This is a genomic window from Flavobacterium phragmitis (assembly GCF_900112575.1).
Taxonomy (GTDB): domain Bacteria; phylum Bacteroidota; class Bacteroidia; order Flavobacteriales; family Flavobacteriaceae; genus Flavobacterium; species Flavobacterium phragmitis.
Window position 1 is genome coordinate 230,686 of the sequence record NZ_FOMH01000006.1, and the last position, 57,671, is coordinate 288,356.

Annotated in this window: 53 protein-coding genes (1 of these 53 running past the window's edge); 36 read left to right on the forward strand and 17 right to left on the reverse strand. The window is 32.5% G+C overall.

Annotated features, from left to right (window positions below):
* On the forward strand, positions 1-255 hold the final stretch of the coding sequence (ubiE, locus tag BM289_RS12505; protein WP_091493894.1) for a bifunctional demethylmenaquinone methyltransferase/2-methoxy-6-polyprenyl-1,4-benzoquinol methylase UbiE. The gene continues 477 nt to the left of window position 1, outside the view; 255 of the gene's 732 nt are visible here — the last part of the coding sequence; its start codon lies off the left edge, out of view; its stop codon occupies positions 253-255.
* A gap of 1 nt (position 256) precedes the next feature.
* Complete coding sequence (porT, locus tag BM289_RS12510; RefSeq protein WP_091493897.1) at positions 257-967, forward strand: type IX secretion/gliding motility protein PorT/SprT; 711 nt, start codon at positions 257-259, stop codon at positions 965-967.
* Positions 968-976: 9 nt separating this feature from the next.
* Here the strand turns inward: porT and BM289_RS12515 are convergent, their stop codons facing one another.
* Positions 977-1,705 (reverse strand): TrmH family RNA methyltransferase, encoded by a 729-nt coding sequence (locus tag BM289_RS12515; RefSeq protein WP_091493900.1) that lies wholly within the window; start codon positions 1,703-1,705, stop codon positions 977-979.
* Between the two features lie 37 nt (positions 1,706-1,742).
* Between BM289_RS12515 and tamL the strand changes: the two genes are divergently transcribed.
* The 4 genes from tamL to BM289_RS12535 all read left to right on the forward strand — a co-directional run bounded on the left by tamL (position 1,743) and on the right by BM289_RS12535 (position 7,110).
* Positions 1,743-4,316 carry a translocation and assembly module lipoprotein TamL gene (tamL, locus tag BM289_RS12520; protein ID WP_091493902.1) on the forward strand — a complete coding sequence of 858 codons (2,574 nt, stop codon included), beginning with the start codon at positions 1,743-1,745 and terminating at the stop codon, positions 4,314-4,316.
* 60 nt (positions 4,317-4,376) lie between these two features.
* Complete coding sequence (gene fbaA, locus BM289_RS12525) at positions 4,377-5,444, forward strand: class II fructose-bisphosphate aldolase (protein WP_091493905.1); 1,068 nt, start codon at positions 4,377-4,379, stop codon at positions 5,442-5,444.
* A 111-nt stretch (positions 5,445-5,555) separates the two neighbouring features.
* Positions 5,556-6,413: an acetyl-CoA carboxylase, carboxyltransferase subunit beta gene (accD, locus tag BM289_RS12530; protein WP_008466538.1), complete on the forward strand. Its 858-nt coding sequence runs from the start codon at positions 5,556-5,558 to the stop codon at positions 6,411-6,413.
* 85 nt (positions 6,414-6,498) lie between these two features.
* Positions 6,499-7,110 carry a hypothetical protein gene (locus tag BM289_RS12535; RefSeq protein WP_091493908.1) on the forward strand — a complete coding sequence of 204 codons (612 nt, stop codon included), beginning with the start codon at positions 6,499-6,501 and terminating at the stop codon, positions 7,108-7,110.
* A 294-nt stretch (positions 7,111-7,404) separates the two neighbouring features.
* Here BM289_RS12535 and BM289_RS12540 read toward each other — a convergent pair whose 3' ends face one another.
* The gene (locus BM289_RS12540) at positions 7,405-8,652 is read right to left on the reverse strand and encodes an ABC transporter permease (RefSeq protein WP_091493910.1); all 1,248 of its coding nucleotides are present in this window, start codon (positions 8,650-8,652) and stop codon (positions 7,405-7,407) included.
* 165 nt (positions 8,653-8,817) lie between these two features.
* On the opposite strand from BM289_RS12540, the gene purH reads away from it, so the two are divergent.
* The 6 genes from purH to rodA all read left to right on the forward strand — a co-directional run bounded on the left by purH (position 8,818) and on the right by rodA (position 16,094).
* On the forward strand, positions 8,818-10,344 hold the full coding sequence (purH, locus tag BM289_RS12545) for a bifunctional phosphoribosylaminoimidazolecarboxamide formyltransferase/IMP cyclohydrolase (RefSeq protein WP_091493912.1): 1,527 nt from the start codon (positions 8,818-8,820) through the stop codon (positions 10,342-10,344).
* Between the two features lie 56 nt (positions 10,345-10,400).
* Positions 10,401-11,429 carry a rod shape-determining protein gene (locus tag BM289_RS12550; RefSeq protein ID WP_008466528.1) on the forward strand — a complete coding sequence of 343 codons (1,029 nt, stop codon included), beginning with the start codon at positions 10,401-10,403 and terminating at the stop codon, positions 11,427-11,429.
* 112 nt (positions 11,430-11,541) lie between these two features.
* Positions 11,542-12,372: a rod shape-determining protein MreC gene (mreC, locus tag BM289_RS12555; protein WP_091493915.1), complete on the forward strand. Its 831-nt coding sequence runs from the start codon at positions 11,542-11,544 to the stop codon at positions 12,370-12,372.
* Positions 12,365-12,871: a rod shape-determining protein MreD gene (locus tag BM289_RS12560; RefSeq protein WP_091493918.1), complete on the forward strand. Its 507-nt coding sequence runs from the start codon at positions 12,365-12,367 to the stop codon at positions 12,869-12,871. The genes mreC and BM289_RS12560 overlap by 8 nt, the downstream gene beginning before the upstream one ends.
* Positions 12,868-14,841 carry a penicillin-binding protein 2 gene (mrdA, locus tag BM289_RS12565; protein WP_091493921.1) on the forward strand — a complete coding sequence of 658 codons (1,974 nt, stop codon included), beginning with the start codon at positions 12,868-12,870 and terminating at the stop codon, positions 14,839-14,841. The genes BM289_RS12560 and mrdA overlap by 4 nt, the downstream gene beginning before the upstream one ends.
* A 17-nt stretch (positions 14,842-14,858) precedes the next feature.
* Positions 14,859-16,094 (forward strand): rod shape-determining protein RodA, encoded by a 1,236-nt coding sequence (rodA, locus tag BM289_RS12570; protein ID WP_091493924.1) that lies wholly within the window; start codon positions 14,859-14,861, stop codon positions 16,092-16,094.
* Between the two features lie 272 nt (positions 16,095-16,366).
* Here the strand turns inward: rodA and BM289_RS12575 are convergent, their stop codons facing one another.
* From BM289_RS12575 to xrtF, 6 genes are all read right to left on the reverse strand, one after another.
* A complete protein-coding gene (locus BM289_RS12575) occupies positions 16,367-17,047 on the reverse strand; it encodes a DedA family protein (protein ID WP_091493926.1) in 681 nt (226 codons plus the stop codon).
* Between the two features lie 133 nt (positions 17,048-17,180).
* The gene (locus tag BM289_RS12580) at positions 17,181-17,522 is read right to left on the reverse strand and encodes a heavy-metal-associated domain-containing protein (RefSeq protein WP_091493929.1); all 342 of its coding nucleotides are present in this window, start codon (positions 17,520-17,522) and stop codon (positions 17,181-17,183) included.
* Positions 17,523-17,580: 58 nt separating this feature from the next.
* Positions 17,581-19,587, reverse strand: coding sequence for a TonB-dependent receptor plug domain-containing protein (locus BM289_RS12585; RefSeq protein ID WP_091493932.1), 2,007 nt, complete (start codon positions 19,585-19,587; stop codon positions 17,581-17,583).
* A 118-nt stretch (positions 19,588-19,705) separates the two neighbouring features.
* Positions 19,706-20,104 carry an HYC_CC_PP family protein gene (locus BM289_RS12590; RefSeq protein ID WP_091493935.1) on the reverse strand — a complete coding sequence of 133 codons (399 nt, stop codon included), beginning with the start codon at positions 20,102-20,104 and terminating at the stop codon, positions 19,706-19,708.
* A gap of 47 nt (positions 20,105-20,151) precedes the next feature.
* Positions 20,152-20,598 carry an exosortase F system-associated membrane protein gene (locus BM289_RS12595; protein ID WP_091494233.1) on the reverse strand — a complete coding sequence of 149 codons (447 nt, stop codon included), beginning with the start codon at positions 20,596-20,598 and terminating at the stop codon, positions 20,152-20,154.
* Positions 20,588-21,124, reverse strand: coding sequence for an exosortase family protein XrtF (gene xrtF, locus BM289_RS12600; protein WP_091493937.1), 537 nt, complete (start codon positions 21,122-21,124; stop codon positions 20,588-20,590). Before xrtF ends, BM289_RS12595 begins: the two co-directional genes overlap by 11 nt.
* A 72-nt stretch (positions 21,125-21,196) precedes the next feature.
* On the opposite strand from xrtF, the gene BM289_RS12605 reads away from it, so the two are divergent.
* From BM289_RS12605 to BM289_RS12620, 4 genes are all read left to right on the forward strand, one after another.
* Positions 21,197-21,652 carry a GAF domain-containing protein gene (locus BM289_RS12605; protein WP_091493940.1) on the forward strand — a complete coding sequence of 152 codons (456 nt, stop codon included), beginning with the start codon at positions 21,197-21,199 and terminating at the stop codon, positions 21,650-21,652.
* Positions 21,653-21,685: 33 nt separating this feature from the next.
* The gene (locus BM289_RS12610; protein WP_091493942.1) at positions 21,686-22,381 is read left to right on the forward strand and encodes a toxin-antitoxin system YwqK family antitoxin; all 696 of its coding nucleotides are present in this window, start codon (positions 21,686-21,688) and stop codon (positions 22,379-22,381) included.
* A 199-nt stretch (positions 22,382-22,580) separates the two neighbouring features.
* Positions 22,581-22,847 carry a 30S ribosomal protein S15 gene (gene rpsO / locus BM289_RS12615; RefSeq protein ID WP_057117622.1) on the forward strand — a complete coding sequence of 89 codons (267 nt, stop codon included), beginning with the start codon at positions 22,581-22,583 and terminating at the stop codon, positions 22,845-22,847.
* 169 nt (positions 22,848-23,016) lie between these two features.
* Entirely contained in the window at positions 23,017-25,161 is a 2,145-nt protein-coding gene (locus tag BM289_RS12620) for a polyribonucleotide nucleotidyltransferase (RefSeq protein WP_091493945.1), read from the forward strand.
* A gap of 73 nt (positions 25,162-25,234) precedes the next feature.
* Here BM289_RS12620 and BM289_RS12625 read toward each other — a convergent pair whose 3' ends face one another.
* Positions 25,235-26,311, reverse strand: coding sequence for a fatty acid desaturase family protein (locus tag BM289_RS12625; protein WP_143102075.1), 1,077 nt, complete (start codon positions 26,309-26,311; stop codon positions 25,235-25,237).
* A gap of 105 nt (positions 26,312-26,416) precedes the next feature.
* Between BM289_RS12625 and BM289_RS12630 the strand changes: the two genes are divergently transcribed.
* The 15 genes from BM289_RS12630 to rpe all read left to right on the forward strand — a co-directional run bounded on the left by BM289_RS12630 (position 26,417) and on the right by rpe (position 42,319).
* The gene (locus BM289_RS12630) at positions 26,417-27,379 is read left to right on the forward strand and encodes a helix-turn-helix domain-containing protein (protein WP_091493950.1); all 963 of its coding nucleotides are present in this window, start codon (positions 26,417-26,419) and stop codon (positions 27,377-27,379) included.
* Between the two features lie 220 nt (positions 27,380-27,599).
* Positions 27,600-28,022, forward strand: coding sequence for a hypothetical protein (locus BM289_RS12635; RefSeq protein WP_091493954.1), 423 nt, complete (start codon positions 27,600-27,602; stop codon positions 28,020-28,022).
* Positions 28,023-28,223: 201 nt separating this feature from the next.
* Positions 28,224-29,765 (forward strand): tetratricopeptide repeat-containing sensor histidine kinase, encoded by a 1,542-nt coding sequence (locus BM289_RS12640; RefSeq protein WP_244165369.1) that lies wholly within the window; start codon positions 28,224-28,226, stop codon positions 29,763-29,765.
* Entirely contained in the window at positions 29,758-30,504 is a 747-nt protein-coding gene (locus tag BM289_RS12645; protein WP_091493959.1) for a LytR/AlgR family response regulator transcription factor, read from the forward strand. The genes BM289_RS12640 and BM289_RS12645 overlap by 8 nt, the downstream gene beginning before the upstream one ends.
* Positions 30,505-30,700: 196 nt before the next feature.
* Positions 30,701-30,952 carry a hypothetical protein gene (locus tag BM289_RS12650; protein ID WP_091493962.1) on the forward strand — a complete coding sequence of 84 codons (252 nt, stop codon included), beginning with the start codon at positions 30,701-30,703 and terminating at the stop codon, positions 30,950-30,952.
* A 187-nt stretch (positions 30,953-31,139) separates the two neighbouring features.
* Positions 31,140-31,865, forward strand: coding sequence for a hypothetical protein (locus BM289_RS12655; RefSeq protein WP_091493964.1), 726 nt, complete (start codon positions 31,140-31,142; stop codon positions 31,863-31,865).
* A 31-nt stretch (positions 31,866-31,896) separates the two neighbouring features.
* Positions 31,897-34,665: a TonB-dependent receptor gene (locus BM289_RS12660; protein ID WP_091493966.1), complete on the forward strand. Its 2,769-nt coding sequence runs from the start codon at positions 31,897-31,899 to the stop codon at positions 34,663-34,665.
* Complete coding sequence (locus tag BM289_RS12665) at positions 34,665-35,927, forward strand: DUF4249 domain-containing protein (RefSeq protein WP_091493969.1); 1,263 nt, start codon at positions 34,665-34,667, stop codon at positions 35,925-35,927. Before BM289_RS12660 ends, BM289_RS12665 begins: the two co-directional genes overlap by 1 nt.
* A gap of 80 nt (positions 35,928-36,007) precedes the next feature.
* A complete protein-coding gene (locus BM289_RS12670) occupies positions 36,008-37,669 on the forward strand; it encodes a hypothetical protein (RefSeq protein ID WP_143102076.1) in 1,662 nt (553 codons plus the stop codon).
* 128 nt (positions 37,670-37,797) lie between these two features.
* The gene (locus tag BM289_RS12675; RefSeq protein WP_143102077.1) at positions 37,798-38,232 is read left to right on the forward strand and encodes a hypothetical protein; all 435 of its coding nucleotides are present in this window, start codon (positions 37,798-37,800) and stop codon (positions 38,230-38,232) included.
* 3 nt (positions 38,233-38,235) lie between these two features.
* Positions 38,236-38,784, forward strand: a complete 549-nt coding sequence (locus BM289_RS12680) for an RNA polymerase sigma factor (protein ID WP_091493977.1) — start codon at positions 38,236-38,238, stop codon at positions 38,782-38,784.
* Complete coding sequence (locus BM289_RS12685; protein ID WP_091493980.1) at positions 38,774-39,487, forward strand: hypothetical protein; 714 nt, start codon at positions 38,774-38,776, stop codon at positions 39,485-39,487. Before BM289_RS12680 ends, BM289_RS12685 begins: the two co-directional genes overlap by 11 nt.
* 243 nt (positions 39,488-39,730) lie before the next feature.
* A complete protein-coding gene (locus tag BM289_RS12690; protein ID WP_091493983.1) occupies positions 39,731-40,255 on the forward strand; it encodes a hypothetical protein in 525 nt (174 codons plus the stop codon).
* A gap of 84 nt (positions 40,256-40,339) precedes the next feature.
* Entirely contained in the window at positions 40,340-41,203 is an 864-nt protein-coding gene (locus BM289_RS12695) for a sigma-70 family RNA polymerase sigma factor (RefSeq protein ID WP_007804760.1), read from the forward strand.
* A 453-nt stretch (positions 41,204-41,656) separates the two neighbouring features.
* On the forward strand, positions 41,657-42,319 hold the full coding sequence (gene rpe, locus BM289_RS12700) for a ribulose-phosphate 3-epimerase (RefSeq protein ID WP_091493986.1): 663 nt from the start codon (positions 41,657-41,659) through the stop codon (positions 42,317-42,319).
* On the opposite strand, the gene BM289_RS12705 is transcribed toward rpe, so the two are convergent.
* Complete coding sequence (locus BM289_RS12705) at positions 42,296-43,078, reverse strand: DNA/RNA non-specific endonuclease (RefSeq protein ID WP_091493988.1); 783 nt, start codon at positions 43,076-43,078, stop codon at positions 42,296-42,298. The two genes, rpe and BM289_RS12705, sit on opposite strands and share 24 nt — an antisense overlap.
* 96 nt (positions 43,079-43,174) lie before the next feature.
* Entirely contained in the window at positions 43,175-45,361 is a 2,187-nt protein-coding gene (locus BM289_RS12710) for a carboxy terminal-processing peptidase (protein WP_091493990.1), read from the reverse strand.
* A 214-nt stretch (positions 45,362-45,575) separates the two neighbouring features.
* Here BM289_RS12710 and surE point away from each other — a divergent pair, with 214 nt between their 5' ends.
* From surE to BM289_RS12735, 5 genes are read left to right on the forward strand one after another with little or no spacing between them, the layout of a single operon-like run.
* On the forward strand, positions 45,576-46,355 hold the full coding sequence (surE, locus tag BM289_RS12715) for a 5'/3'-nucleotidase SurE (RefSeq protein ID WP_167365420.1): 780 nt from the start codon (positions 45,576-45,578) through the stop codon (positions 46,353-46,355).
* Positions 46,348-46,617, forward strand: coding sequence for a hypothetical protein (locus BM289_RS12720; RefSeq protein ID WP_091493992.1), 270 nt, complete (start codon positions 46,348-46,350; stop codon positions 46,615-46,617). The genes surE and BM289_RS12720 overlap by 8 nt, the downstream gene beginning before the upstream one ends.
* 52 nt (positions 46,618-46,669) lie before the next feature.
* Complete coding sequence (gene lpxB / locus BM289_RS12725; protein ID WP_091493995.1) at positions 46,670-47,788, forward strand: lipid-A-disaccharide synthase; 1,119 nt, start codon at positions 46,670-46,672, stop codon at positions 47,786-47,788.
* 10 nt (positions 47,789-47,798) lie between these two features.
* A complete protein-coding gene (locus BM289_RS12730; protein ID WP_091493998.1) occupies positions 47,799-48,284 on the forward strand; it encodes a C40 family peptidase in 486 nt (161 codons plus the stop codon).
* 52 nt (positions 48,285-48,336) lie between these two features.
* Positions 48,337-50,361: a ComEC/Rec2 family competence protein gene (locus tag BM289_RS12735; RefSeq protein WP_091494000.1), complete on the forward strand. Its 2,025-nt coding sequence runs from the start codon at positions 48,337-48,339 to the stop codon at positions 50,359-50,361.
* A 4-nt stretch (positions 50,362-50,365) separates the two neighbouring features.
* On the opposite strand, the gene BM289_RS12740 is transcribed toward BM289_RS12735, so the two are convergent.
* The 6 genes from BM289_RS12740 to BM289_RS12765 all read right to left on the reverse strand — a co-directional run bounded on the left by BM289_RS12740 (position 50,366) and on the right by BM289_RS12765 (position 57,633).
* Positions 50,366-50,815, reverse strand: coding sequence for a thioredoxin domain-containing protein (locus BM289_RS12740; protein ID WP_167365421.1), 450 nt, complete (start codon positions 50,813-50,815; stop codon positions 50,366-50,368).
* 260 nt (positions 50,816-51,075) lie between these two features.
* Entirely contained in the window at positions 51,076-51,528 is a 453-nt protein-coding gene (locus BM289_RS12745; protein ID WP_091494003.1) for a thioredoxin domain-containing protein, read from the reverse strand.
* A gap of 217 nt (positions 51,529-51,745) precedes the next feature.
* Positions 51,746-52,213 carry a thioredoxin family protein gene (locus BM289_RS12750; RefSeq protein ID WP_091494006.1) on the reverse strand — a complete coding sequence of 156 codons (468 nt, stop codon included), beginning with the start codon at positions 52,211-52,213 and terminating at the stop codon, positions 51,746-51,748.
* Between the two features lie 47 nt (positions 52,214-52,260).
* The gene (locus BM289_RS12755) at positions 52,261-53,745 is read right to left on the reverse strand and encodes a peptide MFS transporter (protein WP_091494007.1); all 1,485 of its coding nucleotides are present in this window, start codon (positions 53,743-53,745) and stop codon (positions 52,261-52,263) included.
* A gap of 1 nt (position 53,746) precedes the next feature.
* Positions 53,747-55,423, reverse strand: a complete 1,677-nt coding sequence (locus tag BM289_RS12760) for a peptide MFS transporter (RefSeq protein ID WP_091494010.1) — start codon at positions 55,421-55,423, stop codon at positions 53,747-53,749.
* A 38-nt stretch (positions 55,424-55,461) separates the two neighbouring features.
* Positions 55,462-57,633, reverse strand: a complete 2,172-nt coding sequence (locus BM289_RS12765) for a S9 family peptidase (protein WP_091494240.1) — start codon at positions 57,631-57,633, stop codon at positions 55,462-55,464.
* Between the last annotated feature and the right edge of the window lie 38 nt (positions 57,634-57,671).

Here is a 57,671-nt window from a genome sequence, read left to right on the forward strand (position 1 = left end):
ATTTTAGAAACTTCAGTTCCAGATAAATTCCCTTATAAACAGGGTTATAATTTTTACAGTAAAAACATATTGCCGCTTATCGGGAAATTATTTTCAAAAGATAATGACGCTTACGGATATTTATCTGAATCTGCCGCTGCTTTTCCATATGGAGAAGCCTTAAACAATATTTTGAGAAAAACTGGGTTTATAGATGTTGTGGCTATGCCACAAACTTTTGGTGTCGCAACGATTTATTCTGCATCTAAAAAATAGTATGAAAAAAGCTGTAATCTTAATTTTATTGATCTTAACGACAAAAGGGCATTCGCAATTTGCTAAAAGCATGTTTAGCAAAGACCCTATTATTAACCTAGAAAACTGGCAGAAGCAGCGTGTCTACTTTGGCTATTATTTAGGTTTTAATAGTTTTGACTTTAAATTTGATTACAAAACTCCTGTTCAGAATGATATTCAGGTAAAAAAAACTACTGGTTTCAACGTAGGCGTTGTAGCCGATTTGAGATTACAGGAATACCTAAATCTTCGTTTTGAGCCTGGATTATATTACACAAAACGTGATTTGTATTTTTCTGGCGTAGGAAATTTAGAAAATGACTATTTAAGAGAAGTAAACAGTACGTATATTCATTTTCCTTTGTTATTAAAATTTTCTGCCTTACGCACAGGAAATGTCCGTCCGTATTTAGTTGGCGGTATGTCTACAACTTTAAATTTGTCTAGTAATGCCAAATCTCAGGATGATAATTACCAGCAGAAATTTAGAGTAAAACAATGGACAGCCGCTTACGAAGTAGGATTTGGAATTGATATTTTTACCGAATACTTTATCTTTTCTCCTTCTGTCAGAGGTATGTTCGGCATAACTGATGAATTGATTCGAGACAATACATCTCCTAGCGGCTATACAGATAATATTGATTCCATGAAATCTAGAGCAATTTTAATAAATTTCACATTTCATTAAAACAAAATCTTAACTATTTCGTTTAAATTCACTTAGAATAATTGCTGTTGCGGTAGCTACATTTAAACTTTCGGTTTTTTGAAGCTCTCCAAATCTTGGAATTGACAGACGAGAAGTTACTATTTTTTCAATCTCTTCTGAAATACCGTTCGCTTCATTACCCATAATAATGATGCCTTCCTGCGGTAATTCTGATTGATAAATATTTGCGCCGTCCATAAACGTTCCAAAAACAGGCAGTTTGGTTTGAGTAAGGAAAGTTTTTAAATCAATATAATTTACATTTACTCTGGTAATTGATCCCATTGTGGCCTGAACTACTTTTGGGTTGTAAATGTCGACTGTTTCTTTGGAACAAATTACTTGTTTAATGCCAAACCAATCGCAAAGACGCAGAATAGTCCCTAGATTGCCAGGATCTCTAATATCGTCTAAAGCCACGATTAAACCCGAATCGGTTACAACCTTTTCGGATGGCATTTTAAAAACTGCCAAACAAGAATTTGGAGTCGTTAAAGCGCTTATTTTTTTTAGTTCTTGTTCATTAATAAGAGTTCGTTTTGAAGCCTGAACCGTTTCAAAATCATTCAATGTGGTGTATAAATGTTCTAATTCGAAATTGGATTGCAACAATTCTTGAATTACTTTTACTCCTTCAGCAAAAAATAATTGATTAGCAGAACGCTGCTTTTTTTGATGTAAACTAGAGATAAGTTTTATTTGGTTTTTACTAACCATAAAATAATGTACTTTTGAATTAAATATTTAACAACACTTGAAAAATAATTCCACAAAAATAATAGCATTTCTTCTAATTGCAATACTTATTTGCGCTTGTAATGCCGTAAAAAGAGTTCCCGATGGAAAAAACCTTCTTGTTAAAAACAATATTCTAGTCAACGGAAAATCAACAAACGATGAAGTTGCGGCTAATCAGATGTACCAGAAACCGAATGGTAAACTTTTAGGCTACAAACTTCGATTAAATTTATACAATCTAGCTAATTTAAATCCAGATTCAACTTATCAGGCAAAATTCAAAAACAACCCTGGAAAGTATGAGCGTATGTCTAAAATATTTTCGGCGAAACAAGTAGACCGTCTCGGTCAGTCTTTTTATTATAAAGGAATTCATGAGTTTTTAAAAAATACTGGTGAGCCACCTGTAATTATTGACACTGCAAAAACAAAAAAGTCATTACTTCGTTTAAAATATTACTATTTCAATAATGGTTTTTTTAATGTTCAAACCGGCTATACAATTGATACAGTAGGTAAAAAAAGAGCTGCGATTAATTACAACATTACAACCGGCCCAGCTTATAAATTAGACACCATCAGTACAAAGATTTTAACTCCTGCGTTGGACTCTTTGTACAAAAACAACAACGAGCCTTCTCTATTAAAATCAGGAAACCAATATAAAACAACTGATTTTGAAGAAGAAAAAAACCGTATTACAACTTATTTCAGAAATCACGGCGCTTATTACTTCCAGCCTACTTATGTGACTTTTGACATCGATACTATTGGTAAAAAAAATCAAGCCAATGTAACTTTAAACATCACCAACAACGTTATCCAAGGAAGAGATTCAAGCCGAACCGAACCATTCAAATTGTACACCATCAGCGATGTAAATATTTACACTGATTATTCTGCCGCAAATGCAAAGAAAAAACCAACCGACAGTACAACATACAATAACTTTAACCTTTACAGCTACAAAACATTAAAATACAAACCGCGTGCAATCACAGACGCTATTTTTATTACTAAGGGAAGTACTTTTGCCGATTTTAGAACTACACTTTCTTCTCGATACTTAAATAACTTAAAGATTTTTAATTATCCATCTATTCAATATGAAGTTGATAAAAGAGATTCTACAGCGCAATCTCTTATTGCAAATGTCTATTTAACTCCAAGAAAAAAATATAGTTTTGGAGCTACTTTTGACGTCACGCATTCTAACATTCAGGATTTCGGAATTGGGGCAAGTATCTCTGAAACTATTCGAAATGTATTCAATCGTGCAGAAACTTTAGAAATTTCAGCTCGTTTGAATATTGGATCTTCGAGAGACATGGCAAATCCAAATAATAATTTCTTTAATGTTTCGGAATATGGTTTGGATATGAAATTGAACTTTCCGAGGATTTTATTTCCTTTTGGAACCGAAAAAATTATTCCAAAGAGTATGATTCCTTATACCTCTATAACGTCGGGTTTTTCGAAACAGCGAAATATTGGTTTGGACAAAGAAAACTTTACCGGGGGGATTTCGTATAACTGGACTCCAAAACGCCACAACACTGCAAAATTTGAGTTATTAAATGCACAGTTTGTTCGCAATCTGAATCCAGACAATTATTTTAGAGTCTATACTTCTTCATATGATGATTTGAATAATATTGGAAAAGATTATAACACCACAGCCACTAATTGGGGAGACACTCCTGAACAGCAAGCCGAAAAAAACTTAACTATACCAAAAGGAACAACTGGCTTTACTAATGACGTATTAACTGGAGGAACTGCCTTAACACCAGACAACTCACAGTATCAAGAAGTCGCAAGTATTGAAGAAAGAAGGATTCGTTTGACCGAAAATGACTTTATTCTGGCAACCAGCTATTCATTTACAAAAACAACCAAAAAAGATCTTGCTGACAATAATTTCTATCAGTTTAGAACAAAAATAGAATCAGCAGGCTCCTTATTATCTGCTATTTCAGCTATTGGAAATCTTCCTAAAAACTCAAGAGGAAATTATGAGATATTCAATTTAGAATATTCTGAATACATAAAAACAGAATTTGACTATATCAAACACTGGGACTTTGGAAAAGAAAAAGTTTTAGCTGTTAGAAGCTTCTTTGGTATTGCAATTCCGTTTGGAAATTCAAATTATATTCCGTTTTCACGCAGTTATTATGGCGGAGGTTCAAATGACAACCGTGCTTGGCAACCTTATGCTTTGGGCCCAGGAAGTACCAATGCTGTAAATGACTTTAACGAGGCCAATATGAAAATCGCAGCGAGTATCGAATATCGCTTCAAAGTTTTTGGAGATGTCAAAGGAGCACTCTTTGCAGATGCCGGAAACATCTGGAATGTACTCGATAATGTTGTAGATCCAAAAGCAAAATTTGATAACTTAAACGATTTAGAAGAAATTGCTTTAGGCACAGGATTTGGTTTACGATACGATTTAAGCTTTTTTGTTATTCGTTTAGATTTAGGCTTTAAGACTTATAATCCGGCACATCAGAAGGGAGACAGATGGTTTAAAGAATACAATTTTGGGCATTCCGTTTTAAATTTTGGTATAAATTATCCGTTCTAATGCTAATTAATTCTTATTTTTGCAACCTAAAAACTAAAAACAACTATAAAAAAAATTACAATGGCACACAACATTAAACCAGGAGTAGCTACAGGAGATCAAGTACAAGAGATCTTTAATTATGCGAAAGAGAAGGGTTTTGCTCTTCCAGCAGTAAACGTTACTGGATCTAGCACAATTAATGGAGTTCTTGAAACTGCAGCGAAACTAAACGCGCCAGTTATCATTCAATTTTCTAACGGTGGAGCACAATTCAACGCTGGAAAAGGATTATCAAATGCAGGTGAAAAAGCAGCAATCGCAGGAGGAATCGCGGGAGCAAAACATATTCATACTTTGGCAGAAGCTTACGGTGCAACTGTAATCTTACACACTGACCACTGTGCAAAAAAACTTTTACCTTGGATTGATGGTTTATTAGATGCTTCTGAAAAACATTTCGCAGAAACAGGAAAACCATTATTCAGTTCTCACATGATCGATTTGTCTGAGGAGCCAATCGAAGAAAACATCGAGATCTGTAAAGAATATTTAGCTAGAATGAGCAAAATGGGCATGACACTAGAAATCGAACTTGGTATTACAGGTGGTGAAGAAGATGGTGTTGACAACTCTGATGTTGACAGCTCAAAATTATATACTCAACCAGAAGAAGTAGCTTACGCTTACGAAGAATTATCTAAAGTAAGCCCTAAATTTACAATTGCTGCTGCTTTCGGAAACGTTCACGGTGTTTACAAACCAGGAAACGTAAAATTAACTCCAAAAATCTTAAAAAATTCTCAAGATTTCGTACAACAAAAATTCAACACAGGACACAATCCAGTTGATTTCGTTTTCCACGGAGGTTCAGGCTCTACACTTGAAGAAATCAGAGAAGGAATTAGCTACGGAGTTATCAAAATGAACATCGATACAGATTTACAATTTGCATACACTGAAGGAATCCGTGATTATATGGTTAAAAACCTTGACTATTTGAAATCTCAAATTGGAAATCCAGAAGGTCCAGATGCTCCAAACAAAAAATATTATGACCCAAGAAGATGGGTTCGTGAAAGCGAAGTAACATTCAACGCAAGACTTGAACAAGCTTTTGCTGATTTAAATAACGTAAATACACTTTAAATTTTAGATTTTTGAATTTAGATTTCAGATTTCTAATGAAGCCTGAAATTTAAATTTTGAATTCAGATTGAAAAATCTAAACTTTAAAATCTACATTCTAAAATTAAAAAAATGGCTTGGTTTAAAAGACAAGAAAAAGGGATTACGACCGCTACAGAAGACAAGATGGACGTTCCGAAAGGATTGTGGTACAAATCTCCTACTGGAAAAATTATTGATGCTGACGAATTGGCGAGAAATTTATTCGTTAGCCCTGAAGATGATTTTCACGTTCGAATTGGAAGCGCAACCTATTTTGAAATTTTATTCGACAACAACGAATTTGTTGAGTTAGACAAAAACATGACATCTAAAGATCCTCTGCACTTTGTGGACACAAAGAAATATGCAGACCGATTGAAAGATGTAATGGAAAAAACTCATCTTAAAGACGCTGTACGTACGGGAGTAGGAAAATCTAAAGGAAGAGAACTTGTAATTTGCTGTATGGATTTCGCTTTTATCGGTGGATCTATGGGAGCAGTTGTAGGTGAAAAAATTGCAAGAGGTATTGATCACGCGATCAAAAACAAATTACCTTTTGTTATGATTTCTAAATCTGGTGGAGCTCGTATGATGGAAGCTGCTTATTCTTTAATGCAATTAGCAAAAACTTCTGTAAAACTGGCTCAATTAGCTGAAGCTAAATTACCTTACATCTCTCTTTGTACAGACCCGACAACTGGAGGAACAACTGCATCTTACGCTATGTTAGGAGACATCAACATCTCTGAGCCAGGCGCTTTGATTGGTTTCGCTGGTCCTCGTGTTGTTCGTGACACTACAGGAAAAGATTTGCCAGAAGGTTTCCAAACTGCTGAGTTCTTATTAGAACACGGTTTCTTAGACTTTATCACGCCTAGAAAAGAATTGAAAGATAAGATCAACTTATACATCGATTTGATTCAAAACAATGATATCAGAAAATAGTTTTAAAACTTTTTCTAAACGTAAAATCCCAAGAAAATTGCTTCTTGGGATTTTTTTTATACATTTATTTTAAATCTGACTTTCTATGAAAAGATTTTTTATTGCTTTTATAATTTGTTTATTCTTTTTGAATTGCGAAAAGAAAAAAGAAGATACCGTTCTAAAAAATAGAGATTATATTATTTCTTATGAAGACAGAAAACTTCAAAATTATATCGATTCTTTAAAGAAAAACAAAAGTAAATTTGTCGCACTTCCTAGAAAAGGGTTTTATGGAGAACATCAATTGATTATTGACAAAAAAGGCAATCTTTATTTTTATCAGAGAGAGTACTTTTTGGCGTTATGCAGTTATGGCAGTAAAAACGACACTCTTCCTCATTTTTTACATTTAGAACCAAAAGATATTATTAGAATTCCACCTAAAAATTTAACTGATTTTCTTTCAGAAAATATCTTAACTAAAGAAAAAGATAGACAGATTTTAATTATTGCTTCTCAAAATGATACAATTAAAAATCCTACATTTTTTGAATTCCTAAACACGAAAAATATTGGTACTTACTTTATTCGAAGAACTACTCAAGAAGAAGACACTGTTTTAAGATACAAAAACAACCAAAACAAACATATCTATTATTATCCAGATTCTATAAAATGGGATAAGACAAAGATTAAACTTCCAAGCAACAAATAAGAATATATGCCGTTCCTACGGAACTTATGCATCGTGTCCTTTCATTTCTCAACGGATTGAAATCCGTTGCTACAAAATGATTCATTCCTACGGAATTTTATAGAAATTCAATTAAAAGAGAATAAGTTCTAAAGCAATTCAACTAAGCTTCTTTTTAATCTTAAAATCAATCTCCAAATTCAGTTGAAATATCATCCCACAGCTTAAAAAAACCTTTACAACTTTGCCTCTCTGAACCTTTGCTTCTAAAAGAACTTAGCAACTCAGCATCTCAGAACTTAGCATCTTAAAAAACTACATCCCTGTTCGAATAGCTTCAACAGGATCCAAATTTGCTGCAGAAATTGCAGGTAAAATCCCCGAAACCAAACCGATAAAAGCAGCAAGACCAGTTCCTAAAAGAATATTTCCTAAACTTAATACAAATTCAAAGTCAAGTAATTTGGTCAAACCAAAGGCAATTCCCCAGACCATCAGAAGTCCAATGACACCACCAATAACTGATAAAATTATTGCTTCAAATAAAAATTGGAATAAGATAAATTTATTTTTGGCTCCCAATGATTTTTGGATTCCAATAAGATTAGTCCTTTCTTTAACAGAAACAAACATAATATTAGCAATTCCGAAACCGCCGACTAAAAGAGAAAATCCACTGATAACCCACCCTACTACATTCATCTGACCTAAAATTCCGTCTATAAAATCAGTAAATCCAGAGAGTACATTGATAAAAAAGTTATCCATTTCCCCTGCTTTCATACCACGGATTGCTCGAAGTTTTTGTGCGATTTCTGCTTTGTACGCCTCCATATCGACACCTTTAACTGGTTTTAAAACAATCACGGGCGTCATGGCATCACTATCCCCATACATTCTTCGTAAAAAATTAGCCGGAAGATAAACCGAAGTATCATTACTGTCTCCAAAAAAACCAGCACCTTGTTTTGCCATTACACCAATAACCGTAAAACGCTGCCCGTATAAACGAATACTTTTACCAAGCGGATCACTTGTCCCAAAAAGCCCTTCGGCTATATCATATCCTAAAACAATAACTGCAGTTCCTGAATTAGATTCTGATTCATTATAAAATCTTCCTCTGTCAAAACTCAATCCGTCGATATCAACCATTTCGCTTGACGACGGAATAATATTTACATCGCTGACTGTTTTTGAATCGTATTTTAAAGTTTCTCTATTTACAAAAAGCTGGTATCCGACTTGATCGGTATCATTCATTGAATTTTTTAAACCGATGTATTCATCGTATTTTACATTTGGGAACTGTTCTCTTTTCCATTGCGGAATTTCAGATGGCCCAAAGCAGAATTTCATTAAATAAATTGTATTTTTATCCAAGCTGCTTAAATCTTTGGAGATTTTTTTGTCTAAAGAATCAACAGCAGCCAAAACAGCAATAATTGAAAAAATACCAATTGTCACACCTAAAAGCGACAACAATGTACGTAATTTATTATTTCGCAAAGCATTGATGGCAAAGCTTAGACTTTCTTTTAACAATCTTAAATAAACAAGCATATTTTTGTATTTTTCAATAAAGTAAAATTCAATAATTTAAATTCAAAAACCTAATAAAAGTTAACTTACTCATCAGTAGATTTTTTTGGCATTTTGTTACATGATTTTTTTTTAAAATAACATATAAAAAAACTACTTTTGCAGTCTCAAAATCATAACTACACAATGAGCACAACAAAAAAAATACAATCGGCATTAATTTCTGTTTTTTCTAAAGATGGATTAGAACCAATTGTCAGAAAACTACACGAGCAAAACGTAACACTTTATTCAACTGGAGGAACAGAAGATTTCATTAAAAACCTTGGTATTCCGGTAGTTCCTGTTGAAGATATCACCTCTTTCCCTGAAATTCTTGGTGGAAGAGTAAAAACATTACACCCAAAAATTTTTGGCGGTATCTTGAATCGTCAAGACAACGAGAGCGATGTTCAGCAAATGAAAGAATTTGACATTCCTCAAATCGATTTAGTAATTGTTGATTTGTATCCTTTTGAAAAAACGGTTGCTTCCGGAGCAAGCGAACAAGATATTATCGAAAAAATTGATATCGGAGGTATTTCATTAATTCGTGCTGGTGCTAAAAACTTCAAAGACACTGTAATTGTGGCTTCGGTTAACGAATACAGCCTTCTTTTGGATTTGATTACGGAGCAAGACGGAGCAACAACTTTGGAAAACAGAAGATTGTTTGCCACCAAAGCATTCCATGTTTCATCCCACTATGATGGAGCAATTTTTAATTATTTCAACACAGACGAGACTATTTACAAAGAAAGTATTGCAAACGGTCAAGTTTTAAGATATGGTGAAAACCCTCACCAAAAAGGATTCTTCTTTGGAGATTTTGACGCAATGTTCAACAAACTTCACGGAAAAGAATTATCATACAACAATTTGCTTGATGTTGATGCCGCTGTTAACTTAATTGCTGAGTTCAAAACTGACGGTCCAACATTTGCGATTCTAAAACACAACAATGCCTGTGGTTTAGCTTCAAGAAAAACAATCAGCGAAGCTTATTTAGCGGCTTTGGCTTGTGATCCTACTTCAGCATTTGGAGGAGTGTTAATTTCTAATACTAAAATTGATTTAGAAACGGCTCAAGAAATCAATAAATTATTCTGCGAAGTGGTAATTGCCCCAGCTTATGATGATGAGGCTGTTACGGTTTTACAAGAGAAGAAAAACAGAATCATATTAGTACAAAATGAAGTTGAATTACCAGCTCGTCAAGTAAGAACTTGTCTTAATGGTTTGTTAATTCAGGACAGAAATAATATTACGGATAATAAAGAGCATTTAAAAACCGTTACAATTACAGAACCTACTGCTCAGGAGATCGAAGATTTAATCTTTGCTTCTAAAATCTGCAAGAATACAAAATCAAACACAATCGTATTTGCAAAGAACGGAACATTGATTTCATCCGGTACAGGTCAGACTTCAAGAGTTGACGCTTTAATTCAAGCTGTTGACAAAGCAAAAGCTTTTGGATTTGATTTAAATGGAGCTTCGATGGCAAGTGATGCATTTTTCCCATTTCCGGACTGTGTAGAATTAGCCAAAAAAGCAGGAATAACTGCTGTAATTCAGCCAGGAGGTTCGATAAAAGACGAATTAAGCATAAATTATTGCAACGAAAATAATCTTGCAATGGTATTTACTGGAACTCGTCATTTTAAACATTAATTTGTTTAACTTTGTTCGATAAATAATTTATAACATTTTAAACCCCTAAAAAACTTATGGGATTTTTTGATTTCATGACCGAGGATATTGCAATAGACCTTGGTACCGCAAACACTTTGATCATTCATAATGATAAAGTTGTTATTGACAGCCCCTCTATCGTAGCACGAGATAGAGTTTCAGGCAAAATCATCGCTGTTGGTAAAGAAGCCAACATGATGCAAGGTAAAACACATGAAAACATCAAGACCATAAGGCCTTTGAAAGATGGTGTAATTGCCGATTTTGATGCTTCGGAAAAAATGATCAATATGTTCATTAAAAGCATTCCTGCATTAAAAAAGAGAATGTTCACGCCAGCCTTAAGAATGGTTGTTTGTATTCCTTCTGGAATTACGGAGGTTGAAATGCGTGCTGTAAAAGAATCTTGTGAAAGAGTAAACGGAAAAGAAGTTTACTTGATTCACGAACCAATGGCTGCTGCAATCGGTATTGGGATCGATATCATGCAACCAAAAGGAAACATGATTGTAGACATCGGAGGTGGTACAACAGAAATCGCTGTAATCGCTTTAGGCGGAATCGTATGTGACAAATCTGTAAAAATTGCAGGTGACGTTTTCACAAACGATATCGTGTATTACATGCGTACACAGCACAACTTATTTGTTGGAGAAAGTACTGCTGAAAAAATCAAAATTCAAATTGGAGCGGCTATCGAAGATTTAGATGGACCGCCAGAAGACATGTCAGTTCAAGGTAGAGATTTGCTTACTGGAAAACCAAAACAAGTAGATGTTTCTTACCGTGAGATTGCAAAAGCATTAGACAAATCTATTCAGCGTATCGAGGATGCTGTAATGGAAACATTATCACAAACTCCTCCTGAATTGGCTGCCGATATTTACAACACTGGGATCTATTTAGCTGGTGGTGGATCTATGTTGAGAGGTCTTGACAAACGAATCTCTCAAAAAACAGATTTACCAGTTTACATTGCTGAAGATCCATTAAGAGCAGTTGTTCGCGGTACAGGAATGGCGCTTAAAAACATTGCAAAATTTAAAAGTATCTTAATCAAATAAGATTCAAAATAACAATCAATTTACTTTTATGAGGATTGAATTTTCAATATTTGATCCTCGTAAAACTTGAAACCATAAAAGCATATCCTGAAACAAAATAACCAGACAAGAAATGCAGCAAATTTTTAATTTCATTATAAGAAACAGTAATCGGTTACTGTTTTTGCTGCTTTTAGGTATATCGTTAGGACTCACTATTCAATCTCACTCCTACCATAGAAGCAGAGTAATCAGTTCTGCTAATTTTTTAAGCGGTGGTGTTTACGAAAAAATCAATCGTGTAAATGAATATTTGAATTTAAGAGCAGAAAACGACGAACTTGTACTTGAAAACGCAAGATTAAAAAGCCTTTTATTCAACAAAGAAGACACTACAAAACCGCCTACACCTGACAGTATCAAAGGAGTAAAACCTTCGGATATTATTGTATCTAAAGTAATTCATAATTCATACAATACTCACGAGAACTATATCACTTTAAACTCTGGAAGCAAAGATGGAGTTAAGCAAGATATGGGAGTAATCAACAGCTTAGGAATTGTGGGAGTTATTGATAATACTTCACCAAACTATTCAACTGTTGTAAGTATTCTGAACATGAAATCTCATATTAATGCAAAAATCAAAAAATCAAATCATTTTGGTTCATTAACATGGAACGGAAAAAGCACAGGATATGTTCAGCTGGAAGATGTTCCTAGATTAGCTTCAATTCGAAAAGGCGATACCATTGTAACCGGTGGACAATCTGTAATTTTCCCTGAAGGAATTAATATTGGAACGGTTGATATAGTGTACAAAAAAGAAGGCACAAGTTTTTATGTTATAAAAGTAAAATTGTTTAACGACATGACCAATTTAGGACACGTTTATATCATTAAAAGCAAAGGAAGAGAAGAACTTATTAATTTAGAAAACAAAAGCAAAGAGAAAGATGAATAGCGCTTTGTTGGTAAATATTTTTCGATTTATTATGCTGCTGGCAGTTCAGATTGTTATTTTCAACAATATGAATTTCTTAGGCTACATAAGTCCTTTTCCGTATATCTTGTATATTATTTTATATCCTGTAAACAGCAATAAAGCGGGTTTAATAATCTCTAGCTTTTTACTGGGTTTAACTATGGATATGTTTTGTAATTCTGGCGGAATACATGCAACAGCCTGTGTAATTCTTGCCTATTACAGACCCTATATTTTTAAGTTCTCATTTGGACTTAGTTATGAATATCAAACTATTAAACTAAACGAATCTTTAACACCAGAGCGATTTTCATTTATACTAGTTTCGGTTTTAATACATCATATTGTATTGTTTGTGCTCGAAGCATTTCAATTCATGTTCATTTGGGATGTTTTACTCCGAACGTTATTTAGCTCAATTTTTACCATAATCACCTCCATAATAATAATTTATCTTATTAAGCCCAATAAACGATGAGAAAAGTTCTGCTGCCCACTATAATTATTATTGCAGCATCTTTGCTAGTGATTAGGATCTTTTATCTGCAGATTATCGATGATTCCTTTAAGCTGAAATCAGAAAATAATGCGATAAAAAAAGTCTACGACTATCCCGAAAGAGGCTACATCTACGATAGACACGGGAAACTTCTCGTGGCTAATCAAGCTTCTTATGATATCATGGTTATTCCTAGAGAGGTAAAAAAAGATTTAAATATTGCTGAATTCTGTACGCTTTTAAATATCACTCAAGACGAGTATCACAAGCGTATTGAAAAAGCAAAAGTTTACAGCCCAAGACTTCCTTCTGTTTTCTTGTCGCAGTTAAATAAAAATGAATTTGCGGCTTTTCAGGAAAAACTTAGAAAATATGAAGGATTTTATTTCCAGAAAAGATCGCTTCGTGATTATGAAGTAGATTATGGCGCAAATATTTTTGGCTTTATCACACAAGTGAACGAAAAATTTCTTGCCAAGAATCCGTACTATAATAGTGGAGATTTACATGGAATGCAAGGTGTAGAACAAAGTTACGAAGACATTTTACGCGGTATAAAAGGTGTAAAATACATTCAGAAAGATAAATACAACAGAGAAATTGGCCCTTACAAAGAAGGAAAATACGATACAATTGCCGTAGCTGGAGAAGACATTAATTTAACCATTGATGCTGCTCTTCAAAAGTATGGCGAAGAATTAATGATCAATAAAAGAGGTGGTATAGTGGCTATTGAACCTAAATCAGGTGAAATTTTAGCACTGGTTACCGCTCCATCTTATGATCCAGGAATTTTAGTTGGCCGTCAAAGATCTAAAAACTATACCCTTTTATATCACGATTCTATTGCGAAACCATTATACGACAGAGGTCTTTTAGCAGAGTATCCTCCTGGTTCTCCTTTTAAGATTTTAACTGGTTTAGTGGCGCTGCAAGAAGGCGTTGTAAACGAACAAACCACTTTTATGTGTCATCATGGTTTCAGCTATGGTGGAGGCCGATTTATGAAATGCCATGGTTTTGGACCACACCAACTGCATAACGGAATCTACAATTCTTGTAATACTTATTTTGGACAAGCTTACATGCTTACCATCAATAAATATAAAGATCCGGGACAAGCTGTTGATGTTTGGAGTAATCACGTAAAAAGTTTTGGACTAGGACAGTTTATGGGTTATGATTTACCTACTGGAAAAAGAGGGAATATTCCAACTTCTAAAACATATAAAAGAATTTATCCTAACGGAGGCTGGAGAAGTTCAACCATTGTGTCTAACGCAATTGGTCAGGGAGAGGTTTTGATGACGCCAATTCAGTTAGCTAATATGATGGCAACTGTTGCCAATCAAGGGTATTATTACACTCCTCATATCATTAAAAAGATTGAAGGAGAAAAAATTGATGAAAAATTTACAACAAAACACGTAACTACAATTGATCAAAAATATTTCCCGCCAGTTATCAGTGGTTTATTTGATGTATATAACAAAGGTACGGCTTACGCTCTTAGAGTAGAGGGAATTGATATTTGTGGAAAAACGGGAACAGCAGAAAACTATGCCAAAATAAACGGAAAAAGAGAAAAGCTTAAAGACCACTCTATTTTCGTAGCTTTTGCACCAAAAGACAATCCAAAAATTGCCATTGCCGTCATGATTGAAAATGGAGGTTTTGGAGCAACAGTCGCAGGTCCTATTGCGAGTTTGATGATTGAAAAATATCTAAGAAACAAAATCACAAGAACCGATTTAGAAACAAGAGTATTAAATAAAAGTTTAGCCGCCGAATATGCAAAATTAGGCGGAATGAACGAAGCAAGTAAAATCGAATCAGTACCAAAGGATTCTCTTTTACAAGCAAAAATTATAAAACCCAAAGCGCCAGTTACAGTAACGCCAAAAACAGAGGTTAAAAAAACAGCAGTAGACACAACTAAGAAAAACTAAGAGAGAAAGTATTTCAAATGAAAAATCAAAGTGTAAAAAATAATATTGATTGGATAAGTGTCTTTATCTACATTGCGCTGGTAACACTAGGATGGCTGAATATTTATTCGTCTTCCCTATTATCAACAGATGGAACTTATCAAAAACAGCTTATTTTTATTGGCTGTACAATTCCTTTGATATTTGTTGTACTTTTTGTTGATGGTAAATTTTACGAAAAATACGCCAGTATTATTTTTGGAGTGGCTTTATTATCACTAGCAGGGCTATTTCTATTTGGAAAAACAATTGCAGGACAACGATGCTGGTACGCTATAGGAAGTTTTACTTTACAGCCTTCAGAGTTTGCCAAAGCGGCTACTTCATTGGCTTTGGCCAAATATTTAAGTGACACTCAAATTAATTTAAAAGAAACCAATAGACAGATTCAGGCGCTGGCAATTATGCTTTTACCTGTAATGCTTATTTTACCACAGCCAGACCCAGGAAGTGCTTTAATATACAGTGTTTTTATTTTGGTTTTGTATAGAGAGGGTTTGCCTTCTTGGTATGTATGGACAGCTTTTATAACGATTGTTTTATTTGTACTTACTTTGGTTCTCGAACCTTATGTTGTTATCATTATAGCTTTTGTTGTTTTAGCTATTATCTATTTCAAAGGAAGAGTTGTTGACCGAAACCTGTTGCTCAGCGCAATCTTATTAGCTTTAATATCTGGTTTTGTTTTTTCTGTTGATTATGTTTTTGACAATGTTTTTAAACAGCACCATAGAGACCGTTTCAATATTTTACTTGGAAAAACAGTCGACATGAAAGGTATTGGATATAATACCAATCAATCTGAAATTGCAATTGGATCTGGAGGATGGATTGGAAAAGGTTTCTTAGAAGGAACACAAACCAAAGGAGGATTCGTTCCAGAACAGCATACCGATTATATTTTTACAACTGTAGGTGAAGAATGGGGATTCGCAGGTTCTTTGACTGTAATTGTACTTTTTGTTACATTACTGCTTAGAGTTATTTATTTAGCCGAAAGACAGAAAACAAAATTCAGCCGAGTCTATGGCTATTGCGTCGCAGGAATTCTTTTTATACACTTCTTTGTGAATATTGCCATGGTAATTGGAATTTTCCCAACAATTGGGGTTCCTCTTCCCTTCTTTTCATATGGAGGTTCTGGACTTTGGGGATTTACAATATTGTTGTTTATTTTCCTTAAAATGGATGCCAATAAAGTAAATGAATGGTAAATAGTTAAACCTCAAATAAAAAATTCCAAATTCCAAATTCCAAATTCCAAATTCCAAACGAAACTTAAAATTTGAAAACCAAAACAGGAAAAGCATTTTAATCACTCAGCTCGAAATTTCGAATTTGGACACAATATTCATTTTAAAATAAGTCTATATATATATTTAATTAAAATGTAAACTATCTTAAATTTAAATAGAATCATCTAACTATAAGACATAAAAAAATCCGAAGTAATGTGCACTTCGGATTTTTTTATGCTTTTATAAAATTATATCTGTTCGTTTGGTCTCTTTTTTAAAAGTTTTAATAAGACTGGGAACGTAGATATTATAATGATGATTATAATGATATATTCTATGTGTTTTTTCAAATCTATTCCTTGTTTCAAGAACACACCGTATAAATAATGTCCTGCAAAGATTAAGATGAATGACCAAAGGAAAGAACTTAAAATATTATAAAACATAAATTTCTTTTTATCCATTGAAACGATACCTGCAACTATTGGAGCGAATGTTCTAAAAATTGGAAGAAAACGAGCGTAAATAATTGCTTTTCCGCCATATTTCTCAAAGAAATCTTTTGATTGAAGCAGGTATTTTTTCTTAAACCAGAAAGTATCTTCTTTTTTGAATAAATAATAACCGCTTTTGGCTCCAAACCAATATCCTGTCATATTTCCTAATACTCCCATTACCGCTACTGCAGTGGCAAGTAAAAATACATTTACAAAATCATTTTGAATATGTACAACGTTCTCAATTAAATCACGGCTATAAATGCCAGCTAGGAAAAGCAAACTGTCTCCAGGCAGAAAGAAACCTGCAAAAAGTCCTGTTTCAGCAAACACTATAAACAGCACAATAAATAACCCAATCTGAAAACCTCCGACGCTTAAAGTAATATAAAATTCAGGGTTTAGTAACTGGGTCCATTCAAAATTATTCATAAAATGAGATTGGTTATTTTTATAAGTTTGTGAAAGTAACAATAATTTACCTCAACCGCAATAAAATGCAGTATTTTAAACATAAATTAACTATTAAAAAAGCCCAAACACAAGTTTGGGCTTTTCGTTATAATTATTCTCTCACATACTTGCAACAGCTATGAAGATTATCATAATCCTCAGTTGTTGCTTTCACTTCTTTAGTATCATGACCTGCTTTTGCAACTGCCTTATTCAAATCTGAGGGAGAAGATTTCTCTTCGTTCAAAATAACTGACAATTGATGAGAACTAATATCCCAACTAGCTGTTTTTACTCCAGGAACACCATAAGCCGCTTTCTCGATTCGTTTTTTACACTGCTCACAGTTACCGTTTACTTCTGTAGTATATTTTAAGTTTTTGTTCTTTTTAGTTTGAGCTTGCGCTGCAAAACCAAAAAAAGTAATCATTGCTATTAAAAGTAATCTATTCATCTTAATTATTATTTATTGTTATTAAAATTGATTTTTTCGAAATTGATATTGTTATTGATTATTTGATTTTAAATCGTAATCCAGCATAATACATTTGTCCGAAGATTGGTGCGTATGCAATAGAAGCATCAAAATTAGGCCCAAAAGGATCCCCAGCTCCTAAAATTGCTTTTTTCTGCTTATAGTTTCCAATATTCTCCCCTCCTATATACACTTCAAAAACAGAAGAAAATACTCGAGTCACTTGTGCATTCATAACCGCATATGCAGGTGAAAAATCAGGTAATTGATCTTCTACAGGATTGGAAGCAGTATAAGGTAACTGCTGTTTTCCTGACCAGTTATAAGTAAAATCAAATTTCCATTGTTTGTCATCATTCAAAGTTGTTTCGTATTCCAAATTTCCTAAGAAACGATGTTTTGCCTGTAACGGACGCTGAAACGAACCTCTCAAATAATCTGTTTGGATGTCATAATATTTATAAGCAGTTCTTAGGTTTAAATTATGAATCAATTCATAATTAAATTCTACTTGAAGACTATTTGCAAAAGAACTTCCTTTCAAATCATAAAATAAAACCTGCTGTGGGCTCTGCATTACATCTACAATTGCCTGATTTTGGAAATCAGTTCTGTAAAAGTCGAAACCTGCATCGGCATTTTTACCAAAAATCTTGAATTTCTGAGAGAAACTAATTCCATAATTCCAAGCAATTTCAGGATTTAAACCATAAACTTTTCCGCTTGCATCTAAAATAGAGAACGTTCTAGAACTTGCAAAAAGCTGTTGGTTTTCGGCAAAAATGTTAGCGGTACGTTTTCCTCTTCCTGCAGAGAAACGAATTACTCCATTTTTCCACGGGTTATATCTCATGTGTAATCTCGGAGTCACAAAGAAACCTAAACGATTGTGATTATCAACTCTCCCACCTAAAATCAAACTAAAATTGTCTGTGTTGTCATAAGTATACTCAAAGAATGCTCCAACCGAATTATCAATTCTGCTGTAATCCACAACATTTACAAACTCCTGATACTGATCGTAAGTAAAGTTTAAACCCGTTGTAAACTTGTGCATTGTATTATTGATAATCGAGTTGAAAATCAAATTAGAATAAAAACTATTCTGTTTGATATCATAGAGATTCAAACCAAAATAAGAATCTTGTCTGTGGCTGTTAAAAGCATTTTGAAAACCAATACTCTGATAAGGCATGTCTTTAAATACATATCCAATTTTAGTAGAAACATCAAAACGCTCTGTATTGATTTCAGAACCCCAATAATTTGTAGTCCCACGATCACGGTCTTTATCAAAATCCACTTCTCCTGTTTGTTTTTTATCATTCATGTATCTGAAATTGATAAAACTAACCAAACCGCTTTCTGGATTGTAATACTGGTAACGATTCAAAACGTTGATTTGCTTTCCTAACGGATTGTCTAAAAATCCGTCATTATTCATATCGTTTTTTGCTACACGTGCATTTCCGTGAACAAATAAACTGGTTGCCCATTTATCGGATAATTTTTTATTGAAATGCGTATTTAATTCGAATCGGGAATCGGTTGATCCGTAAGCGTTCACAAAGAAAGGAATATCACTTAAAGGCTTTAAAAGCTCAGTGTTAATTTGACCCGAAATACTTTCGTAACCATTGATGACACTTCCTGCTCCTTTGGTAATCTGAACACTTTCAATCCATGTTCCAGGAGTAAAGGATAGTCCGTAAGCTTGAGAAGCACCACGGACAGAAGGGATATTTTCTTCTGTAATCATTAAATACGGACTGGTTAATCCAAGCATTTTAATTTGCTTAGTTCCCGTTAAAGCATCCGAAAAATTAACATCGATCGATGGATTGGTCTCAAAACTTTCTGCCAGATTACAGCAGGCTGCTTTGAGCAATTCTTTACTAGTTATAACTGATGTATTGGCAGTTAAGGTGTAGGATTTTTTAATTCCTTTTTGTTTTTTATTGATTTTTACTTCCTCTAAATCTTCTTGCGAAAAAGCAGCAACAGAAAGAAAAAATGCCATAAAAAGCATAATATTTTTTTGCATAAAAAATGATTTTAATGTTGAATAGAATTGCTATTTTGACGTTTGTTCGAAAACAAAACCAATCAAAATGCGCATACAAAGCCTTAATCAAGACTTGTACGATATCTTAACATTAAAATCAGGAATAGAAAATATACTGATGGTATAATTTGAATAAGGGGGGCGCATTTGCATCAGCATAATACGAAAGTACTTCTTTCTTTTTAAAACTTGGAAGCTCTAAAAACACTAAAGGTTTGTAATCTTGCTGAATTGCTGGAAAATCAAATTGAAAAAAGAAAAATTTAAGCGTCGCGTTATCTGACTTTTTCTCAATTTGAACATGTTTGTCTTTACAACAGGAATTCTCTTTTTCTTTAGAACCGCAGCATTTTTTTTCGACTACTGGTTTTGAAGTTGTATTTAAAGAAATAGACGCGATTTTTCCGCCGCAATAGTGCACATCAAGGGCAAACCCAATATTGGAAACCAATAATAGGAACGCTAAAAATAGTCCTGTGCACTTTTTTAAATTCATACTGCAAAACTATTCAAAAACTGCCGATAAAAAAACCAAAATAAATGTTATTTTTTTGAAGATTGAAGCTGATAATAAAATCCTGGAATAAATAACAGCACTAAAATAGGCTGAATTATAAATCTTCTGACATAAAAAAGAAGCCAATTAGCATTTGGAAAATATTCCAGAATTACAAAAAAGGCGACTAAGAGCAATACAATAAAAAAACTGTATACGATTAAACTGAATTTAAAAATATCCTGATTTTGAAATAATGTATAAATCAAAAGAAGGGACAAAGCAGAATTCAGAAAATAACGAAAAAAAAGTCCGAAAAAGAGTTTCAGTCCATTGAATTTAGGATAAGGCAAATCTTTAAAATCATCTTTAAAATAATTCAAAAAAGGATCATAAAACAATTTCGTTTCGAAACTCCTAATGAGCGCGAAACATAGTATTACAATTACTGCAATAAAAATTTGAAGCTTATTTTGTTTTAAGTTATCTAGCATATTTTGAAAATCTATTGATCCAGAAAATCCATAAAACAAAAACATATCCGTAAATAATCAATGGAAATACAATTTCATGAAGCAGATCTTCATATTTTGGAAAATTAATCAAAAGAACTGTCAACAAGGCAATTCTAATGATATTCAAAATGTAGATAGACAAAACTCCCAAAAATATAAAAAGTAAAGTCTGCTTTAACTTTCCTGAAAACGCAGCCACAAAAGAAACGAAAAGAATCATCACACTTACAGCATTGCAACCTTCTGTTACAAGTGCTAATTGGCGTCCATTTAATACAATTCGCATCCAAGGATTTTGAGTACTTTTTTGAACAACAACATCGTAATTAAAAAGCCTCAACAACTGTTCTGTGTTTTTACCGCAGATCACTGTTATGCCATCGAGATCATTTGCTTCAAAACTATTCAAATAGAATTTATAAAGCACTGTTAGGACAATATACGTCAAGAAAAAGATCCCTACGAAAATTAAAAACGGCTTAAACTGGACTAAATATTTCTTCAAGAGATTTTTTTTTTCAAATTTATGTATTTTTTGAGTTTAGCTTTAAATACTTTTGTATAAAATTTTCAAATCATGACATTTCAAGAATTACAACCAAAAATAAGCGCTATAGTATCTGATAACAATAAAGTTAGAGATGAGAAACTACTAGCTGTTTGCCAACTGTTAAACGAAAATATAGAATACTATAATTGGGTAGGTTTTTATTTTGCCAACCACGAAAACAAAACACTTCATTTAGGTCCGTATGTAGGTGCAGAAACAGACCACACTGTTATTCCTTTCGGAAAAGGAATCTGTGGACAGGTTGCAGAAAGCAATGCCAACTTTGTAGTGCCTGATGTAAAAGCTCAAGACAATTATATTGCCTGCAGTTTGACTGTTAAATCTGAAATTGTAGTACCGCTTTTTGTTAATGGAATTAATATTGGACAAATCGATATCGACAGCCATGTTATTGATCCATTTACAGAAGCTGACGAAAGATTTTTAGAATTTGTAAATCAAGAGGTTGCTAAATTATTCTAGAAGTTCTATTTTTATTAGAGAAAATAGCTTTGAATGAAAAAATACCCCTTTATATTATTCTTCTTTATAATTTCAGCTCACTTATCGGCACAAATTAATATGGTCTCGAAAAAGATTTTTCTTGACTCATTAAATCGTGAAACCACTTCTCCAGACTTTAGTTATACAAGAGTAATTACCAACTATTCTCAAAAAAGCACAAGATATGTTATCACTGATTTCTACAAAAATGGAAGAAAGAAGATGACTGGCGCTACTTTGGACAGAGACATCCTGAAAAAGGACGGAGAGTTTATTTGTTATTACAAAAATGGAGCAAAGGAATCGGTTATAAATTACGTTGACGATCATAAATCCGGCAAAGAAATTAATTGGTACGAAAACCAAAGTAAAAAAACGGAGAAACAGAATTCGTGGGATCCAAAAACAAAAAAATCCCAAACCCTGATTCTTAATTGCTGGAAAGAAGATAAAACACAAACTGTAACTGACGGAAATGGCGAATATGAAGAAACCGATGGATTTATAATTCAAAAAGGAGAAATAAAAAATGGCTTAAAACAAGGAATCTGGCAGGGAAATGATTCGTCTAAGAATATTTCGTTTACCGATAATTATGAGAAAGGTATTTTAATTTCTGGAGAAAGCATCGATGCTAATAATGTAAAAACTTCTTATTCTTCTTTAGGCGAAAAACAGAATCCGAAAAAAATTCTTAAACCAAAATAAAGAATCGTCGATAAAAGTATTTATAGACAAGCATTTTAATAAAAAAAAGTCCTTTCAAATCATCAAAAAAGAATTCCACATAGGCTTATTTTCAGATTCTTTTATTTTTTTTTGATTTTTCTGTTTTTTTAATCTAATTTTGCACCCGTCTTACAAAAGCTGTATGACATACATAAAAATCATTTAAAATAATATTGGAATGTATTTAACTAAAGAAAAGAAAGAAGAAATTTTTGCACAACACGGTGGTGCTACAAACACAGGAAGTGCAGAAGGACAAATCGCATTGTTCACTTACAGAATTGCTCACTTAACTGAGCACCTGAAAAAAAATCGTCACGATTACAACACTGAGCGTTCTCTTGTACTATTAGTAGGTAAAAGAAGAGCTTTGTTGGATTACTTGAAAAAGAAAGAGATCAACAGATATCGTGAGATTATCAAAGTATTGAATATCAGAAAATAATCAATATAGAAAAGAGGTGCGAAAGTGCCTCTTTTTGTTTTTACATTACACGCATACTATTACAAGAAAAAAAGTTTGGTTTTTCATTGGGTTTTAGACAACAACAACTACACACAACAACAACTACAACACAACTAAAACCCATTGTATAATCAAAAAGGAAAAATTTATGATTCCACAAGTTTCACAAGAAATTATCGATTTGGGAGATGGAAGAAGCATCTCAATCGAAACAGGTAAACTAGCAAAACAAGCTGACGGTTCAGTGGTTGTAAGACAGGGAAACTGTATGTTGTTAGCAACGGCAGTATCTGCAAGAACATCTAATCCAGGTGTTGACTTTTTACCTTTAACAGTAGATTACCGTGAAAAATTTGCTGCTGCAGGACGCTTTCCTGGAGGTTTCTTCAAAAGAGAAGCTAGACCAAGCGACAGCGAAATCTTAACAATGAGATTAGTAGACCGTGTTTTACGTCCGCTTTTCCCAGACGATTACCATGCAGAAACTCAAGTTATGATTCAGTTAATGTCTCATGACGATACTGTTATGCCAGATGCATTGGCAGGTTTAGCAGCTTCTGCTGCATTAGCTGTTTCTGACATTCCATTTTACAACTTAATTTCTGAAGTACGTGTTGCACGTATTGACGGAAAATTAGTAATCAATCCAAGCAGAGAAGAATTAGAAAAATCAGACATCGACATGATGATCGGAGCTTCTTTGGATTCTGTTGCAATGGTTGAAGGAGAGATGAAAGAGATCTCTGAAGCTGAAATGATCGAAGCAATTAAATTTGCACACGAAGCTATCAAAGTTCAAATTGAAGCTCAACAAAAATTAAGAGCAAAATTAAACTCTCAAGAATACAGAACTTACGAAGGAGAAGTTGAAGACGAAGCTGTTTACGCAAAAGTAAAAGCTGCTGCTTACGATAAATGTTATGCAATTGCTCAAGAAGCTTCAGGAAAAGCAGAAAGAGGAGAGAAATTCGCCGCTGTAAAAGAAGAAGCTAAAGCTTTATTTACAGAAGAAGAATATGCTGAAAATGCAGATCTTGCTGGTTTAGTTGGAAAATATTTCTACAAAACAAACAAAGAAGCAGTTCGTAATGTAATCCTTGAAAAAGGAATTCGTCTAGACGGTAGAAAAACTACAGAAATCAGACCAATCTGGTGTGAGACTGATTATTTACCATCTGTACACGGATCTTCCTTATTTACACGTGGAGAAACTCAAGCTTTGGCTACAGTAACTTTAGGAACTTCTAGAGAAGCTAACCAAATCGACTCTCCATCTGAGCAAGGTGAAGAAAAATTCTACTTACACTATAACTTCCCTCCTTTCTCTACTGGTGAAGCAAAACCATTAAGAGGAACTTCAAGAAGAGAAGTTGGTCACGGTAATTTAGCTCAAAGAGCTTTAAAAAATATGATCCCTGCAGATTGTCCTTATACAATTCGTGTTGTTTCTGAAGTTTTAGAATCTAATGGTTCTTCTTCTATGGCAACAGTTTGTGCAGGAACAATGGCGCTTATGGATGCTGGAGTTCAAATGGTAAAACCCGTTTCTGGTATTGCTATGGGATTAATCACTGACGGTGAGAAATTTGCTGTATTGTCAGATATTTTAGGTGACGAAGATCACTTAGGCGATATGGACTTTAAAGTAACTGGAACTGCTGATGGTATTACTGCTTGCCAAATGGATATCAAAATCGAGGGATTACGTTATGATATCATGGAACAAGCTTTAGCTCAAGCTCGTGATGGACGTTTACACATTTTAGAAAAATTAACTGAGACAATCGCTGCACCAAGAGCAGATGTTAAAGCTCACGCACCAAAAATCATTACCAGAACTATTCCTGGAAACTTTATTGGAGCATTAATCGGACCTGGAGGAAAAGTAATTCAAGAATTACAAAAAGCTACAGGAACTACTATCGTAATCAACGAAGTTGATGAACAAGGAGTTGTGGAAATCTTAGGAACTGATCCAGAAGGTATCAAAACAGTATTGGCTAAAATTGATGCTTTAACTTTCAAACCTCAAATGGGAGAAGCTTACGAAGTTAAAGTAATCAAAATGCTGGATTTTGGAGCTGTAGTAGAATATACTGCTGCACCAGGAAACGAAGTATTACTTCACGTATCTGAATTGGCTTGGGAGCGTACAGAAAATGTAGCTGACGTAGTTAAAATGGGAGATGTTTTCCAAGTGAAATACTTAGGAGTTGACCCTAAAACTAAAAAAGAAAAAGTGTCCAAAAAAGCACTTGTTCCTAGACCTCCACGTGAGGAGAAAAAAGAGTAATCAGATCTTAGTTTACTAAAGGTTTATTCATAGAAAACCCCAATTCAAAATTTGAATTGGGGTTTTTAAGTTTTTATACTTCTGGATTTCCCATTTTATATAAATGCTTAAAGTGCGAAAACATCATTTCTAATAAGGTTTTATGATGATAAGGTTGCTTGTATTCTTTTGTAGTTTCTTCAATTATATTATTTATTTCACTATAATTCGTATGACATATATTAGGAAAAAGATGATGCGCCGCATGACAATTCGAACCTCCGCTCAAAAATCTAGCCCAGCCTTTATCCGCATTCCAATCACAGCTAGTATGAAGCTGATGTACTGCCCAAGTATGTTCTAAAAACTCTCCTTCGGGTTCGGGATAATCTGCACCATCAAAAAAATGTGTCCCTACCAACATTATAATAAAAACCATTGACGTGAAAGCACTAGCAGTAAAGTAACTCACAACAACAAAACTCCATTCAAAATGAGAAAACAAAATAGGAAGAATCAAAACCAGAGTAAAGTAAAATATTTTATACAACAGAAATCTAAGATACAATTCCATCTTTGGAACACCTCGCTTCATCCAATCATATTCGCTTGAAAACAAATACATCCAATCACTCATAAAAACAGAATGCAATAAAGTAAACATATAAACAAAAGGCGCATAATAGACTTGGTATTTATGCATGGGTTTCCACGGATGTGTCGGTCCTAATCTCAAGAAAGGATTCTTATCAATATCTACATCACTTCCTTCTACATTTGCATATAAATGATGTGAACGGATGTGTCTTAACCCCCAAAGCAACGGATCGATTCCTACAGTGAGAAAACTAAAGAAATGCAGAACTGAGTTTGCTTTTTTATTTTTGAAAGCAGTATTATGTGATGCATCATGACCAAAACTAAATCCTATTAACAACCCTGATAACTGAAAAACAACATACAACAGCCAAAAACTCATTTTACTTATCGAATCCGAAAAAAGTGCAAGGTATGATAGATAACAAACAAATGTCCAAAACAGTCCTTTAAACCAAAATCTGGCATCTCCATAAGAAATAATTTTACCCTGAAGCTGTTCCTGAACTCGTTGTTTTAATGTAGAAAAAAAGAGTTTCTCTTCTTCTGATTTATTGAAATATTTAGCTTTCATAAAAAGTGTCTTTTTAAAATTACATGGCAAACCTATTGCATTTATCGCAGTTGGATTTGCGCAAACCAATAAAATTTTTTCTTAAATTTGTGATTATCGCAAAATATGAAATCGCAAGAGTCATTTTTAAAAGCAATTAAACAAAAGATCCCGCAGTCAATTTCTTTGATTGACGAAGTTGCAGGTGTTTTAGAAATCAGCTACGATGCTTCGTACCGACGAATTTCAGGGAAGAGTAAGTTTTCTATAGATGAGACAGTCAAACTCGCCAGCCATTTCAACATTTCATTAGATAATTTATTTTCTAATAATGAAAAGGTGATTGTTGAGAAAACAATCGAAATTGAAAACTTAAAAGACATGCTTCAGTATTTCAAATCCTCTGCTGAAAACATTGAAGTGTTAACAAAAAATAAGAAAACTAAATTATTTTATTCCGCAAAAGACATTCCGTTGTTTTACTTTATGGACGGAACAATTTTATCAAAATTCAAAGCTTTTGTCTGGCTGAATCTTTTAAATTCTAACCAGAAAAAAGTAGCATTTGAAAATTTTGTAATCGAAGAATCCTTTACAGAATACATGCAAAAACTGAAAAAAATCTACGAAAACACGATTGTAAATGAAGTATGGAATGACACCACAATAAACAGCAGTTTACAGCAGATTCTGTATTTTTATGAAGCCGGACTTTTGAGTTTAAAAAGTGCAAATGCTCTTTGTGCAGACCTAAAGAGAATTATTGACCTCATACAAGAAAAATGCAATAATCCAGAAAATAATTTTTCTGTTTATTACAATGAGCTCATTTTATTAAATAACAACATGCTCATTGAAACCGACGAGAAACTGACCATGTTTGTTCCTTACACACTTTTAGGATACTTCATTACCAATAACGAAGAAAGCTGTAAAAATGTACATCAATTTTTTAAACAGCAAATTACAAACTCCAAACCTCTTGGACAGTCTGGCATTAAAGAACAAAATCTTTTCTTTAATCGTGCCATCCGCAAAATAGATTATTATATGGAAAAGATTAATTCTCAAGTAGATTTGTTTTTTTAAGTAATGATGCTTGAAATCAATTTATTTCTCTGAATTAGAGATTCTGTTTTTTTCTTGTTTTTTGGACTTGATTTTTTTAAAGGTTTTCTGAATCAATTTGCAATAAAAAATAATCGTAACAGTCTAAAAAGAGCATTTTTATGTTAAATTATTTAAAGAAAAAAAATATCTTTAACACACCAAAAAACAATTATTACTAATCCATAAAAAAAACTCTCCAATGTGTGATTCTTCGAAAGAACTTCCATTTGTTCCTTACCCAACAATTCAAACCACTAAAATCAACACCGACGTATTTACTTTTTTAAGTCCTGGCGAGGTTACTTACCCTGCTGCTCCATTAATTTCCGCAAAATTTTACACTCCAGAAGGCGGACCATTGACTCTTAAAGTAAGAGCTACACTTTACATGAACTCTGAAATTCCTGATCCACCAGTTGTAGAACCTCCTACTGAAAAAGATAATGTACTTACAATCAATTACGATTATGATTTCTCTATGGAAACACCAGAAACTTGTGATGTATGGTATGTAGAACTAGATTATACCTCAGACACCGTACAAAACATAACTTTGATTGAATCTTTCATGGTAAACTTAGACCCTGAAACTTCTCGAGGGACAAAAACAGAGATACCATAATCAATCATGAACAATAAAGTTTTCTTATTTTTATTCTATTTTATCTTTCAAAGCTCTGGTCTTCTTTTTTCTCAAACGGATGATAATATTGAAAAAAAAATCCTTACTAAAAAAGCTATAGAGTTTAAACAAGATTTAAACTTCGTAAAATCCCAATATTTTTACTTAAAAAAAGATTGGGATTCTACACTTATTTATTCCATGAAACAATTAAGTGTTTCAAAAAATAAAGAATTAAATGATTATAGTCATTTTTTCAGAGGATCCTCCTTTCAGCAAAAAAAACTCTATAAGGAAGCCCGAAAAGAATTATTGCAAATTTCTAATAAATTTGCCTTAAATCCTCAACGTACGATTAGGTTAGCTGCCATATCCTTAGAATTAAGGGAATTTGAAAACGCTAAAAATTATTATGAATCAGCCATTTCTATGCCTGAAACTTCTAACGAAATTCATAGCTTATCACTAATTTATGAAGGATTAGGAATAACCTATTTCTTTTTAGAAAAATATGAGAAAGCTGAAGATTATTTAATCAAAAATGAAGCAATAAAAGAAAAAGAAAAAAACGAAAAGGAACTTTTAGATGCTTATAATGCTTTGGCCAACTTATATTATGTGCAATATAAAGATCAACAGGCTATACCTTATTTTCAAAAAGCATACTTATTATCAAAAAACTTAAATGATTTAGGAAAAAAAGTTTTGGCCGCCACAAATATGTCTACGGTTGAAGAAAATGCAAAAAATTACAAAAAAGCACTAGAATACAGGAAAGAAGCAAATAAGTGGACTGATTCTTTAAACAATCAAAACAAAATCTGGGCAGTGGCAGACTACGAAAAGAAATTTGCCATAACACAAAAACAAAAGGAAATTAAAGTTTTACAGGTCGAAAATCAACTTAAAAATACCCAGCGTAACTTTTTATTTTTCTCTGCAATTGGACTTTTACTGCTTCTAACCGGCGGTGTTTATTTATACGCGCAAAAAGTAAAAAATAGCAAAATCATATTACACCAAAAAAACAAATTAGACGAACTGAACGCTACAAAAGATCAATTATTCTCGATTGTAAGTCACGATTTACGTTCTTCGGTTAATGCTTTAAAAACGAGCAACTCCAAATTATCTGCAACATTAGAAAGCAAAAATTATGATCAATTAAATCAGTTGATTGCTCAAAACAGCATTATTGCAAATGGCGCTTATAGTTTACTGGATAATTTATTGCATTGGGCTTTACTGCAAACCAAACAACTCTATTTTCATAAAGAATCGATTCATTTATATTCCATAATACAGCAAATCGAATTCAATTATAAACCATTTTTATTAGATAAATCCATAACGTTTGAGAATTCGGTTTCTAAAAATATTTTTTTGTTTGTCGATCTTGATTCATTCAAAATTGTATTTAGAAATTTATTAGACAATGCCATAAAGTTTTCAAAACAAAATGGAACAATTACCTTTTCTACAAATGAAATCGATTCTGATTTTTGCGAAATTATTATGGAAGACACCGGAATTGGAATGAGCCAAAACACTATTAACGAACTGCTTCAGGAAGGCGGATTACTAGCCAAAAAAAGTGATTCAGAAATTATAGGAACTGGTTTGGGTTTACAGTTATGCAGACAGATGATCAAAAAAAACAACGGCACATTTAAAATAGAAAGCGAACTCAACAAGGGAACTAAAATAATCGTAACTTTCCCTAAAATGAAACAAAATGGATAATATCAATGTTTTAATCATAGAAGATACTCCAGATCAAAGTGATGCACTTATAAAGGTATTGCTTGATAACAACTATAATATTGCAGGAGTTGCACGTAATTTTACAGACGCCTTAAAGTTATTTTATGAAGCTACTGTTGACATCATAATTATTGATGTTTTTCTTGACGGAAAACCAGACGGAATAACGTTTGCCGAATCTATAAATATTATTCCTAACGCATCAAAACCATTTGTTTTTTTAACTAGTTCTAACGATCGCCAGATTTTTGAAAGAGCAAAATTGACCAAACCATTCAGTTTTTTAATGAAACCTTTTAATGAACTGGAAATTTTATATGCCATAGAAATGGCTGTAGAAAAGTTTTATGAACAAACGAATGTATTTCTAAGTGAAGAACAAAATACGGTCATCAGCAATGATTCGTTATTTATAAAAAAGAAGAACTCACTAAAAAAAGTAGCCTTAGAAGATATTCTCTATATCGAAGTCGAAGAACGTTACTGTAATATTATTACGGAGAAAGAAAAGTTTGTAATCTTGATTTCGCTGACAAAAATTAGTGAACTGCTTGACAAAAGTAAATTCATAAAAACGCATCGCAATACTATTGTAAATTCAGCCAAAATCGAAGAGATTTTTCCCGCTGATAATCTTATTATCTTGAAAGGAAATTATCGAATAAATCTAAGCGATACTTACAAAGACTTCATAAAAAACATGAACATCTTATCTTAATTTCAAGATTTCAAAAATATTTCTCTTCGAACTGAATCCCCTTTAAACAAAGGGGATTTTTTTATTTGAAAGAAAAATTTTAGAATACTAATCGGTTCTCATATTTCATGACATAAAAAATGGGTTTCATGACATTTTCAAGATAAAAAACTTAAATCAAAATTATTTTTGACTTATCAAAATCAAAACACTATCAATGAAAACAGCAATAATAAAACAACCAGAAATGAAAGTCCTACCCCTTCTAAAAAAAATAATCAGTAATCCTTGGATTGGCGTTGCAGTTTCATTAGCTATTATAATTCCAAGTTTATACAAAATACTAGATAATGTTACCGTTTTTAGAATGGAATACATTTTACTAGCTATCTTTTTCCCTATATATCTTAGATCTTTAAAGAAAATATTTGATGAAATTTTAGATCGTACAGATGAATTTTATGATTGAATGTTACCAACATTATTCTTGTCCAAAAACCATATAAAAAAAATCCTAATTCAAATTATGAATTAGGATTTTTACATTTTTAACAAAAATAGAAGTTTTATTTCATTTTAACATTTATTAGTAAAATTCATAACATATTTTTAATATTTTTGCCCATACCAAAACATACTAAATACCCAATAATCCTTTGAAAAATCTTAGAAAAAAGTCAGTAGAAATACTTTTCTTTGCAATATTCTTTAACATTTATAACATTTACAGTCAATCAAACAATAAAACTTTAGCTTTTAATTGGTTCGACAATACAGTAAAAAAAGAAAACTTACCAATCAATAATGGTAAGTTTCATACCAATTTTGACAAACTTGTTGGCAATGTCGATAGATACTACATCTCTGACAAATTCTCTCATGCCAATCTTGGTTATGAAAATCAAGAATATTTTGATGTCAACCTTAAATATGATATTTACAAAGACGAACTGATCTTAAAATCAGAAGGCGAAGGACTCTTCGAAATCAATCTTATAAAAGAAAATGTTCAGTATTTTAAACTACATGATAGAAAATTTGTCAATTTAAATCTAGACAAGCAGTTTCCGTTAAACTTCCGAAGCGGTTATTATGAAGAAAACCTACTGGGTAAAAACTTTATCTTTTATATAAAACATTACAAAGACAAAAAGGAAATAATAAAAGGCACAGAAACTTTTATCGATTATTATTACAAAAATCAATTTGTGCTTTTTATCAATGGAAAATACAATTTAATAAATTCCAAAAGTGAACTTATTAAAATATTTCCTAATGAAAAAAGCAAGATTAATGACTTTTATCTCATGAATAGAAATCTGAAAAGTGAAAATGAAAGCAAGTTCATGGAAAATTTAATGAGATACATCAATAGCATTTAAAAAATACTCTCCCCCGATAACAGCCAAAATAATGAGGTCATTAATTAGCACTTTAATTTTATTGATTTTTAGTCAGTTAGCATTTTCTCAAGACAAAAATTCAGAAATCAGCATTGAATTCAATAATAGCAGCAGAACTGCTGCTTTACAAAAAATTGAAACCATTTCTAAATACAAAATTTACTATCAGGATGCCTGGTTTGAAAACAATGTATTGATATCTGGAAACTACGTTAATAAAACAATTTCTGAAATAGTATCCAAAATACTTGACAATACAGACTTGAATTTCTTTATTGACAAAAACAAAATAGTACTTACCAAAAACAGTATTATTTACGACAGTTTCCCTGATTACGAAACTACCAATCAAGACCTTGCAAACAAGCCTGCAAAATCTGCAAATCCTGTGTTTTTTGGGCAGTTTGATTCTGTCAAAAAATCAGGTTCTAAAGACAATAATAATATTGTATTAGTTGGTAAAGAATCTAATGTAGCCAATACTGGTATCTATACATTATCTGGTTATTTGAAAGATATAAAAACCGGTGCACCGCTGGCAGACATCAATGTAAAAGTTAGAAATACTTCTATCAGTACCGTAACAAATGCTGAAGGTTATTATTTCCTAAAAGTTCCTACAGAAGTGAATATTATTGATATTGAATCGATAATCTATCAAAACATCACAAGAAAGGTTATGGTTTATAGTGACGGAAAGTTAGATTTATTCCTTACTGAAAAATTAAATCAGCTTGATGAAGTTGTAGTAAACAGTAAGGCATCTCAAAACATCAGGACTGCCATCACTGGAGTTACGACCATCGAAGCCGAAGGAATAAAAAATATCCCAGTAATTTTAGGAGAAAGAGATATTTTAAAAGTTGCGCTTACTATTCCAGGAGTAAAAACAGCCGGAGAAGGTTCTGCAGGATTTAACGTTCGAGGTGGAAAAGAAGACCAAAACTTAATCCTTCTTGACAATGGGACTATTTATAATCCAAGTCACTTTTTTGGTTTTTTCTCTGCCATAAATCCTTATACGGTAAACAAAGTAGATATTTACAAAGGAGGAATTCCGCCTGAATTTGGAGGAAGATTATCTTCTGTTTTTGACATAACATCCAAAAATGGAAATGTCGATAAATTTACAGGCGAAGGAGGTATTGGTCCCGTTACCAGTAATTTGACTTTTTCTACACCAGTTGTTAAAGGAAAATCAAGTTTATTGGTTGGAGGAAGAGCCACTTATTCTGATTGGATCTTAAAAACGTTGGATGACGAAAAACTAAAGAAAAGCCAAGCTTCTTTTTATGATTTATTTGCTAGATATACACATAAGATAAATGCTAAAAATTCTATAGAAGGAACTGCGTATTACAGCAAAGACGCTTATAGTATTACATCCGATTCATTGTATAAATACAGCAACAGAATGGTTTCCTTAAAATGGAAACATTCTTTCACCGAAAAACACAATGGAGAACTTAACGTTACCAACAGCGAATATAAATTCAATATTGACTACGATTCTAATAATTCAAATGCATTTGATTTCGGATACAAAATCACCGAAACGCAAGCTTTATTAAAATTCAATTATAACTTTAATGATAAGCATAAGTTTGTTTATGGAATTTCGAGCAAATTATACAATGTAAATCCTGGAGATTTAAAACCTAAAGATCCAAATTCTTTACTTATGGAAACTCATATCCAAAAAGAAAAAGGATTAGAATCGGCTTTATTTATTTCGGACAATTTTAAAATTACAGATAAATTGCTGTTAGATTATGGCGCACGTTTTTCTGCTTATTCTGCATTAGGTCCGTCAACACAAAAAATTTATGAAGAGGGGCTTCCTAAAAATTCTTCAACTGTTGTCGAAGAAAAAACGTATGGAAACAACGAAGCAATTAAAACGTACACTGGTTTTGAACCTAGAATTGGTGTTCGCTATTTGTTCGACGAAACTTTTTCTATAAAAGCAGGTTACGACAAAACTTTTCAGTATATCCATTTATTATCAAACAATACTACTCAATCGCCAACTGATACATGGAAATTATCTGACTTAAATGTAAAACCTCAAAGCGGACAGCAGTTTTCTTTAGGATTGTTTAAGAAAACGGACTATAAAAACCTAGAATTAAGCGTTGAAGGATATTATAAAAAATCTAATAATATCCTAGATTATAAAGTGGGTGCAAACTTACTTTTAAATGAAAATTTAGAAACAGAATTGCTACAAGGTGAAGGAAAATCTTACGGGGTAGAATTCTTGATTAAAAAGATGGAAGGAAGATTAAATGGATGGATTGGATATACGTATTCTAGGGCATTCATAAAGTTAGACAGTCAATTTAGTGAAGAAAAAGTAAATAATGGCAATTATTTCCCTACAAACTTTGACAAGCCTCATGACTTTAGTACAGTATTAAATTATAAATTTACACATCGTTATAGTTTTTCTGCCAATTTTATTTACCAGACAGGACGTCCAATAACGTATCCAATTGGACAATACAATTATGGAGGTGCTGAATATACTCTTTACAGCGATAGAAATAAATTTAGAATTCCAGATTATTATAGATTAGATATTGGTATTAATATCGAAGGAAATCATAAAATTAAAAAACTGGCACATAGTTTCTGGAATATTTCAGTATACAATGTTTTAGGAAGAAATAACCCGTATTCTGTGTTCTTTGTTACCAAAGAAGGAAAAGTTCAAGCTTACCAAACATCAATATTTAGTGTACCTGTACCAACAATCACCTATAACTTTAAATTCTAATGCTAAAAAAAATTACCACATATAAATTAGTTTTAATTGTATTGTTTATAGCTGTTTCCAGCTGCACAACTCCATATAACTATACAACAAATGGTTTTGAAAATGCTATTGTAATCGAGGCAACAATTACAAACGAATTAAAAAAACAAGAAATAAAATTATCCCGAACTTATAAATTTGAAGATGAGGGGCCAGTTTTTGAAACTGGCGCAACTGTAAGCATAACAGATGATTTAGGAACCGTCTATGGCTTTGATGAAGAAAATGGAAGCTACTTTTCTGCAGCAGAATTTAAAGCTTTGCCTGGAAGAACATATCAACTCCATGTAAAAACCAAAGACGGAAAATCGTATAGTTCCACCATAGAAAAACTCACAACAGAAACCAATCTGGATGATATTTATACAAACGTAACAACCAAAGAAGGTGTTTTAGGAGTTGAAATTAGAGCCAAAAGTTATGATCCTGCAAACAGCTCTAAATATTATCGTTATGAATATGACGAAACCTATAAAGTGATAGCCCCAAAATGGTCTCCTTATGAAGCTATAGCAATTCCTAAAAACAGCGGTCCAGCTCCAGGTGATCTTTTTATTCAGCGCAGAACAAAAGAAGCGAGAATTTGTTACTCAACTAAAAAATCAGATGCTATTATATTAACTAATACAAATAATTTATCTGAAGATCGTGTTGATTTTCCAGTGCGTTTCATTCCAAGTACAGATTATGTTATTGCCAATAGATACAGTATTCTTGTAAAACAGTTTGTTCAAAATCTTAGTGCTTATACTTTTTATCAAACCCTAAGCAAAATATCCGGTTCAGAGAGTCTTTTATCTCAAACTCAACCTGGATTTTTAGCCGGAAATATTAAATCGGATACAGATACATCCGAAAAAGTAATTGGCTTTTTTGACGTTTCGGCTTATAGCGAAAAAAGGATTTTCTTAAATTTTTCGGATGTATTTCCAAACGAAAAACTGCCAAGCTATCCTTACGACTGTCCAATGGCACTTATAACACCAACGCAAATAAAAGAACATCAACTCTTGTATTGTTTTGCAGACAATAATATACCTCCATGTTTTGGAACCACAGTTTATGCTGATATCGCACAAGGTACTGGTGTATATTATAACGGATACAATTTTCTTGGCATCATACCAAATAACGGAACAGTTACTATAGAAATGTATGATACAGAATGCGGAGACTGCACATCATTTTCATCAAACATAAAACCATTATTTTGGATAGACTAAGACTCTCTTTAATCGTAATAACTGCACTATTTCTTCAACAAAATAGTACGGCTCAAAGCAAAAGCTCAGAAGTTGAGTTAATGGCTATTGACACAAAAATTAATGAATCTATTTTTGTTACTCCAAACACAAATTCTTATTTGACTGGAGAAACACTTCGTTATAATTTATTCTGTCTTAACAAACAAAACAATGCTGCTTCAATCTATAGCAAAATTGCTTATGTTGAGCTGGTTGACAGCAGTAAAAAAAGTGTTTTCAAACATAAATTGTTTTTAGAAAAAGGTACCGCAAATGGCGATTTCTTTATTCCAACAACATTAGAAACTGGGAATTACAAACTTGTCGGCTACACCAATTGGATGCTGAATAAATCAGATTCAAATTATTTTAATATTGACATTTATATTGTTAATCCATATCAGACCAATAAAAATCCAAAGCCCGAAAAGTCTTCTGTTAGTCAAGATATAACAGCTTTGTCTAATGTTACAGCTTCTGGGTTGGCATTGTCATTAGGAAAAAAAACATACACCAATAGAGAGCTTATTGATTTAAAAATCAAAACAGATTCTGAAGATTTTTCTAAAGGAAGTTATACAGTTTCGGTTAGAAAAATTGATGCTTTAGTTGCTAAAAACAAACTTAATTATACAGAATATACAGTCGCAAATCCGAATCAAAACAGTGGTACTATTTCACCAGAAAATTTAGCAATCCCTGAATTGCGAGGTGAAATCATTTCAGGAAAAATAACTGCAAAAACAGCCGGAAATAGTCTTGCTAATAAAAATATTGCATTGTCAATTCCTGAAAAGAATTTTGAATTTAAAGTTTCAAAAACCGATCAGAATGGGCAATTTACCTTTATTTTAGACAGATCTTGTCCAAATTCGAATATAATTGTACAGCTTATTGATAGTGACAAAGACAATTATAGTATTGAAATAGACAAGCAGAAAGCATTGAATTTTGAGTCTTTAAAATTCAATCCTTTAGAATTAAGTGTCGATTTTGAAAAAAACCTAAAGGAGAGAGCCATTGCCAGCCAAATTGAAAATGCCTACTATAACATAACCAAAGACAGTATTGCATTAGCAAAAGACCAGAAAAAGTTTTATGATCCGTTATCCAAAGAATATGTTTTAGATGATTTTAACCGATTCCCGACCCTAAAGGAAATCGCTATCGAAATTGTAAAAGAAATGTATTTTACACAGACAAAAGGCAAGTACGAACTGTTTCTTCATGACTATGATGTAAATTACGAATTGTCAACTCCTGCATTAGTACTTGTAGATGGCTTAATAATACAAGACATCAATGAACTTTTTGAGTATAAAATGAATAATGTTTATAAAATCAACATTATTAATGGAGGTTATTTTTATGGAACAAAACTTTTTAATGGTTTAATTTCATTTACAACCAAAAACTTTGATTATGTAAGCAAACTAAATGGAAGCTTTATCATTAAACCTGAAATTTTAAGACCTTTAGCAAAAAAGAATTACTATCAGCCTGATTACAGCGACAAAATAAAAAATGCTAGAATCCCTGATTACAGACATCAGTTATTATGGCTTCCTGATTTAAAATTAAAAGGTACCGAAGAAAACATTTCATTCACAACCTCTGACGTAAACGGTCAATTTGAAGTTATTGTAGAAGGATTTTCTTCTTCTGGAAAACCCATTTATGCAAAAGAAATTATTGAAGTGAAAGACTCACAAATCAATTAATATTAAGAACGCATTTTATAAAAAAACTCTTCCTTCAAAAAAAACTGAACGAAGAGTTTTTTTTTATTTTCTGACGCAACCTTTTTATTTTTTTTATACTATCAATTATAACTGACAATTATTTGATTATGAAAAAGGTAATTCTAATATTTATTATGATGTTTTTTACACTTTCTTGCTGTAATGAATCTGAGAATAAAGAAATTAAAAATGATAATAGCAATAATGAAGAAACGGATATAATTTCAGAACATGATACTCCAGATCAATATTGGTACACAGAAGGTTGTCAAAATGTAACTTCTGGAACTTGCTGCGTAGTAAATGGAAGCCTTTATGTTATACCCAATAGTACTTATACTTATTCTTACAGAGGAAATCAAAATCCATCTGACATCCATTGGGAAGTAGTTAGCGGTGACATAACTCTCAAAAAAGGCCAAGGAACAAATCAGGCTATATTTTATATCGGTAAAAATTTTACGAATGGTGCCATTCGAGCTTATAACAATATTGGATTATTGTGCAGCAACAAAATAGAAATCACAAAACTTGAAAAATAAAATTTGAATCTAGATCAATTAATAAAAGGCTGCATTAAACAGAATAGGCAGGCACAAGAACAATTATACCAAGTGTATAAGAATGTTTTGTTTGCACAGTCCCTAAAATATTGTCAAAATCGCAATGAAGCCGAGGATAATCTGCATGATGCCTTTATTGAAATCTTTACAAACATCAAAAATTATAAAGGAAAAGGAAGTTTTGAAGGATGGATGAAGCGGATCACGATTAACAAAGCCATTAACAGATACAAAAAGTCATATTTTTTAACTCCAATTATTGAAGATCATCAACAGGAGCAAACCGTAACCGATAAAGAAATTGATCTTCCACTGGATGTTATTCTTTCATTTATTCAGGATTTACCCAATCAATATCGACTCGTTTTTAATTTATATGAATTAGATGATTATTCGCATCAGGAAATTGCTTCACTTTTAGGAATAAGCGAAAGTACTTCAAAATCTAATCTTCATAGGGCAAAGCACCTTTTGAAAGAAAAAATAAAATCTAAAAGTACATTTTACAATCAGACGAAAAATGGAAAATAAAAACGAAATAGGAAAAGCAATTAAAGACAAATTAACGCACTTGGACGAAGCTCCAAGAGACTTTGTATGGTCTAAAATTGAAAAGGATTTAAATAAAAAAAGACGCAGAAGGTTTTTAATTTGGTTTATTCCAAGCATATTATTAATTGGGCTTTTGTCTACAGTAGCTACTGTAAACAACAAAGATCAAAATGAAATAAATGAAACATCAAAAGCACCCACACATTTACTTCAAGATAAAGATAAAACCAAAAAACAAAACGCCGAACAGCCAAAAAAGACTGAAATAAAAAAATCTAATAGTAACGACACCATATTAATTAGAAAAAGTAAAGATGTTAAACTGATTAAACAATCGAGCAAATTGGTTTCGTCTACAAATGAATACGAAGAATATGAGGTTACCAAAAAATATAAAATTACTATTAGAAAGGAAAAAGTTCACATAAAAGAAACTCCTAAAACAAATCCAGCCAAAACAAATAAAACAAGCAAACCATTAGCTGTCAAAAAAACATCTTACGGCAAAACTACATCGGCAAAGCCAAAATCGAAACCAAAATCAGTAAAAGAAAAAGAGAGTCTGTCACAGACTCCAAAAAAGAAAACAGAGACAGACTTACCTAAAAAAACCGTTGCTGCCACAACACCAGAAACAATAGAACCTAAAGTTATTGAGACTACTATTCCGGCAAAAACATAAGAAAAGAAAGACAGTATCGCTTCTGTTGACAGTATTCCAGTAAAAAAAAGAAGAACACCTAAAATTCAGGAAACCGTTCCTGAAAAAATAGTAGTTAACAATCCTCCAGAACGCAGGGTACATGTTTATTACGGGCCAGCTATTTTTAGTTCACTCAACAATCAATCTCTAATTGATCCTAGTTTATCGAAACAGCCAACAAGCAAACCTGTAAGTGCCTTTTATGGGGTTTACATTAAAATCATGTACAGAAAAACGGGATTTAGAGTTGGTTTTTCACATCTAAACTTAAAAACATCTACTCTATTGGATTCAAACGAACTGATACCATCATACAGTAATATTGAATTAAAATCAAATCTTTCGCCGGCAATAATCCAAAGCACTTTCGCTAATTCAAATAACACAGAATTGACGCAGACACTTTCATATTATGAGCTTCCAATCGAATTTAATTATGCGATCAAAAAAGACAAAAGCCGATTCAATATTGAAGCTTTTGGAGGTTTAAGTACAATGCTGTTACAAACTAATAGTTTGGAAATGAGATCAGACGAAATTGCATTGCGAAGCATTGGTACTTCTAGAAATATTTCAAAAGTCAATATTGCCTCAAATGTTGGGCTGGGCTTTAGTTATGAATTGACCAAAAAAATACAGATTGAAATAAATCCGTTATTCAAATATTACATGAATACATTTAAAGATGATAATGATGCTAAACCTTACAGTTTATCGCTTCAATCTGGCTTCTCTTATAAATTTTAAAAATATTTTTAAATAGTTGTAACTTTTTTGATACTCTTTACGTATAACCATTTGTACACTTTAAAAAAATAGGGAGACAACAACATGAGACAACTTAAAATCACCAAGCAGGTAACTAATCGTGAAACTGCATCGTTAGATAAATATCTACAAGAAATTGGAAAAGTTGACCTAATTACTGCTGATGAAGAGGTAGAATTAGCACAAAGAATAAAGGCTGGTGATCAAAGAGCTTTAGAAAAACTAACAAAAGCCAACCTACGTTTCGTAGTATCTGTGGCTAAACAATATCAAAATCAAGGATTAACTCTTCCGGATTTAATTAATGAAGGAAACTTAGGTTTAATTAAAGCGGCTCAACGTTTTGATGAAACTCGTGGTTTCAAATTCATTTCTTACGCTGTATGGTGGATTCGTCAATCGATTCTTCAAGCTTTAGCTGAACAATCTCGTATTGTACGTTTACCATTAAATAAAATTGGTTCTATCAATAAAATCAACAAAATGTACGCTTTATTAGAGCAATCTAACGAGCGTCCGCCTTCTGCTGAGGAAATTGCAAAAGAGCTTGATATGACTGTAAACGACGTAAAAGAGTCTATGAAAAACTCTGGACGTCACCTATCAATGGATGCACCTCTTGTTGAAGGTGAAGATTCTAACCTTTACGACGTATTGCGTTCTGGTGAATCTCCAAATCCAGATAGAGAATTAATTCACGAATCTCTTCGTACTGAAATCGAACGTTCTTTAGAAACATTAACGCCAAGAGAGGCTGATGTTGTACGTTTGTATTTTGGTCTTGGCGATCAGCACCCAATGACTCTTGAAGAAATTGGAGAAACTTTCGACCTAACTCGTGAGCGTGTTCGTCAGATTAAAGAAAAAGCAATCCGTAGATTGAAACACACTTCTAGAAGTAAAATCCTTAAAACATATTTAGGATAAAACAATATAAATTTCAATGTTTTTAAATCCCAGATTACAATTGGCTTGGAATTTGGTTATTTTAAAATTGGAATTTTACCGCAAACAACAGTTTGATTGACTGTTCGTTTTTTGATTGATGATTGAAACTCCGGCTGATTACCGGAGTTTTTTATTTTTCTGTTTTTTTTTTACCGCAAAGACACAAAGGATAACGCAAAGTTCACAAAGTTTTTGTTTTATTTTAAAAGGATAAAAGAACACAAAGCTTTGCGAACTTCCTATTCTTGAATAATTTTGAATGAAAAACTTTGCGAACTTTGCGTAAATCTTGACGAACTCTGCAATTAAACTACCCTCTTCAACATAAAAACTTTGCGAACTTTGTGCAAATCTTAGCGTGCTTTGCGGTTAAATTTCACTGCAACTTATAAAAGAATTATCTTTGTAAAAAAAACAACACACAACACTACAATGAAAAATACACTTATTGCTCCTTCTGTTCTTGCTGCTGATTTTGCTAATTTACAGCGTGATGTCGAAATGATTAATATAAGTCAAGCCGATTGGTTTCATATTGATATTATGGACGGAGTTTTTGTTCCTAATATCTCTTTCGGAATGCCGGTTTTAGAAGCAATTTCCAAACATGCAAAAAAATATATCGATGTTCATTTAATGATTATTGATCCTGATCGTTACATCAAAACTTTTGCTGATTTAGGAGCAAATGGACTGACTGTACATTATGAAGCCTGCACACACTTACACAGAACACTTCAGGCAATCAAAGCGGAAGGAATGAAAGCTGGAGTAGCAATGAATCCACATACCAATGTTGATTTATTAGAAGACGTTATTAATGATATTGATGTTGTTTGCATTATGAGCGTTAATCCAGGATTTGGAGGTCAGTCATTTATCGAAAACACTTATGACAAAGTCAAAAAACTAAAAGCATTAATCTCAAGCAAAAATGCTTCAACACTTATTGAAATTGACGGTGGTGTTACCAGTAAAAACGCAAAACAATTAGTTGAAGCTGGTGCTGATGTATTAGTGGCAGGAAGTTTTGTTTTTAAAGCCGAAAATCAAATTGAGACTATTGCAGATTTAAAAAGCCTTACTACTTTTTAAGTTTTTCAGATTTGGAAAGAAATCAATTCCTGTCATTTTTTCCAAAGTTTCAATCGGAACTACAAAATCATATATCGATTTGTCGCTTTTTTCGTTTGGAATTAAAAAAGCAATGGCTTTGTGTTCGTTTCCAGATTTAGCTAAAATAATTTTATAAAAATATTTAGGAACAGCCACTTTTTCTGTTCCTATTTTTTTGTCTGAATCTTTCGGAATTCCGCCGGTAACAACATAAATATCATTGTATTTTTCAGCCCAGTAGCGAGTCTTCTGCTCTAGCCTATTCCAAATTCCTGAATTAAATTCCTTTTTCTGTGGTGAAATATTCGAAGTATAAAAAGTATCATTATAAGCATTCTTGCTGAATTCCATATCTCCAGCTGGACAAAGATGTCCTTTATCATAACCCGAATTTTTATAATTCCTCCAATCGGCAGAACCCGTTGTTACTTTTGGATCTTCAATAAAATAAGGTCTTTTAAAATCATTATTTTTTAAATATGTTGCTTTCAATTCATAAGCAACCCATTCAGCCTGTTCAAATTTCTCGTTATAAGAAAGCGTATAATATTGATGTTTTACAATTTGTTTTGTAGTTGAAGTCGGAAGATATACAGCTGTGTACAAAGAGTCAGTAGAAGATGAATTTGCTTTAAAAGAAATTGCTTCAGAATTACTTATATTTTCTTTCCCAATCACTTCTTTTTTACAAGAAAACAATATAATACACACAGAAATTAAACTCAAAAAGACCTTCATAAAAAATATTTTTAGACGCTAAACTTACAAAAAAAAACGCTCCATAAATTCAAAATTTATAGAGCGTTTTTACACAAATTAAATTCTTTTTAGAACTTAAGACTTCACAAGTTTATCCTTTTTCATTTTAGGAGAAACGTTATTATTTTTAACCAAACCTTTTGGCTGTAAATCATCCAAAATATTTAAAGCCTCTTCTACATAAACATCTTTAGATAATGCTTGGTGCCATGCATCTCTTTTTTCTTTTAATGAAGCATCAGCTTTTGTTTCAATCTCTTCATAAGGAAGTGATTTGAAAACTAAATCATTTTTATAATCCGAGATTGGTTTGTATTTTTTACCTTCATTTTCAACCTGTTCTTGAGTTGCTTTAAAACTCTGAATGTTCAAGCTGTAAGTGTTCTCTTTGTTCTTAACATCAATCCATTTTGCATTATCATCGATTAATTTGAATTGAGCATTTTGAGCAATTCTATTTTTACTATTATTAATTGCTCTAGCAAAATTTTCGTTAGAAGTCCAAGTGCTATAATCTGCCGGGTCGATTTTGTCCCAAGGCATCGCATTGTCGATATCTCGCTCTCCCATTTTCAAATAAGCATAACGATCTGGCATCACAACATCACTATGAACACCTTCTAACTGAGTAGAACCACCATTGATTCTATAGAATTTTTGTCCTGTGATTTTCAAAGCTCCAAGATCTCCATAATTGGCGTTACGAACAAACTGATTCAAATCTAATACGTTTTGTACAGTTCCTTTACCATAAGTTTGTTTACTACCGATAATTACACCACGCTTGTAATCCTGAATTGCAGCAGCCAAAATTTCAGATGCAGAAGCAGAAAAACTGTTTACCATGATAACTAATGGACCGTCCCACTCGATTTTTTTATCTTTATCGTATAAAACTTCTTTCTTTTTTCCCGCAGATTTAACCTGAACAATTGGCCCCTCTTCGATAAATAAACCAGCAATATCGACTACTGTAGAAAGAGATCCTCCACCATCATCACGAACATCTAAAACAATTCCGTTGATGTTTTCTTTTTTCAACCTTTCTACTTCAAGAGCGATATCTTTTCCAGCATCACGTCCATCTTTGTTTTCAAAATCGATATAAAACTTAGGAAGATAAATTACTCCATATTTTAAACCATTTTTCTCAACAATACTAGATTTTGCGTATGTTTCTTCAATCTCAACCACATCTCTGATAATCGAAATTACTTTGATACTTCCGTCAACTTTTTTAACTGTAAGTTTAACCTCAGTACCTTTATGTCCTTTTATTTTCTTAACAACATCGTCTAGACGCATTCCCACAACATCTACTGGTTCTTCATTTCCTTGAGCCACTTTCAAGATTAAATCACCTGCTTCTAATTGTTTTCCTTTCCATGCAGGACCACCAGAAATCAACTCATCAATTTGAGTAAAATCATTTTTCTTAGTCAGACGAGCTCCAATACCTTCCAATTTACCACTGATATTTACATCAAAACGGTCTTTTTCTTCAGGTGCAAAATAGCTTGTATGTGGGTCAAAACGCGCCATGATAGAATTCAAATAAACTGAAAACCAGTACTCTCTATTCAAATCTTTAATCACACTAAAATTATCATCCAAAGATTTTAAAGAGCTTTCACGTGTTTCTTTTTCTAAAGTTTCAAAAGATTTTTCTTTATAAGCAGCATCTTTTTTCTTCTTTTCCTCTTCAATTTTTTGTTTTGTTACCAGAGAAGAAAGTGTAGATAATTTAATCTGCTTTCTCCATCTTTCGTTAAGCTCTGTTAGATTTTTTGCATAAGGAAGAGTCTCATAATCTGCATTAAAAGTTTCATCAACATTATAATTAAAAGGCTGGGCTAAAATTGTTTTATAACGTTTTTTACTTTCTTCCATACGTTTCATCAACCTTGTATAAGTCAGGTTGAAAAAAGTAATGTCTTTATTCAAAAACTGGTCGTCAAGCATTAATTCATACTGCTTGAACTCATCAATATCAGACTGAAGAAAAAATCTTTTAGAAGGATCTAACGCTTCAATATAATCTTTAAAAATTCCCTTTGAGAATTCATCATTTATTTCTGCTGGGCTGTAATGTCCTTTTTCAATAACAAATGCTAATAATTCTAAAAGTGTTTTATCTCTGTTCGGATCTGGGTCGATTGTTCTATCGGCATTCATTTTAAATGCAAATAATGTAAGCGATAAGCACAATACGGCTATGAGTATCTTATAATTTCTTTTCATAAACTTTATAATAGCATTCATCAAATTTTTTAATCTAAGTTACGTTAAAAACTATGCCACGAGAGCTAACGTCACGATAATTTTTTGTTAAAGATATAAAAATGTTCAATTCGCAAAAAAGTTCTTTACCTTAGTTGACAAATTTTGCAATATTTGTGACTTATCTGAGCAAATACGCCACTAAATTTGATTTTAAATTCTTACAATTGTTAAAATTACACATAAAATCCACAAAATGAAAATCCAAAAACCTTTAATATTGGTAACCAACGATGATGGTATTTTAGCGCCCGGAATACGAGCTCTCATAAGCGTCATGGAAACCATTGGGGAAGTAATCGTTGTTGCTCCAGACAAACCTCAAAGCGCTATGGGACATGCGATAACCGTGAATAATACTTTATTTATTGATAAAATCTCTAAAGATGATGACGCAATTGCAGAATACAGCTGTTCTGGAACTCCTGTAGACTGTGTAAAACTGGCAGTAAACGAAATCTTGAAACGCAAACCAGATTTATGTGTTTCTGGCATTAATCATGGATCTAATTCTTCTATTAATGTCATTTATTCCGGAACCATGAGTGCCGCTGTCGAGGCTGGAATAGAAGGCATTCAGTCCATTGGTTTTTCTCTTTTAGACTTTGACTGGAATGCCGATTTTGAACCTATAAAATCCTTTGTCAAAAGAATAACTTTAGAAACTCTAGAAAACAAATTACCCCCAGGAGTTGTTTTAAACGTAAACTTCCCAAAACTAAAGGAATCTGAAATTAAAGGCATCAAAGTTTGTCGTCAAGCGAAAGCCTATTACGCACAAAAATTCGATAAAAGACAAACCCCTTTTGGAAAAGATTATTACTGGCTTGCCGGAAAATTTGTCAACGAAGATCAAGGCGAAGATACCGATGAATGGGCTCTGGCAAATGGCTATGTTTCTGTAGTTCCAGTACAATTTGACCTTACTGCACATCACTCTATTCAACAACTTAATACATGGAAACTAAATGGCTAAAGAATTACTAATTGGCTTTGTAATCGGAATTTTTACTGCGCTTTTGGGCAGTTATTTGTTTATTGCTTTTTTTACAAATTTTGACATCTCATCTGGCCTTTATGTTATGAGAGAACAAGGTTATCTTGGGAAAATCATCACAATAGGCACGCTCTTAGACCTTGCTGTTTTTGGTATTCTTTTAAAAAGAAATAAAGAAATAATGGCTCGAGGCGTAATTTTAGCGGTGATTGTATTGGCCATTTCTACATTAGTTTTATAAATCTTATCTTTGCTGGGTTAAAACTTTAGCACTATTTTCAAAAAAAAACAACATGAAATATTACATAATTGCAGGTGAAGCCTCTGGAGATTTACACGGTTCTAACTTAATGAAAGCATTATATGCCGAAGATCCTCAGGCAGAAATTCGATTCTGGGGAGGCGATTTAATGCAAAAAGCAGGTGGAACTTTGGTAAAACATTACCGTGATCTGGCTTTTATGGGCTTTATTGAAGTTGTTTTCAACTTGAAAACCATTTTGAATAATATTAAAATTTGTAAAAAAGACATTACAGAGTTTAAACCTGATGTCATTATTTTCATTGATTATCCTGGTTTTAATATGAGAATTGCAAAATGGGCTAAAGAATTAGGTTATAAAACACATTATTATATTTCTCCACAAATCTGGGCTTGGAAAGAAAATCGTATCAAAGCCATCAAACAGGATGTTGACAAGATGTATGTTATTCTTCCTTTTGAAAAAAGTTTCTATGAAGACAAACATCACTATCCAGTAGATTTTGTTGGACATCCTTTGATTGATGCTATTCAAAATCAACCCGTGTTTGACGAAGCCTTATTTAGAAAAGAAAATAATTTAGGCGAAAAACCAATTATTGCCGTTTTACCAGGAAGCCGAAAACAAGAAATCACTAAAATGCTGAGCGTAATGTTAAGTGTTGTTGATGATTTTCAGGATTACGAATTTGTAATTGCGGGTGCGCCAAGTCAGGAATACGAATTCTATCAACAATTCCTAAAAAATAAAAACATCGCATTTGTTTCAAATAAAACGTATGATCTGCTTCGTTGTTCAACAGCTGCTCTAGTCACTTCCGGAACTGCTACGTTAGAAACAGCACTTTTTAAAGTTCCCGAAGTAGTATGTTATAAAGGAAGCGAAGTTTCCTACCAAATTGCAAAACGTATTATTACTTTAAAATACATTTCTCTGGTAAATTTAATTATGGATCAGGAAGTTGTAACTGAATTGATTCAGAGCGAATGCAATAAAAAACGAATCAAAGAAGAACTGCAAAAGTTATTAGAACCCGAATATCGCGCTAAACTGCTCAACAACTATGACGTTTTAGAGCAAAAACTGGGTGGAATTGGCGCGAGTAAAAACACAGCCAAACTTATAGTTGCCGATTTAAAAAACGCTTAAATAATCTATTTTGAGAAGAATAATCCTTTTTCTGCTTTTAGCCGTTGCTTTTACTTCTTGTAAATCGACTTCAAATGCCGTGAGCAAAACTGAAACAAAAAAAGAAAACAGAAATCTGGTTAACAATTTAATTGAAAAAGCTACTGATAATATCGGTGTTCGATACAAAGCTGGAGGAACCACAAAAAGTGGTTTCGACTGCTCTGGTTTAGTTTACACCACTTTTCAAAGCGAAAATATAACATTGCCAAGAGCTTCTTACGAGCAGGCAAAAATTGGAAAAGTAATTCCATTGAACGATGCGAGAAAAGGAGATTTAATTTTCTTTAAAACCAATAAAAGCAGACAAATTAATCACGTTGGACTAATCACAGAAGTCAATTCTGACGAAGTCAAATTTGTACATTCTTCTACCTCAAAAGGAGTAATTATTTCCTCTACTAAAGAACCATACTACAAAAATTCTTTTGAGCAGGTCAACAGGATCCTGAATTAAACATTTTTTTTAATTTATTATTTTTCTTACAAATATTTAATACTTTTAAGCCATGAAAGTATTAGATTTTCCGTTAGTTAAAATTACTATTGCCTTTATATTGGGAGTTATTGCATCTTACTATATACATTTCTCCATTTCGTTGACAATATATTGGCTGTGTTTGTTTTTCGTATTATTTTGTACGAGTTATATCTTGAATTTAAAAAGCTCCAAAAAGTCTATACTTTTTGGGCTTTCTTCTTATGCTTTATCTTTTATTCTCGGTGCTTTGACCCTTTTAAGTCATACCGAAAACCTGCAAAAAGACAACTATTCAAATTGTAAAAGTGCTTTTGAAAAACCCGAAACTATCGTTTTACTGCTTCGTGAAAAATTAAAAAGCAACGATTATAGCGATCGTTATATTGCTCATGTCGAAAGCATTTCAAACAAAAATTACAAAGGAAAAATAATAATCAATATTCAAAAAGACAGCAGTAAAAATGCTCTAATAATTGGAAATCGAATTAAAATCCAAACCATATTACAGCACAATAAATCCAACAAAAACCCGAATCAATTTGATTACAGCCGTTATTTAGCCAACAAACAGATTTTTGCACAAATCTATTGTCAGAAAAGCCAAATTTCGGTCAGTCCAACTATTAAAAAAGACATTTGGTATTACTGCGCCAAACTGCATTCTCGAATAATTTCGAATCTCGAGAAATCAAATTTCAGTAGATCAGAGATGAATGTTTCCCTTGCTTTAATTTTAGGACAACAACAAGAAATTTCACAGGACATTATTCAGGATTACCAATATTCTGGAGCCACGCACATTCTATCTGTTTCTGGTTTGCATGTAGGTTTCATCATGCTTTTTATCACTTTTGTTTTAAAACCAATTCCAAACACCAAAAGAGGATCTTTTATTAAACTTATCTCGATCCTTATTGCTCTAGCCGGATTTGCCATTATTTCGGGACTTTCTCCCTCTGTTTTAAGATCTGTTGTTATGTTTTCTTTTTTAGCAATTGGAAATCATCTTCGCAGAAACGGCAATATTTATCATACATTATTAGCTTCAATTCTGCTTATACTGCTTTTCGAACCTTATTTTTTATTTGATGTTGGTTTTCAATTAAGTTATTTGGCCTTGTTTTTTATTTTATGGCTTCAACCCGTATTTAAGAATATCTATAAACCAAAGAACAAATTAATCATTTACATTTGGGAAGCTTTAACAGTTTCTTTTGCTGCTCAAATAGGTACTCTACCTTTGTGTTTATATTATTTTCATCAATTTCCAGGCTTGTTCTTTGTTACCAACATAATAATACTGCCTGTTTTATCTTTTATAATGATTGCGGGAATCATTGTAATGATCATCGCTATTTTTACCAGCCCGCCATTATTTATAACTTTAATTTTTGAAAAGAGTATTTATCTTTTGAATTTAATGATACATGCGGTGGCTTCAATCGAATCCTTTGTTATTCGAGATATCAGCTTTAACTCTTATTATCTATTTACATTTTACCTCCTTATCATTTTTTCCATTGTATGGATTAAAAAGCCGAATTTCAGCAAACTTGTCTTCGTATTCTGTTCTATAATTTTAGTACAGTTTTCATTTATTCTAACCAAAATCAAAAGTGAAAGTGAAGAGGAATTAATTGTTTACAACGAAAAAAATAATACGCTCATTTCTGAACGCACCGGAAAAACCATCATTTTATACACGAAAAACAAGCTTTCAGAAAAAAATAGAAATGTAGATTCTTATCTCGTAGGAAATTCAATTTCCCTAAATAAAATTAAAAACATTGAAAATGTACTCTATTTTAAGGGCCAAAAAATACTAATAATTGACAGTACAGGAATCTACCCTATAAAATCAAAACCAGAAATACTCATTCTCACACAAACGCCTAAGATAAATCTGGACAGATTATTACTAGATATTCATCCGAAGATCGTAATTGCAGATGGCTCAAACAACAATTCTATTCAAAAATTTTGGAAAAACAGCTGCATCAAAAAAAATATCCCTTTTCATTCTACAAACGAAAAGGGATATTATAAATTATGATTTTCTATTCAGGATTTAAAATCAAATTAGATTCAGAAATCCAAGCTTTGACACCTGAAGACAAATAAGATATAAGTCCCAGTTTATTGAAATTTGTTTTTCCTTTCCTAACAGATACTGAAGTAAAACACACCTGAGGGATTTCTTCTATACCAAAAGCATTTTTCAATCTTAAATTCTGTTCTTTCGCATCGTTTTCAATTGAAGCATCAGAAAGATCCAATTTTACCAAAATAACATTCTTTTTAGACCATTCTTCAAATTCTCGTGTAGAAAAAATTTCATTTTGAAGTTTTGGATTCGCACCTTGTCCAGTGAAAAAAATTAGCAATGGTTTTCTTTTTTCTGCACTGACAGCGACAGCATCATTAATATCTGTTCTCCAGATAGCTTCTTGGGCATTCACAAAAAAAGAGCCCAAAAAGAGTAGTAGGATAAGTAGTTTTCGAAGCATAAAATTTGGTTTTGGCTATGTTAATAAAAACTAAAATAACATAAAAATTGAACCAAACGAATTATTTAACAAATTAATAATGGTCTTGTAAACATTAAAATCAAATTGATAATAAACAATGCTTTTTTTATTAAATCAAAAAAAAATAACATTAAAAAAAATCAAATTATAGGCGTGAAATTTTCATCTCAAAAAAAATCCCTTTCTGTAAAACAAAAAGGGATCAAAAAAAATTAAAATAAAAGTTGAAAGTAATCTTCCTATTCTACTGGATGCAAAATCGAATTAGACTCTGCAATCCACGCTTTAGCTCCACCAGGCTTATAGGCAATTTTTCCTAAAGCACTAAATGTAGTTTTGTTTTTTCTGACTGATGCCATTGCGAAACACACTTCTGGAAGATCTTGAACACCAAACGCATTTTTTAACTTCACATTTTGCTCACGATCACTATCAGATGCATTCATATCTGATAAATCTAATTTCACTAAAATCACATTATCTCGTGACCAAACAGCAAAATCTGGGGTTTTAAAAATTTCATTTTGGAGATTTTCTGGTACACCTGAGGCAGTGAATAAAATCAACATCGGTTTTTTTTGGTCATTACTAATTGCAATTGCATCTGTCATGTTAGTTCTCCATGCCAAATTTTGCGACTGCATTACAAATGACCCAAAAAAAACTAGTAGGATAAGTAGTTTTTTAGTCATATTAATTGGTTTTTGGTTAGATTAGCATGACGAAATTAACATAATATTTTAATTTTCCAATTTTTATTGGGTATAAAAATACATTATATGTTTTTTTAATTGTAATAAAATATAAAATACGTAAAAACACTTATACTGATTGAAAACTTTTTCTTACTAAACAAAAAAAGCCCCTCACAAAATGTGAGGGGCTTTTTATTTATTTTTAATGTTTTAATTATGATTTTTTCGGATGTACAATTCCTTCTGCAACTGTAAGCCAAGCAGACGGTCCACCCGCAACATAACCTGTTTTTCCTAAACCTTTAAAATTTACTCTTCCGTCTTTAGATTCTGCACTTGTAAAGAAAACTGTTGGAAATCCCTGAATCCCAAAAGCTTGCTGTAGCTCAAGATTTTGATTCTTAAGTTCTGGAGTCTGAGGTACAGCTCTCGGGTAATCTAATTCCACTAAAACTACATTAGTCGACGCCCATTTTTTAAATTCCTCTGTCTTCAAAACTTCATTCTGTAAACGAATACACCAACCACACCAATCACTTCCAGTAAAAAACATCAACATAGGTTTTTGTTCTTTATTACTTACTGTAATAGCTTCTCTAACATCTGTGTACCATTTTAATTCCTGCGCTTGAAGATTCGAAGCACCAATTAAAAACAACGTAATAAGTAGTATTTTTTTCATAGTGGGGAAATTTTCACAAATTTATACAAAAACTAATTACAACATAATTATTTAACTTCTTGCATTAATTTTCTAATTAACGGAGTCAAAACAATGAATGCTACACCTGCTACAAATGCATATACTGCTAATTGATAATATCCACCTGTATAAGCAATAAGTTTAGACATCAATGTAGTTCCTGTATTTGCATCAGACATTTCAGCTCCTAATTTACCTGCAGCAAACTGGCCAAATGCACTTGAAAGAAACCATAACCCCATCATCATTCCAAATAATCTTTTTGGAGATAATTTAGTAATTACAGACATCCCGATTGGACCAATACATAATTCTCCGAGTGTATATAAAAGATATCCTAAAGCAAATACATCAAGTGAACTTAATCCATCCTTATTGACAAAAAATCTTGCACTATAGAAAATAAAGAAACCTGCTGCCAATAAGATAAACGACAAACCGAATTTAATTACCGTATTAGGCTCAATTTTTCGTTTAGACATATAAATCCATAAAAAACCTAATAATGGACTAAAAATGATAACATAAAGTGAATTTATACTGTTATTTACCACATTTGGATCAATATTGAAGAACAACAATTTATTACTCAAATTATCTTTTGCAAATAATGACAACGAACCTCCAGACTGTTCAGAAATTGCCATAAACATAAAATAGGCAAAAATAAAGATAAAAGCCGCCAGAAATTTAAGTTGCTGCTTTCTCTCTTTTATCATTATTAATTCATATAAAAAATATCCTAATGCCAAAACTCCGATAGTGTACATAAAATATTCTGTAAAATCGGAATTAATAACCATTATATAAACTAATGGAATTACTGCAAAAGAACCTAAATAAACCGCTGTCTCATAAAGATTTCGTTTTTTAGGTGCCTGATTTTCCAAAGGAGAATTTCCAATTGGCGCTAAATGTTTCTTAGTTAAAAGAAAAGTCACCACCCCAATAATCATAACAATTGCCGCCGAAAGAAAACAAAGACTCCATGAATAGTTTTTCCCTAAATAAATAGGAATTGCACCGCCCAGCATCCCTCCAATATTAATTCCGGCATAGAACAATCCGTAACCAGCATCACGACGTCCATCTTCCTCATGATAAAGTTCTCCTACCATTGAAGAAACGTTTGGCTTAAAAAAACCAGTTCCAATAATAGAAAGTGTTATTCCGTAATAAAAGAAATCATGAGGATTTACCGCAATTAGCAAATTACCCAAAATCATTACAATTCCTCCAAAGAGAAGCGACTTTTTAAATCCTAAAACTTTATCTGCAAAAATTCCTCCAATAAATGTAAAAGCATAAACGAACGCTTGAATTGCACCATATTGAAGATTTGCTTTTCCTTCAACCAAACCTAATTGGTCTACCATGAAAACTGCTAAAACTCCTCTCATTCCGTAGAAACAAAAACGTTCCCACATTTCAACCAAAAACAAGTACCACAATTGTTTTGGGTACTTGCCTTCAAAATTTTGAATTTCTTCTAAAGTAATATTCTTTTCCATTCTATCTAACACCGTGCATTAACTTCTTCAACAATGGTGTTAAAGCGAATAATAAAATTGCTGCGATTCCAGTTAGAACAACAAATACCATGAAGAATTCATATAAGTTATGAATTTCAAACCCAGCAAAAATTGGGTTCTGTGCACTAATTTGATGATGATCTAGTAAAGATAACTGCTCTGCTGTCAGCGTTATTTTTTTATCTAAAACTGCCTGAAGATCAATTCCTAATTCTTTAGCTTTTGCAAATTTATCTCCTGTTGCTGGCAAGATAGAACCTAAAGTTCCTCCTAAAGCATAACCTGAAGCATTAGACAAAAAGAATACACCGTATAACAATGAAGCAAAACGTTTTGGAGATAATTTACCCACCAATGACAATCCGATTGGAGATAAACATAACTCCGCACATGTATTTAAGAAATATAATAAGATAAGCCATTTTACTAATAAAAGCCCAGAAGTTCCGATATAAGAAACTTGAGTCGCAATCATAAAGAAACTGATCGAAATAATCACTAATCCAGCAGCCAATTTTACTGGAGAAATAGGTTCTTTTCCTTTAGCTCTTAAAGTATCCCATAAAACACTAAAAGGAACTGCTAAAATTACAACGAACATTCCGTTAAAAATCTGAACCATTGACGGTGGCATTGCCCAACCAAAGAAATGTCTGTCTGTTTGGTTATCAGCAATAAAAGTCAAAGATGAACCTGCCTGTTCAAATGCTGCCCAGAAGAAAATAATAAAGAACGAAACGATATAAATTACAATAATTCTATCTCTCTCAACTTTAGTTAAAGAAGTATCAGAAATAATTAATCCTGCCAGAGCCAAACCACTTGAGTAAATCAAAGTGTAAATTAAGTTTTGCCCAACTACATAATGAAAAAAGAATCCTAAAGCAATAAATGCAATTCCAGCAATTACTAAAGCTTTACTAGAAAAGTTTGCCTGTTGCGCTTCTCCTTCTTCAAAATCTGAAGCGTCATTTTTAGAAGGTAATCCTCCTAAAGGTTTTCCTTCTGGAGAAACTACATATTTATTTTTTAAGAAGTAAAATAAAATTGTTCCCAACAACATTGCAACAGAAGCCGCCATGAATCCCCATCTAAAAGCATGAATATCTCTAATACCGCCTGCATCTTTAACATCTCCTAACAAAGGACAAATTGACTGACCTAAAAAAGCTCCGATGTTAATTCCCATATAGAAAATAGTGAAGGCGCTATCTAATTTTGTTTTTTCTTGTTTTGGATACAAACTTCCAACCATACTAGAAATATTTGGTTTGAAGAACCCGTTACCAAAAACGATAACTCCTAAAGCAGAGTACATAATAATTTTGGCTAAACCTAAATTAGATTCAAATACACTTCCGCTGGTAAACAAAAGCATTTGTCCTATAGCCATTAACAATCCTCCTAATAAGATACAGTTTCTGTTTCCTAAATAACGATCAGCTACAAAACCTCCAAGCATTGGAGTTAAATAACAAAGACCAAGAAAACCTCCGTAAATTAACGAAGCTTCTTCTTCTTTCATTAATAATGAATTTACAAGAAATAAAGTCAATAAAGCCCGCATTCCATAAAAATTGAACCGCTCCCACATCTCCGTTCCAAACAATACCCAAAGTCCTTTTGGATGCGCAGTTTTCACTTGATTTTCTCCCATAGTATTCGCTTATTTAATTAAGTTTAAAAGATTTTAGTTTATAGATTTTCTTTGATGAAATTGGTCATTTTGTTGTACAGCTGAATTCTAGTAGCTCCACCGTAAATGCCATGATTTTTATCTGGATAAATTTGAGAATCAAATTGTTTATTAGCCTGAATTAAAGCTTCCATCATCTGCATTGAGTTCTGAACATGAACGTTATCATCACCAGAACCGTGAATCAATAAAAATTTACCTTTTAATTTATCAACATGATTAATTGGCGAGTTTTGATCGTATCCGCTTGCATTTTCCTGTGGCGTTTGCATATATCTTTCTGTGTAAACACTGTCATAAAATCTCCAGTTCGTTACTGGAGCAACAGCGATTGCCATTTTGAAAACATCATTTCCTTGGAAAATACAATTAGAAGCCATAAATCCACCATAACTCCATCCGAAAATTCCAATTCTAGAAGCATCAACATAAGGATAAGAACCAATTACTTTAGCCGCATCGATTTGATCTTCTACTTCGTATTTTCCTAATTCTTTTTGAGTCACTTTTTTGAAATCGGCTCCTTTGTAGCCAGTTCCTCTTCCGTCAACACAAGCTACAATGTAACCTTGCTGCGTAAGCGACAAGAACCAATAATCATCAGAGTTATTCCAATCGTTATTTACCTGCTGTGATCCAGGACCAGAATATTGGTACATGAAAACTGGATATTTTTTTGAAGGATCAAAATCTTTTGGTTTTAAAATCCATGCGTTTAATTCGTTTCCTTTAGCTGTTTTTAAAACGAAGAATTCTTTTGCAGGCAAGTTATATCCTTTCAGTTTATCAGCAAGTGCTTGATTATTTTCGATAACTTGAATTTCTTTTCCTGTTTTTGACTCATTTAGAGTATAAGTTGTAGGCACTAAATTACTTGAGAAAGTAGTAATGAAATATTGGAAGTTTGGACTGAAAGTCGCCGCGCTTGTTCCCACTTTTGTAGTTAAACGGGTTTTGTTTTTTCCATCTAAACCAACTCTATAAATATCTCTGTTGATAGAACCATTTTCTGTAGATTGATAAAAAATAGTTTTTGTTTTTTCGTCGAAACCGTAGTATGAAACCACTTCCCAGTTCCCTTTTGTCACTTGATTTTTAAGCTTTCCTGTTTTATCATAAACATAAATATGATTAAAACCGTCTTTTTCGCTTGTCCAGATAAAACTGTTGTCTTTTAAGAAGGTTAAGTTATCTGTTACATCTACGTAAGCTTTGTCTTTTTCATTTAAAACTACTTTAGCTGTTGCTGTATTTCCATCAACAAACAACAAATCTAAATTATCTTGATGACGGTTTAAAACCTGTGCTGAAAGTATATTTGCATCATTTGTCCATTGTAAACGAGCAATGTAGAAATCATTATATTTTCCTAAATCGACTTTTTTAGTTGCTCCAGCAGCTACATCATAAATATGTAATGAAACTTCTGAGTTCTTTTCTCCTGCTTTTGGATATTTAAACGTTTCGATTGTTGGATATAAGTCTTTGTGAAACATTGACATAGAAAACTCAGGAACCTGGCTTTCGTCAAAACGAATATAAGCTACTTTTTTACTGTCTTTGCTCCAATCGAAAGCACGAACAAAAGCAAATTCTTCTTCATAAACCCAGTCCGTAATACCATTGATTACAGCGTTCTTTTTTCCATCAGTTGTAATTGGAGTAGATTTTTTTGAAGCGACATCGTATACATATAAGTTATTTTCTCGAGCATAAGCGATTTTTGTTCCATCAGGAGAAAAAGTTGGTTCTTGAATCTGAAAATCAAAAAGTTTTGTCAAAGATTTTGAAGCGATATCGTATAAATAATAATCCGCAGTAAATGAGTGACGGAAAATCTGGTTGCTATTGCATGCAATTAAGATTTTTTTCTCAGAAGCATCAAAAGTATAACTGTCAATTCCTTCTGAAAGTGCCGCATGATTTTTAGTATCAATTAAATTAGATACCTTTTTTAAAGTTGCAAAATCATATAAATCAATCTGCATGCTTCTACTGGCTTTGTCTATATTCAATACAGTATATTGGTCTGTATTTTTTAGAGATTGTAGCTCATCCATTCCTTTTGCTCGGAATGCCCCTCCATAAATGTTTTCGATAGTGATTTTTTGTTGGCCAAAAACGGTTGCAACTAGAAATAAAAGTATTACAGTAATTTTACTTGTACTCATTACAATTAATTTAAATATAAAAAAGAGCCCAATTTTAG

Excerpts from the sequence above, each read along its gene's own strand:
- porT (WP_091493897.1), top strand. The coding sequence starts at position 257 with ATGAAAAAAGCTGTAATCTTAATTTTATTGATCTTAACGACAAAAGGG.
- BM289_RS12515 (WP_091493900.1), bottom strand. The coding sequence starts at position 1,705 with ATGGTTAGTAAAAACCAAATAAAACTTATCTCTAGTTTACATCAAAAA.
- fbaA (WP_091493905.1), top strand. The coding sequence starts at position 4,377 with ATGGCACACAACATTAAACCAGGAGTAGCTACAGGAGATCAAGTACAA.
- accD (WP_008466538.1), top strand. The coding sequence starts at position 5,556 with ATGGCTTGGTTTAAAAGACAAGAAAAAGGGATTACGACCGCTACAGAA.
- BM289_RS12535 (WP_091493908.1), top strand. The coding sequence starts at position 6,499 with ATGAAAAGATTTTTTATTGCTTTTATAATTTGTTTATTCTTTTTGAAT.
- BM289_RS12540 (WP_091493910.1), bottom strand. The coding sequence starts at position 8,652 with ATGCTTGTTTATTTAAGATTGTTAAAAGAAAGTCTAAGCTTTGCCATC.
- purH (WP_091493912.1), top strand. The coding sequence starts at position 8,818 with ATGAGCACAACAAAAAAAATACAATCGGCATTAATTTCTGTTTTTTCT.
- BM289_RS12550 (WP_008466528.1), top strand. The coding sequence starts at position 10,401 with ATGGGATTTTTTGATTTCATGACCGAGGATATTGCAATAGACCTTGGT.
- mreC (WP_091493915.1), top strand. The coding sequence starts at position 11,542 with ATGCAGCAAATTTTTAATTTCATTATAAGAAACAGTAATCGGTTACTG.
- BM289_RS12560 (WP_091493918.1), top strand. The coding sequence starts at position 12,365 with ATGAATAGCGCTTTGTTGGTAAATATTTTTCGATTTATTATGCTGCTG.
- mrdA (WP_091493921.1), top strand. The coding sequence starts at position 12,868 with ATGAGAAAAGTTCTGCTGCCCACTATAATTATTATTGCAGCATCTTTG.
- rodA (WP_091493924.1), top strand. The coding sequence starts at position 14,859 with ATGAAAAATCAAAGTGTAAAAAATAATATTGATTGGATAAGTGTCTTT.
- BM289_RS12575 (WP_091493926.1), bottom strand. The coding sequence starts at position 17,047 with ATGAATAATTTTGAATGGACCCAGTTACTAAACCCTGAATTTTATATT.
- BM289_RS12580 (WP_091493929.1), bottom strand. The coding sequence starts at position 17,522 with ATGAATAGATTACTTTTAATAGCAATGATTACTTTTTTTGGTTTTGCA.
- BM289_RS12585 (WP_091493932.1), bottom strand. The coding sequence starts at position 19,587 with ATGCAAAAAAATATTATGCTTTTTATGGCATTTTTTCTTTCTGTTGCT.
- BM289_RS12590 (WP_091493935.1), bottom strand. The coding sequence starts at position 20,104 with ATGAATTTAAAAAAGTGCACAGGACTATTTTTAGCGTTCCTATTATTG.
- BM289_RS12595 (WP_091494233.1), bottom strand. The coding sequence starts at position 20,598 with ATGCTAGATAACTTAAAACAAAATAAGCTTCAAATTTTTATTGCAGTA.
- BM289_RS12605 (WP_091493940.1), top strand. The coding sequence starts at position 21,197 with ATGACATTTCAAGAATTACAACCAAAAATAAGCGCTATAGTATCTGAT.
- BM289_RS12610 (WP_091493942.1), top strand. The coding sequence starts at position 21,686 with ATGAAAAAATACCCCTTTATATTATTCTTCTTTATAATTTCAGCTCAC.
- rpsO (WP_057117622.1), top strand. The coding sequence starts at position 22,581 with ATGTATTTAACTAAAGAAAAGAAAGAAGAAATTTTTGCACAACACGGT.
- BM289_RS12620 (WP_091493945.1), top strand. The coding sequence starts at position 23,017 with ATGATTCCACAAGTTTCACAAGAAATTATCGATTTGGGAGATGGAAGA.
- BM289_RS12625 (WP_143102075.1), bottom strand. The coding sequence starts at position 26,311 with ATGAAAGCTAAATATTTCAATAAATCAGAAGAAGAGAAACTCTTTTTT.
- BM289_RS12630 (WP_091493950.1), top strand. The coding sequence starts at position 26,417 with ATGAAATCGCAAGAGTCATTTTTAAAAGCAATTAAACAAAAGATCCCG.
- BM289_RS12635 (WP_091493954.1), top strand. The coding sequence starts at position 27,600 with ATGTGTGATTCTTCGAAAGAACTTCCATTTGTTCCTTACCCAACAATT.
- BM289_RS12640 (WP_244165369.1), top strand. The coding sequence starts at position 28,224 with ATGAAACAATTAAGTGTTTCAAAAAATAAAGAATTAAATGATTATAGT.
- BM289_RS12645 (WP_091493959.1), top strand. The coding sequence starts at position 29,758 with ATGGATAATATCAATGTTTTAATCATAGAAGATACTCCAGATCAAAGT.
- BM289_RS12650 (WP_091493962.1), top strand. The coding sequence starts at position 30,701 with ATGAAAACAGCAATAATAAAACAACCAGAAATGAAAGTCCTACCCCTT.
- BM289_RS12660 (WP_091493966.1), top strand. The coding sequence starts at position 31,897 with ATGAGGTCATTAATTAGCACTTTAATTTTATTGATTTTTAGTCAGTTA.
- BM289_RS12665 (WP_091493969.1), top strand. The coding sequence starts at position 34,665 with ATGCTAAAAAAAATTACCACATATAAATTAGTTTTAATTGTATTGTTT.
- BM289_RS12670 (WP_143102076.1), top strand. The coding sequence starts at position 36,008 with ATGGCTATTGACACAAAAATTAATGAATCTATTTTTGTTACTCCAAAC.
- BM289_RS12675 (WP_143102077.1), top strand. The coding sequence starts at position 37,798 with ATGAAAAAGGTAATTCTAATATTTATTATGATGTTTTTTACACTTTCT.
- BM289_RS12685 (WP_091493980.1), top strand. The coding sequence starts at position 38,774 with ATGGAAAATAAAAACGAAATAGGAAAAGCAATTAAAGACAAATTAACG.
- BM289_RS12690 (WP_091493983.1), top strand. The coding sequence starts at position 39,731 with ATGTACAGAAAAACGGGATTTAGAGTTGGTTTTTCACATCTAAACTTA.
- BM289_RS12695 (WP_007804760.1), top strand. The coding sequence starts at position 40,340 with ATGAGACAACTTAAAATCACCAAGCAGGTAACTAATCGTGAAACTGCA.
- rpe (WP_091493986.1), top strand. The coding sequence starts at position 41,657 with ATGAAAAATACACTTATTGCTCCTTCTGTTCTTGCTGCTGATTTTGCT.
- BM289_RS12705 (WP_091493988.1), bottom strand. The coding sequence starts at position 43,078 with ATGAAGGTCTTTTTGAGTTTAATTTCTGTGTGTATTATATTGTTTTCT.
- BM289_RS12710 (WP_091493990.1), bottom strand. The coding sequence starts at position 45,361 with ATGAATGCTATTATAAAGTTTATGAAAAGAAATTATAAGATACTCATA.
- surE (WP_167365420.1), top strand. The coding sequence starts at position 45,576 with ATGAAAATCCAAAAACCTTTAATATTGGTAACCAACGATGATGGTATT.
- BM289_RS12720 (WP_091493992.1), top strand. The coding sequence starts at position 46,348 with ATGGCTAAAGAATTACTAATTGGCTTTGTAATCGGAATTTTTACTGCG.
- lpxB (WP_091493995.1), top strand. The coding sequence starts at position 46,670 with ATGAAATATTACATAATTGCAGGTGAAGCCTCTGGAGATTTACACGGT.
- BM289_RS12735 (WP_091494000.1), top strand. The coding sequence starts at position 48,337 with ATGAAAGTATTAGATTTTCCGTTAGTTAAAATTACTATTGCCTTTATA.
- BM289_RS12740 (WP_167365421.1), bottom strand. The coding sequence starts at position 50,815 with ATGCTTCGAAAACTACTTATCCTACTACTCTTTTTGGGCTCTTTTTTT.
- BM289_RS12745 (WP_091494003.1), bottom strand. The coding sequence starts at position 51,528 with ATGACTAAAAAACTACTTATCCTACTAGTTTTTTTTGGGTCATTTGTA.
- BM289_RS12750 (WP_091494006.1), bottom strand. The coding sequence starts at position 52,213 with ATGAAAAAAATACTACTTATTACGTTGTTTTTAATTGGTGCTTCGAAT.
- BM289_RS12755 (WP_091494007.1), bottom strand. The coding sequence starts at position 53,745 with ATGGAAAAGAATATTACTTTAGAAGAAATTCAAAATTTTGAAGGCAAG.
- BM289_RS12760 (WP_091494010.1), bottom strand. The coding sequence starts at position 55,423 with ATGGGAGAAAATCAAGTGAAAACTGCGCATCCAAAAGGACTTTGGGTA.
- BM289_RS12765 (WP_091494240.1), bottom strand. The coding sequence starts at position 57,633 with ATGAGTACAAGTAAAATTACTGTAATACTTTTATTTCTAGTTGCAACC.